General features: G+C 34.3%; 50 protein-coding genes and 1 other annotated feature (1 of these 51 running past the window's edge). Of the genes, 11 read left to right on the forward strand and 39 right to left on the reverse strand.

The features are described from left to right. Nucleotides 1–48 precede the first annotated feature (48 nt). A complete protein-coding gene (locus F8154_RS07810) occupies nt 49–510 on the forward strand; it encodes a hypothetical protein (RefSeq protein ID WP_151861059.1) in 462 nt (153 codons plus the stop codon). Nucleotides 511–620: 110 nt separating this feature from the next. Here the strand turns inward: F8154_RS07810 and F8154_RS07815 are convergent, their stop codons facing one another. The 6 genes from F8154_RS07815 to cls all read right to left on the reverse strand — a co-directional run bounded on the left by F8154_RS07815 (nt 621) and on the right by cls (nt 8244). Beyond that, nucleotides 621–2084 carry a stalk domain-containing protein gene (locus F8154_RS07815; protein WP_151861060.1) on the reverse strand — a complete coding sequence of 488 codons (1464 nt, stop codon included), beginning with the start codon at nt 2082–2084 and terminating at the stop codon, nt 621–623. A 440-nt stretch (nt 2085–2524) separates the two neighbouring features. Beyond that, complete coding sequence (locus F8154_RS07820) at nt 2525–3208, reverse strand: stalk domain-containing protein (protein ID WP_151861061.1); 684 nt, start codon at nt 3206–3208, stop codon at nt 2525–2527. A gap of 608 nt (nt 3209–3816) precedes the next feature. Next, complete coding sequence (locus tag F8154_RS07825) at nt 3817–4800, reverse strand: acyl-CoA dehydratase activase (RefSeq protein ID WP_151861062.1); 984 nt, start codon at nt 4798–4800, stop codon at nt 3817–3819. Continuing rightward, on the reverse strand, nt 4775–5884 hold the full coding sequence (locus F8154_RS07830; RefSeq protein WP_151861063.1) for a 2-hydroxyacyl-CoA dehydratase: 1110 nt from the start codon (nt 5882–5884) through the stop codon (nt 4775–4777). Before F8154_RS07830 ends, F8154_RS07825 begins: the two co-directional genes overlap by 26 nt. Beyond that, nucleotides 5856–6842 carry an acyl-CoA dehydratase activase-related protein gene (locus F8154_RS07835; protein ID WP_151861064.1) on the reverse strand — a complete coding sequence of 329 codons (987 nt, stop codon included), beginning with the start codon at nt 6840–6842 and terminating at the stop codon, nt 5856–5858. The genes F8154_RS07830 and F8154_RS07835 overlap by 29 nt, the downstream gene beginning before the upstream one ends. A gap of 70 nt (nt 6843–6912) precedes the next feature. Further along, nucleotides 6913–8244, reverse strand: coding sequence for a cardiolipin synthase (gene cls / locus F8154_RS07840; protein ID WP_243141208.1), 1332 nt, complete (start codon nt 8242–8244; stop codon nt 6913–6915). Nucleotides 8245–8604: 360 nt separating this feature from the next. Here cls and F8154_RS07845 point away from each other — a divergent pair, with 360 nt between their 5' ends. Further along, entirely contained in the window at nt 8605–9774 is a 1170-nt protein-coding gene (locus tag F8154_RS07845; RefSeq protein ID WP_151861066.1) for an MFS transporter, read from the forward strand. Between the two features lie 233 nt (nt 9775–10007). On the opposite strand, the gene F8154_RS07850 is transcribed toward F8154_RS07845, so the two are convergent. Next, nucleotides 10008–11528, reverse strand: coding sequence for an ADP-ribosylglycohydrolase family protein (locus F8154_RS07850; RefSeq protein WP_151861067.1), 1521 nt, complete (start codon nt 11526–11528; stop codon nt 10008–10010). A gap of 325 nt (nt 11529–11853) precedes the next feature. On the opposite strand from F8154_RS07850, the gene pyrB reads away from it, so the two are divergent. Then, nucleotides 11854–12783 carry an aspartate carbamoyltransferase gene (pyrB, locus tag F8154_RS07855; protein WP_151861068.1) on the forward strand — a complete coding sequence of 310 codons (930 nt, stop codon included), beginning with the start codon at nt 11854–11856 and terminating at the stop codon, nt 12781–12783. Continuing rightward, nucleotides 12783–13211: an aspartate carbamoyltransferase regulatory subunit gene (locus tag F8154_RS07860; protein WP_151861069.1), complete on the forward strand. Its 429-nt coding sequence runs from the start codon at nt 12783–12785 to the stop codon at nt 13209–13211. The genes pyrB and F8154_RS07860 overlap by 1 nt, the downstream gene beginning before the upstream one ends. A gap of 38 nt (nt 13212–13249) precedes the next feature. On the opposite strand, the gene F8154_RS07865 is transcribed toward F8154_RS07860, so the two are convergent. The 4 genes from F8154_RS07865 to F8154_RS07880 form a co-directional block, all read right to left on the reverse strand. Next, the gene (locus F8154_RS07865) at nt 13250–13915 is read right to left on the reverse strand and encodes a hypothetical protein (RefSeq protein ID WP_151861070.1); all 666 of its coding nucleotides are present in this window, start codon (nt 13913–13915) and stop codon (nt 13250–13252) included. Nucleotides 13916–13962: 47 nt separating this feature from the next. Further along, a complete protein-coding gene (locus tag F8154_RS07870; protein ID WP_151861071.1) occupies nt 13963–14652 on the reverse strand; it encodes a fluoroquinolone export ABC transporter permease subunit in 690 nt (229 codons plus the stop codon). Then, the gene (locus F8154_RS07875; protein WP_151861072.1) at nt 14649–15503 is read right to left on the reverse strand and encodes an ABC transporter ATP-binding protein; all 855 of its coding nucleotides are present in this window, start codon (nt 15501–15503) and stop codon (nt 14649–14651) included. The genes F8154_RS07870 and F8154_RS07875 overlap by 4 nt, the downstream gene beginning before the upstream one ends. Nucleotides 15504–15578: 75 nt before the next feature. Beyond that, nucleotides 15579–16214 carry a YczE/YyaS/YitT family protein gene (locus F8154_RS07880; RefSeq protein ID WP_243141206.1) on the reverse strand — a complete coding sequence of 212 codons (636 nt, stop codon included), beginning with the start codon at nt 16212–16214 and terminating at the stop codon, nt 15579–15581. Between the two features lie 266 nt (nt 16215–16480). On the opposite strand from F8154_RS07880, the gene rd reads away from it, so the two are divergent. After that, the gene (gene rd / locus F8154_RS07885) at nt 16481–16639 is read left to right on the forward strand and encodes a rubredoxin (RefSeq protein WP_151861073.1); all 159 of its coding nucleotides are present in this window, start codon (nt 16481–16483) and stop codon (nt 16637–16639) included. A gap of 369 nt (nt 16640–17008) precedes the next feature. Then, nucleotides 17009–17899, forward strand: a complete 891-nt coding sequence (locus tag F8154_RS07890; RefSeq protein WP_151861074.1) for a DMT family transporter — start codon at nt 17009–17011, stop codon at nt 17897–17899. Between the two features lie 211 nt (nt 17900–18110). Here F8154_RS07890 and yihA read toward each other — a convergent pair whose 3' ends face one another. From yihA to lonB, 3 genes are all read right to left on the reverse strand, one after another. Continuing rightward, nucleotides 18111–18734, reverse strand: a complete 624-nt coding sequence (yihA, locus tag F8154_RS07895; protein ID WP_151861075.1) for a ribosome biogenesis GTP-binding protein YihA/YsxC — start codon at nt 18732–18734, stop codon at nt 18111–18113. Beyond that, nucleotides 18724–21087, reverse strand: coding sequence for an endopeptidase La (gene lon / locus F8154_RS07900; RefSeq protein ID WP_151861076.1), 2364 nt, complete (start codon nt 21085–21087; stop codon nt 18724–18726). The genes yihA and lon overlap by 11 nt, the downstream gene beginning before the upstream one ends. 191 nt (nt 21088–21278) lie before the next feature. Further along, nucleotides 21279–22964, reverse strand: a complete 1686-nt coding sequence (lonB, locus tag F8154_RS07905) for an ATP-dependent protease LonB (RefSeq protein ID WP_151861077.1) — start codon at nt 22962–22964, stop codon at nt 21279–21281. A gap of 177 nt (nt 22965–23141) precedes the next feature. Between lonB and F8154_RS07910 the strand changes: the two genes are divergently transcribed. Further along, complete coding sequence (locus F8154_RS07910; RefSeq protein ID WP_334296201.1) at nt 23142–23702, forward strand: chromate transporter; 561 nt, start codon at nt 23142–23144, stop codon at nt 23700–23702. Next, nucleotides 23689–24213, forward strand: coding sequence for a chromate transporter (locus F8154_RS07915; RefSeq protein ID WP_151861079.1), 525 nt, complete (start codon nt 23689–23691; stop codon nt 24211–24213). Before F8154_RS07910 ends, F8154_RS07915 begins: the two co-directional genes overlap by 14 nt. A 170-nt stretch (nt 24214–24383) precedes the next feature. On the opposite strand, the gene clpX is transcribed toward F8154_RS07915, so the two are convergent. The 8 genes from clpX to F8154_RS07955 form a co-directional block, all read right to left on the reverse strand. Continuing rightward, a complete protein-coding gene (gene clpX, locus F8154_RS07920; protein ID WP_151861080.1) occupies nt 24384–25652 on the reverse strand; it encodes an ATP-dependent Clp protease ATP-binding subunit ClpX in 1269 nt (422 codons plus the stop codon). Nucleotides 25653–25676: 24 nt separating this feature from the next. Further along, nucleotides 25677–26261 (reverse strand): ATP-dependent Clp endopeptidase proteolytic subunit ClpP, encoded by a 585-nt coding sequence (clpP, locus tag F8154_RS07925; protein WP_151861081.1) that lies wholly within the window; start codon nt 26259–26261, stop codon nt 25677–25679. A gap of 28 nt (nt 26262–26289) precedes the next feature. Beyond that, nucleotides 26290–27576 (reverse strand): trigger factor, encoded by a 1287-nt coding sequence (gene tig / locus F8154_RS07930; RefSeq protein WP_151861082.1) that lies wholly within the window; start codon nt 27574–27576, stop codon nt 26290–26292. 279 nt (nt 27577–27855) lie between these two features. After that, nucleotides 27856–29016 (reverse strand): cation:proton antiporter, encoded by a 1161-nt coding sequence (locus F8154_RS07935; RefSeq protein ID WP_192930202.1) that lies wholly within the window; start codon nt 29014–29016, stop codon nt 27856–27858. Further along, the gene (locus F8154_RS07940; RefSeq protein WP_151861084.1) at nt 29013–29363 is read right to left on the reverse strand and encodes a hypothetical protein; all 351 of its coding nucleotides are present in this window, start codon (nt 29361–29363) and stop codon (nt 29013–29015) included. Before F8154_RS07940 ends, F8154_RS07935 begins: the two co-directional genes overlap by 4 nt. Nucleotides 29364–29379: 16 nt before the next feature. Further along, nucleotides 29380–30567, reverse strand: a complete 1188-nt coding sequence (locus F8154_RS07945) for an S-layer homology domain-containing protein (protein ID WP_151861085.1) — start codon at nt 30565–30567, stop codon at nt 29380–29382. 150 nt (nt 30568–30717) lie between these two features. Further along, nucleotides 30718–31623: a BsuPI-related putative proteinase inhibitor gene (locus tag F8154_RS07950; RefSeq protein WP_192930203.1), complete on the reverse strand. Its 906-nt coding sequence runs from the start codon at nt 31621–31623 to the stop codon at nt 30718–30720. A gap of 70 nt (nt 31624–31693) precedes the next feature. After that, nucleotides 31694–32683: a LacI family DNA-binding transcriptional regulator gene (locus F8154_RS07955; protein WP_151861087.1), complete on the reverse strand. Its 990-nt coding sequence runs from the start codon at nt 32681–32683 to the stop codon at nt 31694–31696. 242 nt (nt 32684–32925) lie between these two features. On the opposite strand from F8154_RS07955, the gene F8154_RS07960 reads away from it, so the two are divergent. Then, nucleotides 32926–34431, forward strand: coding sequence for a methyl-accepting chemotaxis protein (locus F8154_RS07960; protein ID WP_151861088.1), 1506 nt, complete (start codon nt 32926–32928; stop codon nt 34429–34431). 80 nt (nt 34432–34511) lie between these two features. On the opposite strand, the gene amrA is transcribed toward F8154_RS07960, so the two are convergent. Next, complete coding sequence (gene amrA / locus F8154_RS07965; RefSeq protein ID WP_151861089.1) at nt 34512–35942, reverse strand: AmmeMemoRadiSam system protein A; 1431 nt, start codon at nt 35940–35942, stop codon at nt 34512–34514. Nucleotides 35943–36294: 352 nt separating this feature from the next. Between amrA and F8154_RS07970 the strand changes: the two genes are divergently transcribed. Next, complete coding sequence (locus F8154_RS07970; protein WP_151861090.1) at nt 36295–37071, forward strand: glycerophosphodiester phosphodiesterase; 777 nt, start codon at nt 36295–36297, stop codon at nt 37069–37071. Beyond that, the gene (locus F8154_RS07975) at nt 37055–38302 is read left to right on the forward strand and encodes an MFS transporter (protein ID WP_151861091.1); all 1248 of its coding nucleotides are present in this window, start codon (nt 37055–37057) and stop codon (nt 38300–38302) included. Before F8154_RS07970 ends, F8154_RS07975 begins: the two co-directional genes overlap by 17 nt. A gap of 14 nt (nt 38303–38316) precedes the next feature. Here F8154_RS07975 and F8154_RS07980 read toward each other — a convergent pair whose 3' ends face one another. The 16 genes from F8154_RS07980 to F8154_RS08055 form a co-directional block, all read right to left on the reverse strand. Beyond that, nucleotides 38317–38643, reverse strand: a complete 327-nt coding sequence (locus F8154_RS07980; RefSeq protein ID WP_151861092.1) for a 4a-hydroxytetrahydrobiopterin dehydratase — start codon at nt 38641–38643, stop codon at nt 38317–38319. A 123-nt stretch (nt 38644–38766) separates the two neighbouring features. Then, nucleotides 38767–41865: an isoleucine--tRNA ligase gene (gene ileS / locus F8154_RS07985; protein ID WP_151861122.1), complete on the reverse strand. Its 3099-nt coding sequence runs from the start codon at nt 41863–41865 to the stop codon at nt 38767–38769. A gap of 62 nt (nt 41866–41927) precedes the next feature. After that, nucleotides 41928–42143: a binding site (T-box leader), on the reverse strand. 236 nt (nt 42144–42379) lie between these two features. Then, on the reverse strand, nt 42380–43000 hold the full coding sequence (locus F8154_RS07990; protein WP_151861093.1) for a hypothetical protein: 621 nt from the start codon (nt 42998–43000) through the stop codon (nt 42380–42382). A gap of 286 nt (nt 43001–43286) precedes the next feature. Beyond that, on the reverse strand, nt 43287–43994 hold the full coding sequence (gene cuyB, locus F8154_RS07995) for a cysteate racemase (RefSeq protein WP_151861094.1): 708 nt from the start codon (nt 43992–43994) through the stop codon (nt 43287–43289). Nucleotides 43995–44018: 24 nt separating this feature from the next. Next, a complete protein-coding gene (locus F8154_RS08000; protein ID WP_151861095.1) occupies nt 44019–45248 on the reverse strand; it encodes a dicarboxylate/amino acid:cation symporter in 1230 nt (409 codons plus the stop codon). Nucleotides 45249–45482: 234 nt separating this feature from the next. Next, a complete protein-coding gene (locus F8154_RS08005) occupies nt 45483–45704 on the reverse strand; it encodes a YdbC family protein (protein WP_151861096.1) in 222 nt (73 codons plus the stop codon). Between the two features lie 31 nt (nt 45705–45735). Beyond that, nucleotides 45736–46599, reverse strand: coding sequence for a radical SAM protein (locus tag F8154_RS08010; protein ID WP_151861097.1), 864 nt, complete (start codon nt 46597–46599; stop codon nt 45736–45738). Between the two features lie 32 nt (nt 46600–46631). Next, nucleotides 46632–46931, reverse strand: a complete 300-nt coding sequence (locus F8154_RS08015) for an MTH1187 family thiamine-binding protein (protein ID WP_151861098.1) — start codon at nt 46929–46931, stop codon at nt 46632–46634. 96 nt (nt 46932–47027) lie between these two features. Then, nucleotides 47028–47708: a TIGR00266 family protein gene (locus tag F8154_RS08020; RefSeq protein ID WP_151861099.1), complete on the reverse strand. Its 681-nt coding sequence runs from the start codon at nt 47706–47708 to the stop codon at nt 47028–47030. A 175-nt stretch (nt 47709–47883) separates the two neighbouring features. Then, nucleotides 47884–49407: an HAL/PAL/TAL family ammonia-lyase gene (locus F8154_RS08025; RefSeq protein ID WP_151861100.1), complete on the reverse strand. Its 1524-nt coding sequence runs from the start codon at nt 49405–49407 to the stop codon at nt 47884–47886. Nucleotides 49408–49414: 7 nt separating this feature from the next. Beyond that, nucleotides 49415–51688, reverse strand: a complete 2274-nt coding sequence (locus tag F8154_RS08030; protein WP_243141207.1) for a xanthine dehydrogenase family protein molybdopterin-binding subunit — start codon at nt 51686–51688, stop codon at nt 49415–49417. Further along, nucleotides 51685–52566 (reverse strand): FAD binding domain-containing protein, encoded by an 882-nt coding sequence (locus tag F8154_RS08035; protein WP_151861102.1) that lies wholly within the window; start codon nt 52564–52566, stop codon nt 51685–51687. The genes F8154_RS08030 and F8154_RS08035 overlap by 4 nt, the downstream gene beginning before the upstream one ends. Nucleotides 52567–52591: 25 nt before the next feature. Next, nucleotides 52592–53050: a (2Fe-2S)-binding protein gene (locus F8154_RS08040; RefSeq protein WP_151861103.1), complete on the reverse strand. Its 459-nt coding sequence runs from the start codon at nt 53048–53050 to the stop codon at nt 52592–52594. Between the two features lie 85 nt (nt 53051–53135). Continuing rightward, a complete protein-coding gene (locus F8154_RS08045) occupies nt 53136–55115 on the reverse strand; it encodes a glycine betaine ABC transporter substrate-binding protein (RefSeq protein ID WP_151861104.1) in 1980 nt (659 codons plus the stop codon). 88 nt (nt 55116–55203) lie between these two features. Next, complete coding sequence (locus tag F8154_RS08050) at nt 55204–56808, reverse strand: BCCT family transporter (RefSeq protein ID WP_151861105.1); 1605 nt, start codon at nt 56806–56808, stop codon at nt 55204–55206. A gap of 205 nt (nt 56809–57013) precedes the next feature. Next, a protein-coding gene (locus tag F8154_RS08055; protein ID WP_151861106.1) for a tetratricopeptide repeat protein crosses the window boundary here: on the reverse strand, nt 57014–57671 show its end. 2390 nt of this gene lie beyond the right edge of the window; 658 of the gene's 3048 nt are visible here — the last part of the coding sequence; its start codon lies beyond the right edge, outside the window; the stop codon is at nt 57014–57016.

The raw sequence follows: 57671 nt of genomic DNA on the forward strand, positions 1-57671 counted from the left end.
AGCATTTTGCAAACAACTAAAATGATTATTTTGTAAGGAGGATTCGATATGGAAGAAAAAAATTTATCATTAAACGAATGGCACAAAAAACAAGCTGTTGAGAGTTTTAATGCTACTTGGGATCTTATCGACAAAAAGGATCGGTCGATTGATGACAACATAAAAATGGTCCACACAGCCCATGCTTCTCGATACCATTGGGAGGTTATTGGTACTGCCCTAGAGTTAGCAAGGGGTGAATGGCAAATTTCAAGGGTTTACTCATTGCTTAATATGGCAGAAAGTGCTTTGTTTCATGCCCACCATTCCTTAAAGCTATGTATCGATAACAATATTGGGGATTTTGACTTAGCCTTTGCCTATGAAGCAGTTACTCGTGCCTATTTTATTGGAAACAACCTTGATTTAATGAAAAAAAACTATGAATTAGCAATGGTGGCATCAAAGCAAATCTCAAAGCCAGAAGATAAGGAGTATTTTCTAACCGAGCTTAATACAATACCCCTATAAACTTGTCATAAACGTATAAGGATAATTCTGATATAAAAACACATCAGTAAGCCATTGTAATGCTTATAAATAGCTATTACAATGGCTCTCCTATTTCTAAAGCTACCCACTTATTCTTTTATAGTAATAGTCACCCTCTTATTAACTCCATCCCATTCTGCCTCACAGCCCAAGTTTTCAACTATAAACCTTAATGGTAGCATGGTTCGACTGCTATCTGATATATATGGGGCAACATCGGTTATTCTTCTTGAACCGTTGACCCTTGCGTTTTTATTTCCAATCCATAGCTCTATCACATTATCATTATAAAATATTGTTACCTTTTGATTCTTTGATTCCCATTCTATATCTCCACCCATAGCCTCTATAACGGCCCTTATGGGAAGGAAGGTTCTCCCGTTTTTAATTATAGGCTCTGTCTTCTTACCTGGGTCTATTTCCCTACGATGTCCATCTACATACATATATCTGCTTCCTATCTCCAGTACAATAGTCCTGTAGCTAAGGTTGGATTTTACCTTAACTTCTTCGGAAGGAACTCCTAAGTTTTTATCTTTATATACAGCCCTTAGTATATAATAATAGGTTGTATCATCTTCAATATTTTTATCTGTATAGCTAGTTTTTTCTATAGGAAAGTCTGTAATGGGTGTTGCAGATTGCTTTCCAGATTTTGTTCCTCTATAGAGATTATATCCTATGATATTGCTGCTATAATAAGGTTTATGCCATTTTAATGCAATACCATCTTCTACTGCTTCAGCCCTTAACTCTATCTGATGGCTAAAACTTACCTTTACCTCATTGGAGGCTGAACCAAGTACATTATCTTTATAAACAGGTCTCAGTACATAATAATAGGTTTTATCCATGTCTATATTTTTATCTATATATGATGTTTCCTTTATGGGGAAATCAGTTATAGGAGTCTTTGATTGCTTTCCTGAAGCCTTTCCCCTGTAGAGGTTATAGCCTATAAGATCTTTGGTTTTATCAGGCTTAGTCCATGTAAGTTTTATTCCATTATCCTTTTGCTTTGTTGTTAGTGTGCATTTATCATCATCATTATCTTCAAGATCAACTAGCTTGAAGGTAGAACTGCTTTTAACTCTGCTGTGGTCGGCCTCCAGCTCATTATCATCTAAGGCAACATATTTTCCATTACTAGCCTTTAGGGCCACTTTATTCTTCCCTAGATGGTATATGGTGAATTTTGTGTATTTACTTATTTTAGTTGCTTTAGCTTCAATTTCTTCATCATCATCGTCCTCTAAATTAAGATACCGTCCGTTGGTGGTTTTAAAGGCTACTGTATTTCCCTTTACTAAGACTATTTCAAAGGTTTCCCAGCTCCCGATTTTATTTCTGTTTACTACAACTTCTCCACCTCCACCATCCTCTGCACAAACATATTTTCCATTAGATGCAAGCAGGGCTATATATTTTAACCCTTCTAAGTCAATATCATCATTTCCATCAGCAACAGCAGGAAATGAAAAAGCTGATATTAGCACTAAAACTGCTAAGGTGTGAATAGCAAATGATTTAAGTCCAACATTAAATTTCTTCAAACCAACAACCTCCTTAATAATTATTTCTTTATAGTTTGTTAAACAAGCCTATATATCTTAAGCTATATAGGTACATTATATCTAAAAATGTTAATATATTACCTTATTGGCAGAACTGTAACTAAAACACAATAATTGTAAAATAGTGTAATACAAGTGCAATAATTGGTTAAAAGTTAACTGTTTTTTTGGATAGAAAAAGCGACTGGTGAAACATTGTTTCCTGTCGCTTTAATCTTGTAGTTAAAAATTGTCAACAACCCCGTACTCTCGGCAATAAAAAAGCCTTTTATGATTCGGCAAGTAAGTACTAAAAAAGGGATTTATGTATAGAGGGTATGATGTCGCTGGAGAAGTTTAAGGCATGACACCAAATATTGAGACTTTTTATAGTCCTCTTTATTTATTAGAAACGGGGGAGTAAACATTCTCCCGATCGATCATTCTGTTTGGTGTATAGTCGGAGTCCTAAAATAAGCCTCTTCATATAATTTATACTTTTTATTTTCAGATTTCATTTCAAATGAGGCAAAAAAAACAACTTTATAGATTTTATCTCCGATGAATTCTTTGTGATTTAGATCAATTTTACAATTGGTTGTAAATTCCTTACCACTTCGTATTTTTTCATTACGAATTAGAGTTGCAGAATCACCATATTCATTAGAATACTTATAAATCTCACATTCATTTTCATCATATATAATAAAATCAAAATATGGATAATGCAAAGTAATTGTAATGTCTTCACTAGCCGTATTTTTTAGCTGAAATTCCAATCTTAAGATATTTTCATTGGCATTGGTAATTAATGCTGTTTTTATATTATCACACTTCGTATAGAAACCATCAACCTTAATCTTTTTATCCATTATATTAATCGTTTTTGTTTTATCATACCACATTACCTCTTTATCAAATAATTCTGCAACTTTTCTTAATGGTACATATGTTGTATCGTTATATACAAAATTATCCATATTAACCTTTTCTCCGTTAATCGTAATATTCATATAATTAAATAGAACTTGAATATTTAAAGTATCAGATGCATATGCAATACCCGTAAATATTACACTTACGATAAATATTAACAATATAGACAACTTTAAGTTTCTATTCAAAATAGCCCCTCCCTATTATTCATATTCTTTAGCTTATTTTATAAGAAAATTTTTCCATCTAATATATAAGACTCTTGACCCGTTTAAAAGGTTGCATATTTATCTTGTCTCTACCATTATCTTTTGAAAATCATCCATCAGTCCTAAATTAAAATGGGTATTTTTTTCTATTGTTTTTAAAATATTGATTATCTATAGTGATTTGTTGCTGTTCACCATGTTTTTGCTCTTATCTCATAAAAAACATAACACAGGATTTTTATGCCATTATCATTTAAGGCAACATATTTTCCATTACTAGCTTTAGAGCCACTTTATAGTTTGTTAAGCAAGCCTATATATCTTAAGCTATATAGGTACATTATATCTAAAATTGTTAATATATTCCCATATTGGCAGAACTGTTACTAAAACATAATAATTGTAAAATAGTGTAATACAAGTGCAGTAATTGGTTAAAAGTTAACTGGTTTTTTTGAAAATAAAAGAAGACCTCATTTGACTAAGTCAAATGAGGTTTCATTTATTAAACTATTATACTGTAAGAACACAAGGGGACTGTCCCCTTGTGTTTGGGTTGATTTATCTATTAATAATCTTTTAACGTTTTATGCAAGCTTCTCAATATCATCCTTTACCTTATCACTCCACTTGCAGCATTTATCCCCCCATCTTGCCATTAGTTGACCATCCCTCATTATTTCCACAACCTCACATAGATTTGAACAGTCTTCACATTCAAAGCCCTTTACTTGATAACCTGAATTTACAATATCAAAGCCTTTGAATTGTGTTGTGTTTTTCTTTTCGGCTTTTTCTTGGGCTAAAAGACAACAGCCTATAGCTCCCATAACGTTATGATGGGGTGGTACGTATATCTCTTGCTTTAAAGCTTCTTCAAAGGATTTTTTTATTCCTGCATTGGCAGCAACTCCTCCTTGAAAGACTATAGGTCCAAGAATTTCTTTTCCCTTCCCAAGATTATTTAAAAAATTTCTAACCAACGCATCACATAAGCCTTTTATAATATCCTCTTGATTATGACCTAGCTGCTGCTTATGTATCATATCTGACTCTGCAAACACTGCACACCTTCCAGCAATTCTAACGGTATTTTTTGATTTTAAAGCTAATTCACCAAACTCTTGTATTTCAATTCCTATTCTGGAGGCCTGTCTATCTAAAAATGAGCCTGTGCCTGCTGCACAAACAGTATTCATTGCAAAATCACTAATAATACCATCCCTAAGTAGTATTATTTTTGAATCTTGACCGCCTATTTCAAAAATTGTTTTTACTCCCTTAACAAAGTTAAGGGCGGCAATTCCGTGGGCTGTAATTTCATTTTTTACAACGTCACCACCTACTATCATGGAGGCTAAATGCCGACCACTTCCTGTTGTTCCAACGCCTTTAACCTTTATTTCATCTCTAACCTGAGCCTTTATCTCCTTTAAACCTCTTTTAATTGCGTCTATAGGCTTACCTTGTGTAGATGTATATACCTTGCCAATTATTTCTTTATCATCATTCATTAACACAACATTTGTACTTACTGAGCCTACATCAATTCCTAGATAACAATTTATCACTTATACCCATCTCCCTTCTTCTAATAAGCAAATCAACAAATGCTTCTAGCCTAGTAGTATATCCAGCTTCTCCTGTCAACTCGTCTACTATTAGGCAAAGATATGGAATATCAAAATCCTTTTCTATTGTAGGTAGAATACTTTGGGCAACAATTTCAGGCATACAGGTAAAGGGATATATTTGAATAACGCCATCAAAGCCTCTTTTTGCATAGTCTATTGCATGACCTATTGTTTCTCTACCATGTCCCCCAATCATTGTCTTTAGATATGGCTTAGCCATATTACGTATTTTTTTCTCTCCCGTTAGCTTTAAAGGCTGAAGATATAAGTGCTCTGTTAGCCATCTACTAATTTTTAATGACGTGCTTACTTCTACCCCCATATTTCCTAATTTTTTATGAATGTTTAAGTTAACAAATGGCTCGATTATTGTATAGATTTCTCCAATAACTCCAATCTTAATGACTTCTCTATTGGGGTCTTCTGGTATGCTTTTTATGTTGTTAATGGTTTCTTTAATCAGCTTAGATACTTCCCTATATCCATGGATTTTTCGAACCTTCTTATGGAATCCATCATAATAAATATCTACTTCTCCTATTTTTTTCTGTCTTGGTCGCTTATAGCAGCTTACTTCTTCCATTTCATCTACTAGGTATAGTACTCTTGTAGCTTTTGCTAAGGCCTTAATTATTTTGTAGGGGTTTTTTGTGTTTGTCAGCTTAAATATTCTTGCAAAAAAGCTTTTATAGTCCCCCTGTGGTGGGTCCAATAAAATAAAATTAATATTGTGGCCCATAGCCTTCATTATTTCTTTTTGTAATATTGAGTAGTATCCAAACCTACAGGGTCCACAGCTGCCTGTCAAAATTATAGTATCTGCCCCTTGCTTTATGCTCTCAATATAGTTACCAATGTTAACCTTTAGGGGTAAGCAAATAGATTCTGGAGAATGCTGTGTACCAATATCTAATGTATCCTTACTACATTCTGGTGGTACTATGTTTTCTACCTCCAGCTCGTCTAACAGCACCTTAGTAGCAACATATTGATTACCCATGTGTGGAAAGGTTACCTTCATTATTTAACCTCCAATCAATCATATCAATAAATGCCTCAAGTCTAGTATTTATGCCTGCCTCTCCTGTATGCTCATCAACTGTTAATAGCAGGAAGGGTATATTACTTTTTCTTGCCCACCGCTCAAAAATATCTTCTATAACGGAATCTATTCCACAGCCAAATGAAGATATATATACTATTCCATCTATATCTTTGTTTTTTGTGTAATGTAGTGCTGTCCCTAGGGTTTTTCGCCCATAGCTCCAAAACATCTTTTTTTCAAGGCTACTAGCAAGATTATTAATAGACTTCATATTTAAAGATTCTGGAATAACAACTTCTATGTTCTCCTTTTGTAGCTTCTTTATTAAACTCATAGACCCGTAGCTATCAAACAATTGATAACTATGTCCTATTGCTGCTATACGGGTCTTTGGCTTTATATTTAATTTGCTTTGATCCTTCTGTAAATATCCATCAATAGGAATGTACCCTGCCTTCATAGCTTCTTTATATTTGTTATACTCTTCTAAGGCCTTTAAATATGCTGTTCTTATTCTAATTGGGTTTTTGGTAACATAGCTTCCGAATAAATATATAGTTTTTATTAAGCTTTTTCTTGATTTATTAAAATTAATTTCTATATCAATCATTGGTGGTAAATTGGCAATAGAGTGTTTTACCATCTCTGGCAAGCCACAAAATTTAGGACATATATACTCTTTTTCGTAAACACTCATTATTTTCGGAACAAAAATATAATCTACCTTATCCTTTAGGGCTAGAACATGTCCATTAAAAATTTTTACCGGTAGACATGCTTCATCTACAGTATTTTTAACACCTTGATTCAGAATGGCTTTATTTGTTATATCTGATACTATAACCTCTGCTCCTAAGGCCTCATAAAAGGTTTTCCATAATGGAAAATAGTCGTAGAACCATAGCCCCCTTGGTATACCTATTTTAACTGACATACAATTCCTCCCTTCAGCATTTGTATATTATGTTCAAATGATTTAAGTTCTATTCAATAGGTGAAAGGAATTAAGCAAAGGGAGCAATTAAACCTCCTATCCACAGCTTAAGCTTTTCTATAGGTGTTAGTTTTTTAAAGCTGTTATATTCCAGCTCTTTACTTTTTTCTAAATAGGTAGTAAAAATATCTTCTACTTGTCTACTAGCATCCTCATGATATATTACTGCATTCACCTCGTAATCTAAAAATAAGCTTCTAGTGTTAAGATTTGCAGAGCCAATAGATACTATCTGATTATCTGTTATTACTATTTTTGAGTGAATAAACCCATCTTCATGGAGAAATATTCTGACCTTAGCTTTAAGCAGTGTTTCATAAAAGGAGGCATTTGCCCAGCCTACAATAAATACATCTGGTTTTTGGGGAAGAACAATTTTAACATCAACCCCTCTAAGGGCAGCAGTTTGTAAAGCCTTAATTATGCTATCGTTTAATATTAGGTAGGGTGTAGCTATGTAAACCTTATGCTGTGCGTTAGATATTAGGGAAAAATAAAGCTGACTAATTTCATTCCAATGGGTATCGAAGCCACTTGTTATCATCTGTATCGGTGTTATGGCTTCAACATTATTTTCGGGGAAATATCTACTGTCTACAATAGCTTCTCCTGTTATATAGAACCAATCAGCTAGAAAAATTTTTTGTGCCCAGTTTACTACCTCTCCCTCTACTTTAACGTGCATATCATTCCATTCCCCAATATTTTCATCTCTGTCTAAATACTCATTTCCAATATTAAAGCCTCCAATAAAGGTTTTCTTTCCGTCAACAATAATAATTTTTCTGTGATCTCTGTTATTGAGCTTTCCCTTTAATATTGAATGAATTGTACTATTGAATATACCTATTTCTACATTGTTTTTTAGGAGTTTATTTTTAAATGTCTTTGATAGCTTTCTACTGCCTAATCCGTCAAAGACTAATCTTACTTTTACTCCTTCTCTGGCTTTTTGTATAAGAATATCTTTGAATTTATTGCCAATATCGTCATCTCTAATAATGAAAAATTCCACATGTATATGGTCTTTAGCCTTAGAGAACTCCTCAATAATTTCATCAATATATTTGTTTCCAACCGATAGCAACGATACCTTGTTATTGCTGGTTATTGGTATTCCCGTGTTGTTTTCTATTAGGGTTGAAATGGATTTTTGCATTGTCGATAATTGTATTTTTTTTAATTCATTATATTTTGTAATTCCCATTAGCTTATCCATATACTCACTTCTTTTAAGCTGGTATCCGTTAATGGGAATAGAGTTTCTAAATATCTGAAAAGCTGTAAATAAAGTAAATAATAATATGAAGGATAGAAGACTGTTGCAAATCAGTAATACTATATTATTATTGGAGAAGAGCAATACAATAAAGATTGAACCAAAGCTAAGGGCAATCCCTATTATGTAAGGATATATTCCAATAATAATTGCGTGGGGAGTTAGCCTAAAAAAATTGTAAAAAAACAAAAATACTATTATAAAAGCAAATATAATTTTAAAAAAATCTTCCACTATACATCAGTCCCTTAGTAAGCTTTTATTATAATAACCCAAACTAGTATTTACTATGTAGTATATGATTTATCTCAGCCGTGCTACTAATACTGCTGTAGGCTCCAGCTGAACTAAGTTTTCATTATGGGAGTTAAATATATTATTTTTGCCATACTAAGTTTATAATCCTAGAAAAGGAGAATAAATATGTACGGAATTCCCAACCTAAAGCTTAAAAAAGAGATATGGTTTTTTTTAACCTCTATTTTAATTGTTCATGTTGCTGCATATATAATTGTTCCAATATTTCCATTGCTATTGAAAAATGAAAAAGCCTTAGCTACAACTGAAATTGGCTTAATTATAGGGCTAGGCTCATTGTTTATTCAAGTTGGTAGTATTATAGCTGGAATAATTTCTGATTCTATAGGGGCTAAGTATACCATGCTAATAGGTAATGGTTGTCAAGCAATGGCCCTTTTAGGCTTAGGCTATTCACAGGCCCTTTTTCTATTAATTCTATTTTCAATTTTAAATGGAATTGGTACTGGGATATATATACCCACTACAAAGGCTGCAATATCCTACATTGCAGCGGAGGATAATAAAACCATTGCCTTTTCCCTTAGATCTGTGGCTTCCCATATAGGTATAAGTACTGCAGGTTTGATAGTGCTTTTTACAGCTACTAATATAAACTTTTATTTTGCAGCTATGATTTATGTTTTTCTATTAGCCTTTTCATGGTTTTTACTGCCGGATGATTGTGGTAATCAGCCATGTCCAACAATTCCCTTAAAAAGCTATATACAAATTTTAAAAAATAAATCTTTTTTGTATTTTAGCTTTATATCAGCCTTAGTATGGTCACTACATACTCAATTGGCATTTTTGCTGCCCTTGAGGGCTGAGGAAATGTTGAAAAACACTAAGTATATTGGTATTATTTGGACAACCACAAGCATAGCTGTAATTATTTTTCAGCCTATTATTTCAAAGAGGTTTCTTGAAGTGCAAAATGAAAAGAAGTCAATATACATTGGGACTATATTAATTGGAGCTGGCATAACCCTACTTGGTATAACATACAGCTTCCCTATGTTTTTAGTCTGTGGATTAATTTTTATTTTAGGGGAAATGTTTATGATGCCAACCCTTGATGGTGTAACCAGCATTATGGCTGACCCTAAAATGCTGGGGGCTTATTTTGCAATAGCCAACTTTTCAGCGGGAATTGGAGGAGCAGTAGGAACCTTCGCAAGCGGGAGAATTATTGATTTATATGGAATTACAGGGTTTACTATTCCTTGGATTATATATGGAGGCTTCACATTGTTGGTTATTTACATATTGAGATACTTAAAAATTTCTAATTAATAATTTGAATACTGATGAAAAAGTCTTAGTTTTGAGGCACAAAAAATCCTAGCGATTGTAGCGTATACTTGAGAAGCTAGAAGTAGGAGGTTGGAGATTAGAAGCTTGAGAAAAATCAAAACTCTAATCTCTAGCCTCTTACATCCTGCCTCTAAGCTTTGTAAAAGTGCTAGGATTTTGAAGTAACAAAGAAAATAGGGCTTTTTCATCAGTCTGAAGCTAAGTAAGTTTTCTTAGCCTTTCTTAGACAAGCTAATAATTGCCTCTAAAACCTCTCTACCTATCTCATATTCAGGAGCAACCTCTACAGCTCGTCTTGCATATCTTTCTGCCTTTTCTAAATCATCTAGGTTTAAATATGTAATTGCAAGGTCAGAGAGGACTATTGGATTATTTAAGTCATAGGCCAATGCCTTTTTAAAGGATTTGAGGGCCTCTTCAAAGGCCTCTTCTTGTAAATATTTAGTGCCTAAGCCTTCATATGCTTCAATTATATGAAGCTTTATTTTTTCATTTTTCTTTAGGTCTGGGCTTCTATTTACAAGATTTTCAAAATATTTTACTGCATTTTCAAATTGATCTTCTTTATTAAGCTTTATACCAGTCCATAGCAATTGATGTACTTCATCTTGGATTTTTTCATAATTAATGTTTTCCTTCATTCTTCTATATGGATTATTATTTTTGTTTTTAAGTGATAGCTCAAATAAACGATCTGATAGGGCCAGCATCTCCTCTAAATTCCTTAGTTTAAAGGTATAGCCCCTTGGAATGTTATTATAGCCTAAGTATGCACCTGCAAAGGATAATGCCATGCTGGAGACAGTGTCTGTGTCAGTAGAGCTTAAGGAGTCCTTTAAAACCCTCTCAAAATCATTAGGATTCTTTAAAAACAGGAATAGTGCATAGGGAACAGACTCAAGGACATATGCTCCACTGCCCCATTGCTTTTGTATTGTGGAAACATCTGTGTCAGCTTCTATAGCCTCCTTTAAATCTCTACTTATTCGGCTATAAAGATTAACTATTTCATTATTTTCCCTTGAGGGATACACCTTTGTTTCAATACCTTTTATGCTTCTTCCTAATATATCAATAAAGTTCAATATATCCTTCTTATCCTTTAATGAAAAAGGGGGTTGATTAACTAGGTATGCTATTGCAGTAGCATTTAGTATGCTGGAGGCTATCGCCATTTGGTCCATATGGGTAATTGCTGCCTGCATACCACTAATTAGCTTCAAGGATATAAAGTCGCCATAATTAATCAAGGCACCTGGCCCACACCTCATGGCTGCTCCATTTCCAGCTGATTCTATTCCACTTCTATACCATTCAATTCGTCTATCCCTATAATTGATTATAAACTCTCTAATTGTATTGCCCATTCTTGAGATAGGCTGTCTTATAAATCTGTTAGAAATATCCTCTGGATGAAAGCCTTGAAATATTATAAGGGATTCTGCATACATTATAGTCATCTCTGTATCGTCTGTAATGTCCAGCGACACTGAGCGTTTTTCTCCCTTTAAAAAGGAGTTAATGTATTCTATTTCCTTTGTGTGTTGTCCTTCTAAATGACTTCCAAAGGCATCACCGATGGCTAAGCCTACCAGTGTTCCTCTTACTTTCTCTCTATACTCAATACTGGATATTGGTCTTAAATTAATTGACTCACCATATGACATAAAATCTGGCATATCAACCTTTTCAATTAAAAACTCATATAGTTTTTCTAAAGATATAAAATACATTGATATTGCACCTCTTCATTTTAGTTCTTCCTTCCATATTCTACACTTAGAAATCTTTTTCCTTCTTATAAAAAAAACAACAAATAAATATTCATTGACATTACCATATAAAAATGATATATTTTGTTAAAGATAAATATACCTTTAAATCGGTCCCGTGAGACTGAAAAGGATTATGAATACTGGTTGTGTTCTGGTGTATATATGTATATAAACACCCCTTTAGTCTTACGGATTAAAGGGGTTATTTATTGCCTTTAATTTGGTCCAGTGAGGCTAAAAAGGGAGTTTAGACTCCCATACTAAAAAAGAGGGAGGAATATTTATGGGCTTAAAAGGTCGTCATTTAATTGACCCAAATGATTTTACCATTGAAGAAATACAGCACATTATTGATCTTGGTTTAAAGATTTACCAAAATCCAGAAAAATATTCAGAAATATGTAAAGGTAAAATACTAGGGACGCTTTTTTATGAACCAAGTACACGAACAAGATTAAGCTTTGAATCTGCTATGTTAAAGATGGGTGGAACTGTGTTGGGCTTCTCTGATGCCAACACTAGCTCAGTTAAGAAGGGCGAAAGCATTGCCGACACAATACGTTGTATGGATGATTATGTAGATATTCTTGTAATGAGGCATCCTAGAGAGGGGGCACCTTTGTTAGCATCTCAGTTTTCAACTGTCCCATTAATTAACGGAGGAGATGGAGGACATCAGCATCCAACTCAAACCTTAACAGATTTAATTACTATTCAAGAATATAAGCAGGAAATTAAAAATCTTAAAGTAGCCTTTTGTGGTGATTTACTCTTCGGTAGAACAGTCCATTCTCTACTTAAAACCTTGAGTCGTTTTCCAAATATAAGCTTTGTTCTAGTTTCTCCTAAAGAGCTTCAAATACCTTATCATTTGAAGCAGGAGCTAATTGAAAAGTACCAGGTTGAAATTACCGAAACATCTTCTTTAGAGGAATACCTTCCCCATATAGATATTCTATATATGACAAGAATTCAAAAAGAACGCTTTTTTAATGAAGAGGACTACGTAAAGCTTAAGGATAGTTATATTCTTAGTAGGAATAAGTTGGCTTCTAGTAAAGAGGACTTGCTTATTATGCATCCTCTACCAAGGGTTAATGAGATTAGCTATGATGTTGATGATGATCCGAGGGCTAAATACTTTGAACAAGCAAAGCTTGGAGTTTATGTAAGAATGGCGTTAATGGCATCTTTATTGGGGGTGAATGAATAATGTTGAAGGTTGCAGGTATAGAAAATGGTATTGTTATTGATCACATTACTTCTGGTAATGGTTTAAAGATATTTCAAAAACTAAATTTGGATAAGCTAGATACACCAGTAGTTTTATTAATGAATGTATCCAGTGGAAAATTAGGTACTAAGGACATTATTAAAATACAAGATAATTTAGATATCGACTTAACAGTATTAGGATTAATTGACTCAAATATAACTATAAATATTATTGAGAATGAAGTTATTAAGGAAAAGAAGGATATAGATATTCCTAAAAGGGTACAAGGGCTTTTTAAATGTAAAAACCCAAGGTGTATTACCTCTATAGATGATTATGCGGAGGCGGAATTTACCTTGGTACCTAATGGAAAAATTCAATACAGATGCAACTACTGTGAGGAGTTAACTGAGTATAAGCTATAAGCTGTAGATAAGCTACCTTTAAAATAGGGTAGCTTTTCTTATTTATATCTATAGCTTTTTGTAGTAATTAACAGAATTAAAAGGTAAATTATGTTTACAGCCAACGCTGCTACTACTGTAAATAAACTGTAATCTACAATTAATTTAGTTATCCAGTAAAATGGTGTTAAGGAAGCTATTATAGTAAACCAGTTTATGTTAAAAATATCTGCCATGGCTATAATACTGAAAACTCCAAAGCCCTTAGCATAGGTTAGTCCTTGAACCTTGTCGGCCGCTAGTGTATATAACAGATATCCTATAAGCACTGCCTGTAGACCTGCTACAAAGCTAACAAGTAATAAAGCTAACAGGTCAATTTTATATATATTTATTAATAGGTATGCAACTATTGAATACATAAAGCTTCCCACAAATGGTAGCATTAATCTATTGATTACATAGCCCTTATATCCAATGGGGGTTATCTTAATTAGCTCCTGTATTTTAGAATCTCTTTCATCTATCATTAAGAATCCTGCAACAGATCCCAGCATTAAAGGAGTCATAAGTATACTGAATGAAAGTATGTACCCATAATAATCTACTAGATTTACCGAAAAATAATCATATATAATAGGTGTAATGATTTTTACCACGATTTTAAACAGTATAGGGTAAAATGCCGGTAGCATGAAAAACATCACTAAAATTGGATCTCTCATGACCGTCTTTATATCTGCTTTAAAAGAAGTAGATTTGTTTATTATACTCACCCCTTTACCATATTCTTCATAAAGGATTTTTCTACCTTTATGAAAAATAGTACATTTAAAGTTACTAAATAGCATATATACATCACTGCCTCAACTAGAGCAATTCCGTTAAATGCACCATAAACCAGATTTAATCCAGCTACGCTTGGAACTAACTGTAAAACCCATAAACTGGGTGTGATAAAATATATTATTGTTGGTATCGTTAATATAAGCATGTAGGGTAACATTTTTATAAGATATTGATTAATTGAGTTACAGCCATTAGTTGCTATAAATCCATACAATGTGAAAAAAATCGAGGTTAAGAGTATTCCAATAAACAGTAAAGGCCAGTTAAAGCCTTCTCTATAGGCGACTAGAGTAATAGCAAAGCCAGCAGCCTCTGCTAAAACTGCTAGGGATATAACCTTAGCCAATAAGTACTCTAAAGGCTGAAGTGGTGTAACAACTAAACATTGTAAAACCCCTTGAACCTTTTCCAGCATAACTAAACCCCCTATAAAAAAGAAGCCCACAAAGGAAGGATCGGTAAATATAACAATTGGTACTACATATTTGGCATATTCATTAGGTAGCTGACTTATAACAATCATATAAAACAGGGTTAGTATTACATAGACAAAATAGAAACCCTGCTTAAATTGAAATTTCATATCTGCCCTTAAGGCATTTAGTATTCTCATACCAGCTCCCTCCCTGTAAGCTTAATGAAAATATCTTCGAGGGTTGCCTCTTGACTATGAATAGTTTTAATGTCCTTTGTCTTTAAAATATCAAAGACTCTTTGATTATTCTTTATTTCTGTCATATGAAACTCTTCCGTTTTTGTTTTCTTTCCATCGTAATATTCAATTTTCATAGTATGACTACCGTGCTTAACCTTTAAATCCTTTGGACTATCTATAACAGGTATGTTTCCATCAACAATAAAGGCTACCTTATCGCATAACTGTTCTGCTACAGTCATGTTATGGGTGGTTAAAAATATGGTTTTTCCTTGAGCCTTTAAATCTATAATCATATCTTTTATAGTCTTAGCGTTTAGTGGGTCCAACCCTGACGTAGGTTCATCGAAAAACAATAGATCTGGATTATGTAAAATTGACCTTATAAAATTTAGTCGCATTTTCATTCCTTTAGAAAAGCCCTCAACCTTTTTGTCCTTATCTGGCAGTAGACCAACCCTCTCTATTAATAAATCTATATTCTCATTCTTATTTTTATAATAGGATGAAATCAGCTCAAGATTCTCTTTTGCAGTAAGCTTCAAATAAAGATTAGGAAAATCAAAGGCTACACCAATTCCCTCAAAAAAACTTTGCCCCCAATCTCTTCTCTCTTTACCCATTACCTCTACACTACCACCATAACCTTGTAAAAGACCAATAATAATTCTTTGGGTAGTAGTTTTTCCCGCTCCACTTGGTCCTAAAAATCCAAAGATTTCTCCCTTTTTAATATGGAAGTCAATACCTTTTATTACCTTTGTCTTAGTTCCCTCATAAGAAAACTCTAAGCCTGATACCTTTAGCATGCAATTACACCCCTTTAGCTATATTTGGGTCAAGCTATCACTCAGTAATTACTCAAACAATAGTACCACCAGTGGTTATTTATTACAAACCTCCTCTCTTAAAGAAGCACCAGTGAGAGATTTATACAGCAGTACTAAATCTGTATGCACTCCATTTTCAGTATCATACCTTCCAACCCTAAAGGCGAACTCAACTGAGAAGCCAATGGTTGTTGCGGCTATCAAGGTACCTATACCTACAGGTCCACCTAAAAGGTAACCTATTGTGAGGGCAGTTAATTCTATTACTCCCCTAATTAACCATACAGGTTTATTTGTTAGCTTTACCAAGCCCTCCATCAATCCATCACGTGGCCCAGCCCCTAATCTGACCTTAAGATAAAAATAAGTTGCCCACCCTGAAATAAAAACTCCAAATGCCAGCATAATTACTCTACCTATTATTGTATTTGGTGTAGAAATTATATTAAGGCTGTCTATTATATCAATAAACACACCAATAAAAATCATATTACCTATGCTGCCTACACCTGGAATCACCTTTATGGATAATGACAAAATAAGTATTATAAGCCCAACAAATTGTGTTACTTGCCCTAGCGTTAAGGGAGTGTGATTAGTGACTCCTACGTGAAAGACTCCCCAAGGACTCATTCCCAACCCTGCATCCCTCATTAACAGTATTCCAATAGCATATAAGATAAATCCCAAAAACAGCGAGGGCATTTTCTTAAATAGCTTTAACTATTGATTTTTCATTGCTTTATCCATTACAATCCTTCTTTCTATGATTTTTATTATATATAAACATTATATATCTTATATCTATAATTTCAAAGGAGCTAAATAATATATAGATTGTTTTGAATACTTATATAGCTATGTATGCTATAGGTTTTTTACTGTTTAAGCTTTATTCCAGTGGGTATAAATTTTATGTGTTTAACATAGTATATATAATGAATGGAGGGAATTAAATGAAATATGTTTGTATACCTTGTGGTTATGTGTATGATCCTGAGTTAGGAGATCCAGATGGTGGTGTAGAGCCTGGTACTTCCTTTGAAGATATTCCAGAGGATTGGGTCTGTCCTATATGTGGAGTTGGAAAAGATATGTTTGAGCCACAGGATTAAAATTAAAAGTTAAGAGTTAAGAGTTAAAAACATAAAAGAAATGTTGAATGTTGAATGGAAAAGATTGAAAACATAAAATCTTAAAACCAAAACAAAAAACCAAAAAACAGAATTAAAATTGAAAATGGAAAACAAGAAAACATAATTAAAAGTTAAAAGTGAAAAATTAAAAATTAAGAGTTAAGAGTTAAGAGTTAAAAACATAAGATCAAAACCTTTTAACCATGAACAAAAACAATACATATAACAAGAGGGAAGATAAATCTTTCCCTCTTGTTTATCTTTGTTGGTCTTTACCTTCTTTATTAAATACTGCTGTGATATAATAGCTATAGTTAAGTTATCTTTTTTATTAAAGGGGGCATTATAATGACTAAGCAGTTAAAGGCAGATTTAGCTTTGCTTGGGGTAACAGTTGTTTGGGGATCATCCTTCGTATTAACTAAAGGTGCATTGGATTATCTTCCAACCTTTAATTTTTTAGCCATTCGATTTATAATAGCTGCATTTTTATCTTCTATTATTTTTTATAAAAATATGCTTTCGATTAAGGCTGAAACTTTAAAATATGGGGTTCTTATAGGAGTTGTTCTCTTTGCCGCTTATGCCCTTCAAACTGTAGGGCTAAACTATACATCTGCTTCAAAATCAGGCTTTATAACAGGCTTCTCAGTTGTAATTGTGCCTGTGCTTTCAGCACTATTACTTAAGCGACCTCCCCATAAGGAGGCTATTGTAGGTGTAATTCTTGCCATTATTGGTTTAGGATTTTTAACCATAGACTCCACCTTGCTATTAAACAAAGGAGATTTTTACACCCTTATTGCTGCTATAATGTTTGCTTTACATATTATCACAGTTGGTAAATACACTGTAATGGTTGATTCCATTGCTATGGCAATTATTCAAATTGCAGTGGTTGGTGTGCTAAGTCTATTTGTAACCCTTTCCGTTGAAAATCCCATAATACCAAAGGGCTTTGATATATGGTCATCTATATTAATATTGTCGATGTTAGCAACATCAGGAGCCTTCATTATACAAAATGCTATGCAAAAGTTCACCTCACCAACCCATACTGCTCTTATTTATACAGGTGAACCGGTTTTTTCAGCAATGTTTGCCTACCTATTGTTGGGAGAAAGATTAACTGGGCAGGGGATATTTGGTAGTATATTAATTCTTGCTGGTATGTTAATATCAGAGCTGGATTGGAAAAGATTTTTTGCTGTTAATAAAGAAAAAAGTAAAACAGTCTAAAAAGACAAAGTCTTTAAAACGGTAGACTGATCAAAAAGTCTTAGTTTCGAGACACAAAGGATCCTAGCGATTGCAGCGTATACTTGAGAAAAATCAAAACTCTAATCTCTAGCCCCTTACATCCTGCCTCTAAGCTTTGTAAAGGTGCTAGGATTTTGAAGCAACAAAGAAAATAGGGCTTTTTCATCGGTTTGAAAGCTTCAAGGTATTGTTACCTTGAAGCTTCTTCAATAGTTATAGGTAATTCTTTTTGTATAAAAAAATTAGTTAATGCACCCCATAGTTGATCTATTCCTTCTTTTTTTAAGGATGAAATTGGTAGTATTATATCCTCTGGAGCCATCTTTAGCTTCTCTCTTATTACTTTAAATTGCTTATGGGTTTGTGACCTTGAAATTTTATCGGACTTTGTAGCTACTACTATTCGTCCAAAGCCATAGTGTTTAATCCAATCATACATAAGCTGATCATCCTTAGTTGGCTGGTGTCTTATATCAACTAATAGTATAACCTCATGAAGATTACTTCTTGTTGATAGGTAGGTTTCAATTATTTTTCCCCATGATGCCCTCTCATCTTTAGAAACCTTAGCATACCCATAGCCAGGTAAATCAACTAAGTAAAACTCTTCATTTATCAAATAAAAGTTAATAGTTCTGGTTTTACCTGGGCTTGAGCTTATTCGAGCAAGCTTCTTTCTACACAATAATGTATTAATTGTTGATGACTTTCCAACGTTAGAGCGTCCCACAAATGCAATTTCAGGCAATATACCCTCTGGATACTGTTTTGGACTAACAGCACTCATAACAATTTCTGAGGTTTTAATTTTCATTTTTATCTCCCCTTATTATAGCATGCTCCAATACTTCATCCATGTGCTCCACTAAAACAAATTCCATTTTTCTTTTTATGCTATCTGGAATATCATCTAAATCCTTTTGGTTTCCTATAGGTAATATTACTTTATTTATGCCAGCTCTTCTTGCCGCCAGCACCTTTTCCTTTACTCCACCAATCGGTAAAACTCTACCCCTTAATGTTATTTCTCCCGTCATAGCTATATCCTTGTAAACTGCTACATTCAATAGAGCAGAAATTACAGCAGTTGCCATAGATATTCCCGCTGAAGGACCATCCTTAGGTGTTGCCCCTTCAGGTATATGAATATGTATATCAAGCTTGTTGTGAAAGTCTTTATCAATTTTAAACCTATCTGCTCTTGAACGAATATAGCTTATTCCTGCTTTAGCAGATTCCTTCATTACATCTCCTAGCTGGCCTGTTAAAACCAGCTTTCCAGTACCCTCCATTGGTGTAACCTCAATTGATAAGGTATCTCCTCCTACTGGAGTCCATGCTAATCCTCTTACAACACCAACCTCATCTTTTTGATTTGCTAGCTCATATCTAAAAACTGGATTTCCTAGGTATCTTCTTAGGCTTTGAGGATTAACCCTTACTAGCTTTACTTTTTCCTCAATAATCCTTTTGGCTGTTTTTCTACAAACATTAGCAATTTGTCTTTCAAGATTTCTTACGCCTGATTCACGTGTATAATAGTTTATTATATCTCTTACTGCCTTCTCGGATATTTGCAGCTGTGATTTTTTTAATCCATGCTCCTTTATTTGCTTAGGAAGCAAGTATTTCTGAGCAATATTTAGCTTCTCCTCTTCTGTATAACCAGGAATTCTTAGAACCTCCATTCTATCTAACAATGGACGTGGAATTGTCTCTAATGAATTGGCTGTTGTCACAAACATCACTTTAGATAGGCTAAAGGGTATTTCTAAGTAGTGATCAGTAAAGCTATTGTTTTGCTCAGGATCCAGTACCTCCAATAGGGCGGCTGCTGGATCGCCCCTAAAGTCGCTGGCCAGCTTATCAATCTCGTCCAAGAGGAAAACAGGATTATTACTTCCTACTTGCCTCATGGCAGAGATGATTCTACCTGGAATAGCACCAACATAGGTTCTACGATGTCCTCGTATTTCTGCTTCATCTCTAACCCCACCTAAAGACATTCTAACGAATTTTCTATTAAGTGCCCGGGCAATTGATTTTGCTATTGAGGTTTTACCTACCCCTGGTGGACCAACTAAGCAAAGGATTGGACCCTTCATGGATTTAGCCAACTGTCTTATGGCTAAATATTCTAATATTCTATCCTTAACCTTTTCTAGCCCATAATGATCTTCGTCTAGTATTCTTGCCGATTCCTTAAGATTTAGCTTGTCTTTGGTTTCCTTATTCCACGGTAAATGCAATATCCAGTCTACATAGTTCCTAATAACTCCTGTCTCAGCTGATGCTGGAGATAGCCTTGACAAACGATCTATTTCTCTTTCTATCTTTTCAGTTATTTCCTTTGGCAGTTTTAATTTTTTAAGTTTCTGTCTAAACTCATCAACTTCCTCAACAACAGCTTCATCTTCCCCTAGTTCCTTTTGAATTGCCTTAAGCTGCTCCCTTAAATAATACTCCTTCTGTACCTTATTTATTTGCTTTTTTACTCTATTGTTTATCTTCTGCTCTATTTCCAAAATCTCTATTTCTTCCAGCAATATTTTATAAAGGGTTTCTAGCCTAGATTTAGGCTCAAATGCTTCTAATATTTCTTGCTTTTGTGTTTGCTTAAGTGCAATATTAGCAGCTATGGTGTCTGCTAATCTACCTGGTATATCTATTTCAGATACAGTTAATAGTATTTCTGGCGATATCTTATTGCTTACTTCTATGTATTGTTCAAAGGCTTCAAGAACACTTCTCATTAAGGCTTCAATGCTTTTATCTGTAATAACCTCTTTAGTGTGATGCTCCTCCTCAATATCTACCATGAAGTATGGTTCTTCCTGAGTGACCTCCTTAATCCTTCCTCTTGTTATTCCTTCAACCAATACTCTTATAGTATCACCTGGCAGCTTTAACATCTGTTTTATTTTAGAAACCGTTCCAACTTGATAAAAATCCTTTGGGGTAGGTAGGTTTACTTCTACTTCCTTTTGTGAAGCTAAAAATACCATTTGATCATTTACCATAGCCTCTTCAAGGGCATTGATTGAGCGTTCCCTTCCAACATCAAAGTGTAGTACCATATAGGGAAAAACAGTTAATCCCCTTAGAGGTATTAATGGTAAACTACGCTTAAGCATTATGGTGTCTCTATTCTCTTCTTTACGCTCCATAAAACCACTCCTTAATAGTATCTATTTAATATTCAATGTAGTTATATTTAAATATAAGTAATTAGACAATCGACTATAATTATATACATTAATTTAACATTTTTCAATATTTTACCCTAATTTATATTAGTCTATCAATTAAAATTAGGTATTTATCTTAAAAAAGTAGCCGATAATCATCGACTACTTCTTTATTTCTTTATCTGATTACCTAGGGCTGCTACATAATTTAGGGCTTCAGTAGTTGTTACCTTTTTATCCTGTTTGTCTTTTAGCTTTAGTGCATTATCAATTACCTCTTCAATAGTGCTTACAGCTATAACCTCAATTGGGTAGTCTTTAAAGCGTTCTTGATAGTTTTCAGCAGGTACAATTGCCCTTGAACATCCAGCCTTTATGGCTGCATCTAGCTTTGCTGCTACACCTCCAACAGCCTTAACCTTACCTCTAATTGATACTTCACCTGTCATTGCTAATTTGTGGTCTATGGGCTGCTTAGTAATTGCAGAATATATGGCAGTTACCATGGTTATACCTGCAGATGGTCCATCAATGGGTATTCCTCCTGGAAAATTAAGATGTATATCATAGTCTCTTGTATCTATACCTAAAAAGTTCTTTATTACAGTCAATACATTGTCAACCGAATCGGAGGCTGTGCTCCTTCTTTTCAAGGTTTTACCTGTAGTGTTGGTTTCTTCTGAGTCAACAATTCCAGTTACTATAATTCTACCTTTGCCTTTTCTTGGTATTTTGATTGCAGAGGCCTCTATTTCTAAAAGCATTCCAATATTAGCACCGTATACACCTAAACCATTTACATAGCCAACACTTGGTTGATTCTCGATTCTTTTTTCAGGTCTAGGATGATAATTTCCACTTTCAATAACCCATTCTACATCCTCAAGGGTAATACTTTTCTTATTGTTCATTAGGGCTAAGCCACTACTTATTTGAATAATATTTACTGCTTCCCTACCATTTGTGGCATATTTTTTTATCTCTTCAACTGCCCTTTCATTAATAGTAAAGCCACTTTTTTCTGTAGCATTTTTAGCTATTTTTCCTACTTCCTCTTGGGACAATGGTTTAAAATATATTTCAACACACCTTGATCTTAGTGCTTGGGGTAACTCAGACGAGGATCTTGTTGTTGCTGCCACAAGCCTAAAGTCTGCCGGTAATCCCCTTTTAAATATTTCGTGAATATGTTCAGGTATATTTTTATCCTCTTCGCTATAATATGCACTTTCTAAAAAGACCTTTCTATCCTCCAATACCTTTAAAAGCTTATTCATTTGTACCCCATGCAGCTCTCCTATCTCATCAAGGAAAAGAATACCTCCATGGGCTTTAGTTACTGCACCAGGCTTAGGCTGTGGTATGCCAGCTTGTCCCATTGCTCCTGCTCCCTGGTAAATTGGGTCATGGACAGATCCCATTAATGGATCGGCAATACCTCTATCGTCAAATCTTAGTATAGTGGCATCCATTTCCATAAACTTAGATTCTTTATTGAAGGGTGATATATGACTATTTTTAGCTTCTTCTAATACAACCCGTGCAGCAGCAGTTTTTCCTACACCTGGTGGACCATAAATAATTACATGCTGGGGATTAGTACTGCATAATGCTGCCCTTAGAGCCTTTAATCCATCATTTTGTCCAATTATTTCAGAGAAGGATGTAGGTCTAGTGTACTCTGATAAGGGTATTGTTAAAGAAAGCTGTCTCATTTTCCTTAGCTTATCTAATTCTTTCTTAGATTCCTTTTCTATTGCTACCTTACTTCCCTGCTGACCCTTTAAAAGGCTTAGGAAGTATAATCCAATTACTATAGCGAAAAAGAATTGTACAAGAAAAAAAATATCTGGCAATATTTAACCTCCTTTCAATAAGGATGTATTAATAGTATGTACTGACCAAATCATTTTATCCTGCTGAAAAAAACCTTCCTACATAAGCAACAATAGGAAAGCATTAATTATTAAATATATTTTTTAATAGTATGTTATAATATTAGATATTGAAAAATTCTATATTATTAATCAGGAGTGAGCAATTTGGATACATATTTAAAGCTCTTTTGGATTTTTTTTCGAGTTGGTGCCTTTACCTTTGGCGGTGGTTATGCCATGGTTCCTATAATTCAAAAAGAAATAGTGGAAAAAAAAGGCTTAATTTCTGAAACTGAGTTCCTTGATATCATAGCTGTAGCTCAGAGCCTACCAGGTGCCATTGCAGTTAATACCTCAGTATTTGTTGGCTATAAAACAGTAGGTGTTTTAGGTTCAGTATTTGCATTATTAGGAACTGTTTTGCCATCATTATTTATTATTATTGTTTTAGCTATTTTCTATAATTACATAAAGGATATAAATTCAATACAGTTATTTTTTAAAGGTGTGAGACCTGCTATTGTAGCACTTATCTTTATGTCTGCAGTAAAGCTGGCAAAAGCAATAGATAAAACTAAGTTTAATTATTTTATAATCACAGCTGCCTTTTTAGCCATTGCTGTATTAGATATACACCCTATTTTAGTGGTAATTGCATGTGCTTGTACTGGCTTGATATATACAGCTAGGGGGAAAAAAGAAAATGATGTATCTTGAGTTGTTTTTAACCTTCCTTAAAATTGGTGGTTTTAGCTTCGGTGGTGGATATGCCATGCTACCCCTAATAGAGGAGGAAATTGTATATATACACCAATGGTTAAGTCAACAGGAGTTTATAGATATTATTGCTATATCACAAATGTCACCAGGGCCAATAGCAGTTAATGCCGCAACCTTTGTTGGATTTAAACATGTTGGTATATTAGGCTCTATAGTTGCAACCTTTGGTGTGGTTTTTACTTCCTTTATTTTAGTTACTACTCTTGCAAAGGTTATAATTAAACACTATAAATCAACTGTTGTTACAGGCATTTTTACTGGTATACGTCCAGCTGTAATTGGTTTGATAGGAGCAGCCTGTGTTTCATTATTCAAGACATCCATTGTTGATTACAAAAGCCTATTAATAGGCTTTACTATGCTAATATTACTCAGTAAAACAAGGTTACATCCCATTAGCATAATAATGATTTCTGGAATTATGGGTGTAGTTGTTTTTTCAATATAACTAACAAAAGGTAGATTGATCAAAAAGTCTTAGTTTCGAGGCGCAAAAAATCCTAGCGATTGCAGCGTATACAATAATACGTAAAAGTGCTAGGATTTTGAAGCAACAAAGAAAATAGGGCTTTTTCATCAATCTAAAGGGTAGAAGCTTAGCTTCTACCCTATTATTATTTATGATGCTGTTTCTTCAGACTTCTTCTTTGATGCTTTAGATTTTTTATTTATAATTGTTGGAGGTACGTTATCTGTTACTGTTCCCTCTGTTATAATTACCTTTTCAATGGTATTATTAGATGGTATTTCATACATTATATCCATCATTAAGCCCTCCATTATTCCTCTAAGACCACGGGCTCCAGTTTTTCTTTCTATAGCTTTTTTAGCTATTAATCCTAGGGCCTCCTGTTGAAACTCAAGAAGCACACCATCAATTTCAAATAGTTTGTTGTACTGCTTTATTAAAGCATTCTTTGGCTCAGACAGAATTTGGATAAGTGCCGCTTCATCAAGCTGGTCTAGGGTTACTACTACTGGTAGCCTTCCAACAAATTCTGGAATTAAACCAAACTTTAATAAATCTTCTGGTTGAATTAGCTTTAAAAGACTTCCAATATCTTTAACCTGTTTACTTTTAATATCTGCACCAAATCCCATTGAAGTTTTACCAATACGTTTTTCTATTATCTTCTCTACTCCATCAAAGGCACCACCACAGATAAATAGAATATTTGTTGTATCTATCTGAATAAACTCTTGATGGGGATGCTTTCTACCCCCTTGTGGAGGTACACTGGCAACTGTTCCCTCTAATATTTTTAAGAGGGCCTGCTGTACTCCTTCGCCACTGACATCTCTAGTTATAGATGGATTTTCTGATTTACGGGCAATTTTATCAACCTCATCAATGTATATTATACCCTTCTCAGCCTTTTCTATATCATAATCAGCCGCTTGTATCAGCTTTAACAGAATGTTTTCAACATCTTCTCCTACGTAGCCTGCCTCTGTTAATGAAGTTGCATCAGCAATGGCAAAGGGAACATTTAATATTTTCGCCAATGTTTGAGCAAGTAATGTTTTTCCAGAGCCAGTTGGTCCAATCATAACTATATTGCTCTTTTGAAGCTCAACATCATCAGCCTTTATATCTGCATTAATTCTTTTGTAGTGATTATATACTGCTACAGCTAGTGCCTTTTTTGCTTCCTCTTGTCCTATCACATATTGATTAAGAATATCCCTTATCTCTTTAGGCTTTGGCAAATTCATTAAGTCAATATCTATATTCTCATCAAACTCCTCTTGAATAATTTCTTGACACAGCTCAATACACTCATCACATATATAAACATTTGGACCTGCAATTAGTCTTCTTACTTGATCTTGGGATTTACCGCAGAAGGAACATTTTAATTGCTTTTTATCCTCAAATCTTGACATTTCTACACCTCTTTCGATACACTGTTATTTCCTTAAGACCATCACTTCGTCAATTATACCATATTCCTTTGCTTCCCCGGGCTCCATAAAGAAGTCCCTATCTGTATCCCTTTGTATTCTCTCTAGTGGCTGACCTGTTCTTTCAGACAATATTTTATTTATATTTTCTCTCATTTTTAGTAATCTTTCAGTCTGAATTCTAATGTCTTCTGCCTGACCACGAGTTCCACCTAATGGTTGATGTATCATAATTTCAGCATTTGGTAAAGCAAATCTCTTGCCTTTTTTTCCTGCTGCCAATAGAAACGCTCCCATACTGGCTGCCATACCTATACATATTGTTGATACATCAGGCTTAACATAATTCATAGTATCATATATTGCCATACCTGCAGTTATTGATCCACCTGGGCTATTAATATAAATTTGAATATCCTTATCTGGATCATCTGCTTCAAGGAACAGTAATTGAGCAACAACTAAGCTAGCTGTAACATCATTTACCTCATCACCAAGAAAAATAATTCTTTCCTTTAATAACCTTGAATAAATATCGTAGGATCTTTCACCACGATTTGTTTGTTCAACAACAACTGGAACTAATGCCATACTTATCTCCTCCCAATCTTTAAATAATTTAAGATATCTTGGCATTCTCAACAAGTAAGTCGATGGTTTTTTTAATTATAATATTCTCTTTAAAATAATTTAGGTCTTCTTCTCGTAGGGTTGATTTAAACTTATCTAGTTCTTGATTATATTGCTTTGCAATCTTCTCAAGCTCACCCTGTAGCTCTTCCTCTGTTGCATCGATTTTCTCAACCTCTGCAATCTTTTCTAGTACAAGTTGAGATTTTAATCTATTAATTGCATCATCCCTCATTTGATTCCTTATATCTTCCTCTTTAGTACCTGACATCTGATAGTAATACTCTAAATTTAACCCTTGATAGCTCAACTGATACTCAAAATCCTTTAGCATGGAATCTATTTGTCTTTCTACAAGAACATCTGGTAAACTAATTTCTACTTTACTAACAACATTTTCTACTACAGAGTTTCTTAGTTCCTTTTCAGCTTTATTGTTTGCTTGTTCTTCAAGCTTATTCTTAATATCTACCCTTAATTCCTCCAATGTATCAAATTCCGATACATCTTTTGCAAATTCATCATCTATAACTGGAAGCTCTTTTTCTTTAATTTCATGGATGGTTACATTAAAGGTTGCAGCTTTACCTGCTAGATTTTCAGCCTTATATTCTTCTGGAAAAGTAACTTTTACTTCAACCTCTTCTCCTATGTTCTTACCCACTAACTGCTCTTCGAAGCCAGGTATAAATTGTCCTGAGCCTATTGTTAATGATTGCTTTTCAGCACTTCCACCTTCAAAGGCTTCACCATCAACAAAGCCTTTGTAGTCAATGATAACTAAATCATCTACCTTTACAGGTCTATCATTTACTTCTATCATTCTTGCATTTTTATCTTGCATTGACTTTAGTTGATTTTCTATGTCCTCTTCTTGTACATTATACTCTTTTTTCTCGACTTCTATACCTTTGTAGTTATCTACTATAAATTCAGGCATTACTTCAACAATTGCTGTAAATACAACATCTTCACCCTTGTTTATTTCTTCTATATCAATTTCTGGTCTATCTATAGGGTCTATTTTTAACTCTTGTAGTGCTTCTTCATAGGCATCTGGAAAACACTGATTTATTGCTTCTTCATAAAACACTCCAACACCATAATGGGTTTCAATAATTTTTCTTGGTGCTTTTCCTTTTCTAAAGCCTGGAATATTAAATCTTGACTTCATCTTATTATATGCTTTATTAATTGATTTTTCGAATTCCTCTGCCTCCACAACTAGTTTTAAGGTAATTTTATTTTCTTCCTGTTTTATTATTTCTGAATTCATTAATGCTCCTCCTCTATTTAATTTTACCATTTTTTAGTATAATGGGTAAAACTTTTAAAACTCATTATGTATCAAGTGCTCCTTAAAAGGATTAACAACTTGATTGTTTTTAAACCCCCATATCATTGAAATTATAAGCATAACTTCTTAGATATTAAAAAACATCCATATAATTGGATGTCTTAAAGTATTACATTTATCATATCATATTAATACTACCGAATTTAAGTATTATTGTCAACAGATAGCTATTCTTTAGCATCAATTTTTTTGGTTTTTTTATTGTATTTCACCAGTGTTTTTTAATGCCCTTTTTACTAATAGTGGTCCAACTATTTCAAAAAAGATTACACCGCTTAGTACTATACCAGTTATCAAGCCGTTGGAGTGGGGCAATTTCTGCTCAGCTATGGTGCTTAAGCCTATTGCAACACCCGCCTGTGGTGTTAAAGCCATACCTATGTTTTTTCTTGATAAGGGCTTTAGTGAAGTAATATTTGCAACAAGCATACTTCCTCCTATTTTTCCAATTAGTCTTCCCATAATATATGCAATACCCACCAAGCCAACTGTACCCATTATGGATATGTCTAGTTTAGCTCCTGCCAAGGTTAGAAAAACAACAAATATTGGCAATTCAACCCTTTCTAGGGTGGTTACAAGTATATGCTTTCTATTAATAAGATTTGTGATTACGGCTCCCGTTGTCATATTAAGTAAAATAGCTGATAAATTAAGTGCAATGGCGATTCCAGTATTTAAAAGAATAACTCCTATAAGTAAAACTAAGTAGTTACTATTATTGGGTTTTTTCTTTATAATGTATGCATTAACTATTCCAGCTATTGACCCAAATAATATTGCTAAGCCCATTTCTCTAGTAAGTGAAAGGGCTAAATTAACACCACTTAAATTGGCATTTTGTAAACCCTGCAATACAGCACTTACTATACCAAACAATAAAATACAGTTTAAGTTTTCTATCGCCACTAGGGCCATAACATTTTTGGCAAAGCTACCCTTGGCTCTATATTCTTTAATAATAGAAAGAACACCAGAGGGTGATACGGTTTGGGCAAGCACACCTAGTATTATTGCAAATTCTATCGGTACCCCTAAAAAATAGGTGCTGGCGGCTACTAGACCAAAGGTTATTAAGCCATCACCTAATGCCAACAAAAATAAGTCTCCTCCAAACTTAAAGAAAACATACCTATGGAGCTCAGACCCTATAGAAAAGGCTAATATACCTAATGCCAGATGGTTGACAAACTGTAGGGATTTTATCATTTCTTTGGAAATCACATTTAAAAATGATGGGCCAATGAATAAGCCTAGTATTATATAACCTGTCACTGAAGGAAGCTTAAATTTAGAGGCTATCTTTCCTCCCAACAAGCCTAATATCAATAATATGCCTACGTAAAATGGATAATTCATTGACACTCACCGCACCCTTTTATTGCAAGACCTTTAACAATATTCACAGGCACACTAAATAAAAACACTGTATCTGGCTCATTAATATCTCCAATTATGTCTTCAACCAGCTCTATAGCTTTATCCCTTTCGCAGCAGTTAACTACTGTAAAAATAGTCTTACTGTTATTTTTTTCTGTAGCCTCTATTTCAGCAAATTGAGCTAAAAAAGGAATATGGTCTGCAATTATATGCCCCATTCCTGCGCTGTCTATAACAGTTGCTCCCCTTATTCCTATATCAATGAATCCATCTAAAATCCCTCTCAAATACTCTGTTTTGTTTAACACTATTACTAAAAGCTCCAACTTAAAAATCCTCCCTTTATAAATTTTTCCTTTCCATTAGCTTAACAACTAACTCACATAGCTCTCCCCTTGTTATAAAATCTTTGGGTCTAAGCTCCTTGTTTTCTTCATCCTCTAACACTCCTAAAGCTATTAGATAGGCAGTTGCTTTCACCCTTTTAGGGCAGAGCTGCTGGCTATCCTTATACTTAATAGGTATAGCTAAAGGCTCCTTTTCATTAAATTCTTTACCTATCCCATTAACAAGCATACCTATAGCTTCTTCTCGCATTATAGCCTCTTTGGGATTTATATTATTATTGTCATCTGTTGCTATTAAGCTTTTTTCATGTGCTGTAGTCATATAGCCTACAGCCCACTGTGAAACATCCTGCCAGTCATTTGAAACTGCTCTTTCTTTCCTTAACTCTATTTTTAAAGCATCAATTATAATTTTAACTGCCTGTTCTTTGGTTATATATTCATCTGGCTTAAAGGTATCATTTCCTACACCCTTTACAATACCCATTTCATATAATGCTTCAATGTATTGTTTTTTAGGGTGACCTATTGTATCTTTAAATACAGCTTTATGGTCCTCATTTAAATCTCCAAAATGATGTATCTCTGGTGTTGGCAGCTTAAGGCTCCCCTTCGGCAGTCCCTTACACGGAAGTAGTCCAGCATCTATAGAGGTTATTGGCTGCTGATATTTTTCTCTAATAAGCTGAAATATTTCCTCTTGATAAGCTTTTTTTCCCGAAACATTAGGGTTGTTTTTACTAACCCAGCTATTATAACCCCATAGTGGAAAGTACCAATGCTCTAACACATTTGGATTCATATCCCCGATGGTAGGATATACTGTACCGGTTGCATTCCACCTACCCAACAGTATATCAGCACCTGCTTCTATATTATATTTTATGTTGTGTTTTAACTTATCTTGGTCTAAGTGTTTATGTACTTTATTTACCTGCATAATTCCAGTATTACCTGCAACAATTAGAGGTTGTCCATTTTCATCGAATTGTCTATAGTTGCTTTCCTTCCAAGCAATTGCCTTTAAAATAACCGACGGAATGTTTTTTTCTTTAGCAACCTCTTCAATGATTTTTTCAACTTCCTCATAGCTTAGGTTCTCATTGCTAAAGCCTTCAGTTATTTGAGAGCTTAAAAGCAGCATAATTACTGAAATAAATATAATAAGTCTTTTCTTTAGCATAAAATACCTCCTGTAAACTGTGTTATAACATCACTTACTACCAATAACTAATTACTATTTTCTAACTATTATACCACATATGTAGTAAACCATTTGTAATTACTATATTACTTTTTTGTTACAAGAAAAAATCCTAAATATTTAGGATTTTTATAGGGTAAAATCAAATTGTATTTTTAATGCTTCCTTTGAGTTTCCTAATCTTTCAAGGTTTTTTGCTAAAACATCAATTGTTACTGTAAAGCTTCCCTTTTCTAATAGGTTTCCATTCTTATCTTTTTTGTCCCAAGTATCTGACCATCCAATACTAGCCTGTGGATTTAATTCTTCATATATTAAAGCCATAGTAAAAAACTTTCCATCTGAGTACCGGTATACCTCATTACCATCTTCGTCCTGTATGACTACCTCAAATTGTTGTCCTGATGAAAACTCTAATGTTTGTGCTGTACTACTATTATTGGTTAACTCGAAGTTAAATTTTACACCATCATCATTAACCTGATGGGTGGAATTCACTTCCAACACCTTACCCTCCTTAGCTTCAGTAGTTATATTCCTTAATCTACTCAAAAGGGTATAGGCTTCTGCATAAGTAACCTTAGCTTTAGGTGCAAAGTATCCATTTTTCCCCTGTACCAAGCCTTGTGAATATGCTATAAGTACATTCCATCTATATTTTTCATCTATGGTGTCCTCATCTGGAAAGACTATTAATTTTGGAAGTGCTATTTCATCTAAGGATTTATTAGTAATTTCACTCCAGATTTTTACGAATTCGTTTACTACAGCCTCCCGGGTTGTATTCTCCAATTGTAATTGATTATCATAGGATAAAAACACATTAACCAATTTATTAAGTTCTTCAACATTTATAGGTTTTTCAAGCTCCTTTACCTTAAAGTCAAAGTCAACTGTTTCCCGTAGATCCTCTATATAGGGGGATGCCCAGTGCTTTTCTGCTTCTACAACACCCATTCCAAATACTAAAGTATTACTAAAAAGCATTATAGCTAAGGTAACACAGGCTATAAAAACTGTAGATTTGCTTTTCATGAAAATCATCCTTTCCATCTTTACAAATATAGACGAAGAATTAATACAAATTGTTCCACTATAATAAAGCTTAACTGCTTTCTCTTTCTATTAGGCTATAATTTAGTAAAACTTTATTTGTATCTATTGGTTCATCCTTTAATATTTTTGTCAACACCCTCATTCCTATAGCCCCCATTTCATACATTGGCTGAGCAACGGTGGTTAATGCTGGATAGAACTTTTGTGACATATCTATATTATCAAAGCCAATTATAGCTAAATCCTCTGGAACTTTTATGTTCATTTCTAAGGCAAGTCTGGTTACACCTAATGCCATTTCATCATTAGCAACAAATATAGCTGTTGGTTTGTTTTCTAACTCCAATAGCCTTTTTGCAGCTTCATAACCACTTTTAAATCTATATCCACCTTCAATAATCAATTCTTCATCAAACAGTAGCCCCGACTCCTTTAATGCGTCTTTATATCCCTTTAGTCTGGTTACACCCGTGACAGGGTCATGTTTTTTTCCAGTAATCATGCCTATTCTCTTATGTCCCTTTTCAATCAAATATTTTACAACTGTATAGGCTGCCTCTGTATTGTTAATTGTAACAGAGGGTAAATCCTCATAGTCTGCCCCTATAAGAACCAGCGGGATATTATAAAATTTTATTTTTGAGTATAGTTCCTCCGAGACAATGTTTCCCATAAAAATAATTCCATCTACTTGCTTTTCTGCTAAAGCATCAAAATATTGCATTTCTTTTTCATCATCTAGGTCTGTATTACAAAGAAAAATATTATAGTTATACATATTGGCTATATCCTCTACACCTCTTACAACCTCTGGATAGAACTGGTTAGATATATCAGGTATCATAATTCCAATTGTTTTAGTATTCTTAACCTTTAAGCTTCTGGCAATTGCGTTTGGCTTATACCCCAATTCTTCAATTGCCTTAATCACTTTTTTTTGAGTTTCTGGTCTAACCACTTTACTTTCATTTATTACTCTTGATACTGTAGATATTGAAACCTCAGCTTTTTTTGCAACGTCTTTTATATTGAATTTCATATTCACCACACTCCAATCACTACTTAATATTAGTTTATAATTCTATAATACAAAAGCAAATTTGTCAATATTTTGAATCTAATGAAAAAACACTAGATTGTGTAAAAGTAAAGGCTTAGTTAACATTTAGTTAAAAATCTTCATATGGAACATTTATTTGGTTTTTCTAAAGGTATTTGTCATATTTTATCGAATATTTCACTAGTATTATTTAATAAACTTTTATAATTAGGAGGTGCGCAATGTCAAAGAATAGCTTAGTAAAATACGATTTTACAAAGGTTAGCAGATTTAATGTAATATTAATACTTATTTTTTCATCGTTATTGATAGCTCAAGGCTACTTTGTTGGAGGTATCCCTCATGCCATAAAGGTGGCAACAGCAACCCTATCAACCACTTTTATTGCCTTTATTATGTTTTTGTTAATCAGAAGGCAGCTAATAAACATTACTATAGGTGGTATAATAATATGCTTTGCACCTATAGTATCTGCATTGTCTTTATTATATTTCAATGAAGGCTCAATAGCCAAAAGTGTATTTTTAGTTTTTTGTATAGCTATATGTCAAGTAGCTTTATATTTTAGAAGCAAAATGATTTTATACTATGCTATTATTTTTAACCTGACTATTTCCCTTTATTACTACAGATTTCCAGATATTTTAATGGGTGGTAGCAACCATTCCATTAGGGATTTAATTACAAGAATGATTATACTGAACTGTATGTTTTTAGTTCTTTATTTCCTTGCTAAATGGGGTAATGAATACATAGCAACTGCTGTAGAAAAGGAGAAACAAGGCAGTGAACTGCTGGAAAAGCTAAATAATACAATGGAAAAGCTTAAGGGGGGAATTGTGATACTTAATGGAAGTATTACAAAGTCTAGTGAAGGTATAGAGGATATCAAAGAGGCTAGTGGTAACATTACAGTATCAATAAATGAGATTTCTAAGGGAGTTGAAGAGGAGGCTTCAGAGGTGTATAGCATTTCCAATTCAATGAACAGTGCAACTGTATCAATAGCTGAGGTAAAGCAGCTATCTAAGGATATCAAGTCAATTTCTGATACTATAATTAATATAGTTTCACAAAACTCAGACGAAATAAACAAAATGAATGATCAAATGAATACAATTAGAAGCTCAGTTAGCTCCTCCCTTTCAACAGTAATTGAGTTACAGGATAACATGAATAATATTAATTCCTTCCTAACAGGAATTACTGATATAGCTGAGCAAACAAACCTCTTGGCCTTAAATGCTGCAATTGAAGCAGCAAGGGCAGGTGAGGCCGGTAAGGGCTTTGCTGTAGTAGCTGATGAGGTTAGAAAGCTTGCAGAGCAGAGCAGCAAGACTGCAAATGAAATATATGACATTATTTTAAAAACTCAAGAGAAGACAAAAACTGCCCTAGAGAGGGCTCAAGAGGGTAATAGAGCTGTTGAAATTGGCACCGGGGTAGTAAAGGAGGTACACCAGGGCTTCGAAACCATCAAGAACTCATTTAACTCAATGGGTAAAAAAATTGAGAATGAGGACAGTATGATAGAGGAGATTACTGATACCTTTGCCATGGTACAGGAAAAGCTTGAATCCATTGCAGCTATATCAGAAGAGCATGCGGCTGCTTCAGAAGAAATATTAGCATCAATTGAAAATGAAAACAGTAGAATAATTGATCTTGCTGAAGAAACGAAAACCATTAGAAACCTCAGCAATGATTTAGAAAATTTATGTAAATAAAATAAACCTCCTAAAGTAGACATCAGTATTTCCTTTAATATAGTCACTTTAGGGGGTTTTGATATTTTTTCCTTTATAGTTTACTGGTACCTTATTACCTCAAAGCGATATAATTTCACCTCATCATTCTGCAAAATTCCTGCCTTCTCTTTAGCTATATTCACCTGCTGTTGTGGGGTGGTAACCCCTTCTATATCTGGCAGCAATATTCCTTGCTTATCTTTACTCACCACCACTACTCCATATTTTTTAACATCTAAATCTTCAATATCACATATTGGTTGAAGCTCTCCTAGAACATCTACTTTAATTTCTAAATCCTCTAGTTCATTTCTTCTTATGGGATAAAATCTAGAGTCTTCTGAGGCTGCATCAACAGCATTATTTATTATTTCATCTGCTAGGTTTTCTTGAGCTGGGTAAAATGTTCCAATACATCCCCTCAGGTTACCATTATTATGGATAGACACAAAGGCACCTGCCCTTTGCTTCTCTAACTCCTCTAGGGCATCTGTTGGTAAAATAATTTCTTTATATACTTCCCAATCTAAGCATTTACCCTTTTTTACCCATTCTTCAATTGAAGCTCTGGCCAATGCAACATAAATATTTTCGGTTCTTTTTTTCAAATCGTAAATATCCCTTTTTTCATTAGTATGTTTTTTTAATATGCTGACTTTGTCCTTTTTATTAGCTTTAATAAAGGTGTTCATATATCCAACTCCGAAGGGTCCTTCGTAGGAAAAAACCTCTGTAGTAGTTGAGTAGCCGTCAAGAGTACCTAAGCCCATAATTATTGGCTTAAGTCCACATTCTGCTGCTGCAGTATAGCTTTCACTATTGATATTAAGTAGTTCTTCAAAGCGTTGGTCCTCCATAATTGATACAATAGTATTATCAAAAGCCCTTCCTTCTGGATTGTAGCTATAGGGACTTTCCTTAGTTAGACAATGGGATAAGTCACCACTAACTAAAACCATAGCCTGTTTATCACTTAGCATAATGGTATCACCAATTAGTTTTCCAATTCTATACAGCTCTAAATGCTTCAACATACCAATGGTTATATGCAGTATTTTGTAATTATTATATTTTTTATCTATAAAGCTAAGGGGTACAATTACTCCATGATCTAGCTCTACCTTAAGGTTATATTCCTTTGCAATGTTCTCATCAAGGAAAACACTAGGTATTTCTTCCTCCTGAAGGGCATCTATTAAGTAGTCATTGAAGTCTATATCTATAGCCTTTTCCATGCTTATTTCAGGATGCCCAAAGCTTTTAAGATTACCAGTAGCATATTCATCATTTAGAATACATATACCATCTGAGAAAACGTTTCCATGGGGGGTAATACAAATGATAACTTCAGGCTTATTCTCCAATACTATTTCGGCTATCTTATTTAAGCCCTCTATGGTTTTTTGTGCTTTTCTTTCCTCTCCCCCTCCTATTTCCTTTAGAATTATAGGGGGATGAGGGCTAATTGCAACTCCTATCAGATTACCCATATGACACCTCCAAAAACTTCTATATATTAACATTCCCAAAATACCTTTGCTTTAATATTACTTTTAAAATATTTTTAAGCTTATTTGTATGTCTCCTTATAGTTTAGCATATAAAGCTCTATATTTGTTATATATCTATGTATTAATAATCTTATTTCAGTAAATTTAGCTATAATAACCTAAGTAAAAGGATATATAATACTAATAACTGTTATTTGCTGTTGGTGGAAAGTATGCACCCGCTATATTAAGTTAGTAAAAAATAATTAACATAATTAACACAGAATTTATTTACTAAAAGAAGGATTTTAGTTTATTTTTATTAATTAGTATAATAGAGGGAGGGATAGCTATGAATACTACAAAAATCATTGCCCATAGGGGCGCAAGTGGATATGCCCCTGAAAACACCATCAGTGCCTTTCAAAAAGCCCTTGAGTTTAATGTCCATGGTATTGAATTGGATGTGCATATGAGTTATGATGGCTACTTAATTGTTTGTCATGATGAAGGTGTGGATAGAACTACTAATGGTAAGGGACTAATTAAAGATTTAACCCTTAATGAAATAAAGTCGTTGGATGCAGGCGGTTGGTTTAGCAAGAAATATTCAGGTCAAAGAATCCCAACCCTACAGGAGGTTTTAGACCTTATAGGGAATAAAGGCATATTCCTAAACATTGAGTTGAAAAGTGGACCAATTATCTATCCTAATATTGAAAGGGAAGTAATTAATGTAATTGAGGATTACGGTTTATCTGGAAATACTATAATATCCTCCTTTAACCATTACTCCTTATTAGAGGTTAAAAGAATTAAGAAAACCATTAAAACTGCCCCTCTTTATATGGCTGGTATTGTTTCTCCTTGGAAATATGCAAGAGATATAGGTGCAGATGGAATACATCCCTATTTTTACAATGTTACTCCCCAATTAGTTAAGCTCTCTTCAGATAATGGAATCTTTGTCAATACCTTCACTGTTGATGATCCTAACTATATAAAATATGTTATAGGCTGCGGAGTAGCTGGAGTTATGACTAATTATCCCGATAGAGGCTTTTCAGCATTAGAGGAAATACAATCAAATAATTTTGAAAGGGAGTATATTAATGAAGTTAAATTATAGTAAAACCTTTATTCTTGGTTTAGGTTTCTTTTGCATTAGTTTGGTGTGGCCCCTATATAACTTTTACATACCACTTTTTCTAAAGAACTATATTAATAGTCAGCTATGGATAAATACAATTATGACCTTCGACAACATTTTAGCCATATCTTTAATCCCCTACTTTGCCAGCTTAAGTGATAGAACCCGTACCACTGTAGGAAGAAGAATGCCTTTTTTAATAGTTGGTATACCTATTTCAGCAATACTATTTATTATATTACCTAGATACACTAGCTTTTTAAGCTTAGTTATAATTTTATTCTTTTTTAATTTATCAATGTCTATATATAGGGCACCTACAGTTGCCCTTATGCCTGATATTACCCCTGCACCCCTAAGAAGTAAGGCAAATGGAATTATAAATTTTATGGGAGGATTGGCCTCTGTATTAGTTTTATCTGTTGGAGCCTACTTATATAGCTGGAATCCTAACGCTCCATTTATTGGTACTGCTATTTTAATGATTATAGCTTTAGCAGTGTTGTTCTTTACTATTAAAGAGCCAAATGTAGGAGTAAATACAGCAGAGGAAGAAAAGGTAAATATAACGGGAACCCTAAGGGAAATAGTTAAGTCTGAGGATAAAACAGTAATGTATGTATTGATGGCAATATTTTTCTGGTTTGTCGGTTATCAAGGCATTGAGGCAACCTTTAGTAATTATAGTGTTTATTTTCTTGATATAGGAGAAAAAATGGGCTCATTAATTTTAAGCAGCTTTGCTGGAGCCTTTTTAGTATTTGCAATTCCCAGTGGATTTGTAGCTACAAAGTTTGGTAAGGTTAGAACAATTAAAATAGGTATAGTAGGCTTAATGACGGTATTTGCACTTTTAGGTTTTATTAGAGCCACCACTACAATAGCAAACATTCCCTACAATGTAATAATGATGCTATTATTTGCAGTAGGAGGCTTCTGTTGGGCCTGTATTAATATTAACTCCTATCCAATGGTTGTTGAAAATACCTGCAAAGAGAAGATAGGTACCTATACTGGTCTTTACTATTTCTTTTCTTCAATGGCTGCTATTTCTGGCCCCTTAATATTCGGATTTTTTGTTGATGTTTTCGGTTTTAAGGTTATGTTTTTTATTGGCTCAGCAGCATTAGCATTAGCCTTTATTTGTATACTAAAAATTAAAGACACCAAGGCTACTATCCCATTAAATAAAGCTGGCAACCCTATGTAGGGTTACCAGCTTTATTATAACTCATCAATTTTTGCAGCTAAAACAAAATCTGCTTCACTTAAACCATTTATTTTATGGGTGTACAGAGTAATTCTTACTTTAGCCCACGAAAGGTAAATATCTGGATGATGACCTTCTTTTTCTGCTAATTTTGCAACTTTATTAGTAAACTTTAGTGCTTCTGTAAAATCCCTAAACCTATAGGATTTTTCTAGCCTATTGTTTTCTGTAACGGTCCATCCTCCCTCCAACTGATTATAGTATTCCTTTATCTCTTCTTGACTTAATGGCGGTGTTCCAAGACTGCAGGGAATACAATGTTGGTTTGCAAGTTTGCTCATATAAAAAACTCCTCTCCTATTAATTTATTTATGTAATGTAGCTTTTTTGTCTTTAATTATTAATACCCTAAAATAACTTATTAAAAAATATTTTAGGGTATTAATATAATTATATAGGTTTTTTTATATTTTTTCTACTTTTATACCAGTATCATGATCGTTTAGGTTTTGCTTTTCTATGGTATGGTCCTGTATTCTTTCAATTGAAACTGCCAACGTTTCTAGTTTGATATAGTCCTTATGAACTTCTATAGCATTGGCTATCTCGTCATCTCCATCAAAGTACACTTTTATATTATCGGTAACATCAAAGTCATTGTTCTTTCTAAGCTGTTGTACCTTTGAAATGAACTCTCGTGCAAAGCCTTCATCTATAAGCTCTTGGGTTAAGGTTGTATCTAGTATTACAAATAGGTTGTTCTCTGTTTCTACTGTGAAGCCTTCCTTTGCCACTATTGCAATTTGCACATAGTCCTTTATTATTTCAACCCTTTCTCCCTCAAGCTCAACAAATATGCTTTCTCCAGCTTCAAGCCTTTCAGCTGTAGAGGCGGCATCTAAGCCAGCCAGTGCTTTTCCAAGAGATTTAATTTTTGAGCCTAGTATTGAACCTGCAGCTCTAAAGTTTGGCTTTAAATTAAAGTCCATATACTTTTTTAGGTTATTTTCAAATACTACAGCCTTAACATTTAGCTCTTCTTGAATTAACGGTACTAAATCAGATATTAAGGATTCATATTTTCCATCAACAAGAATCATCTGTAATGGCTGTCGCACCTTGATTTTGGCTTGAGCCCTTGCTGCTCTTCCTAATCCTACTAAGCTTCTAGTTAAATCCATTTTTTCTTCAACCTTTTTATCTATTAAGCTATTATCTACAACAGGATAATCTGCCAGGTGTACAGATAACTCATTTGTCAGCTTTTGATACATTTCGTCTGAAAGGAATGGTGCAAAGGGTGCCACCAGCTTAGCCACTCCTGTTAATATTTCATATGTTGTATTATAAACCGCTTTTTTGTCTTCTGTTAGCTCTGTAGCCCAAAAACGACGTCTTGCCCTTCTTATATACCAGTTTGAAAGGTCTTCGTTGACAAACTCCTGTATTTTTCTAACAGACTTTGTTAAGTCAAATGCCTTCATATCTTCTGTAACAGCTACAATAAGACTATTAAACTTTGAAAGTATCCATCTGTCTAGCTCAGGTCTTTTATTATATTCTACAAAAAAGTCTGCTGCATTAATATTATCTGTGTTGGCATATAGGGTAAAGAAGGTATATACATTTTGAATAGTTAAGAAAAACTTGCTTTGAACCTCTTTTAGTCCATCAATATCGAAACGTGTAGGTGTCCATGCTGGTGAAACATACAGTAGATACCATCTCAAAACATCTGCCCCATATTCATCAAATAGCTTAAATGGGTCAACTGTATTTCCCTTTGATTTAGACATCTTTCTGCCTTCTTTATCAAGTATTAAATCATTTACTAAAACATTTTTGTATGGAGCAACTCCTTTAACAAAGGTAGAAATAGCCAATAATGAGTAAAACCAACCACGGGTTTGGTCTATACCCTCACAAATATAATCGGCTGGGAATAGCTCATCAAAGTTTTCGAAGTTCTCAAAGGGATAATGATGTTGGGCAAATGGCATAGCTCCACTATCAAACCAACAATCTATTACCTCAGGTACTCTAGTCATATGCCCTTCACATTTTTCACAATGTAAATGAACATCGTCAACATATGGTCGGTGTAATTCAATGGTTTCATCAATTTCTTCAACTGCCCTCTCAATTAATTCTCTTCTTGAACCAACTGAAGTTGTTTCTCCGCATTCACATCTCCATATATTAAGTGGTGTACCCCAATATCTATTTCGTGATAATGCCCAATCATTCAAGTTTTCTAACCAGTTGCCAAATCTTTTTTCACCTACATAATCTGGATACCATGAAACCGATTTATTATTTGCAATTAGCTGATCCTTCATTTTGGTTACTTCAATATACCAGCTTGGTTTTCCATAGTATAATAAGGGTGTAGAGCATCTCCAACAGTGGGGATAGTTATGGTCCATCTTTTCCTTCTTAAATAATTTGTTTTCTGCATGAAGCCATTTTATAATATCTACATCACAGTCCATTACAAAGCGACCTTCCCAGGGGGTAGCAGTATATTTTCCACCTTCATCTACTGGCTGTAATACTGGTAAATCATATTTTCTTCCAACCTGATAGTCATCCTCTCCAAAGGCTGGAGCCATATGAACAATTCCTGTACCATCATCAGTTGTTACAAAATCAGCTACTGTCACAAAGAATGCCTTTTTATCTGGCTTTACAAAGGGCATTAGCTGTTCGTATTCAACATATTCTAAATCACGTCCCTTTACCTCACTTAATACCTCATAATCCTCCCCTAAAACCTTATCGGCAAGCTTATCTACAACGTAATATATTTTGTCTTGATACTTGACCCTCAAATAGGTTTCATCTGGGTGTACTGCAATTGCAACATTTGATGCTAATGTCCAGGGTGTAGTAGTCCATACCAGAAAGTATTCATCCTTATCCTTTAGCTTAAGGGGTGCAATCACTGTATTAGACTTTATTTCCTTATAGCCCTGTGATACTTCATGGGACGCAAGACCTGTTCCACATCTTGGACAGTAGGGTAGAATTTTATGACCTTCATATATATAATTTTCCTTAAAGAATTTATCAAGAATCCACCATACTGATTCTATATAGTTATTATCTAGTGTTATATAGGGGTTATCTAAATCTATAGAGTATCCCATCCTCTTTGTCATATCTCTCCAAAGCTTTTCGTAGGTAAACACCGACTCTCTACATTTTTCATTAAACTTATCTAGTCCATAGTTTTCTATTTCCTGCTTGCTTGATAGCTTTAATTGCTTTTCTACCTCAATTTCTACTGGTAGTCCGTGGGTATCCCACCCTGCCTTACGCTTTACTTCATACCCTGTCATTGCCTTATATCTACAGACTGAATCCTTTAATGTTCTTGAAATAACATGGTGTATTCCAGGTCGGCCATTGGCTGTAGGTGGTCCTTCATAAAATACAAAGGACTTTTTACCTTTTCGATTTTCAATGCTTTTATCGAGAATTTTGTTTTGATCCCAATGATCTGCCGTTATGCCTTCACGTTCAGCAACTGGTAGATTAGATAATGCTTGATACTTTTCCATCATAAATCTTCCTCTCTTTAGTGTTATTAAAAATTTAAAAATAAAAATCCCTAAGTATAAAACTTAGGGACGATCAAAATCGCGGTACCACCCTGATTACAGAAGAAAGCTTCTGTCGCTCAAAGGATTTTAACGTGTGCCTACGGGAATCACTACTATTACCTTCACAATTCCAGCTCTGGGGTGATTTTCATACAATACCTTATCATAATCTCTCAGCTAATGATTATGTCTCTGTAATTCCAGTAGTGTACTACTGTCCCCTTCATTGCCAATGTATCTACTTTAATTTAAATAAAATTATAACTCTTATGCAATATTAGTGTCAAGGCAATATTCAATAATTAACAGATTATTTATATATAATTATTGTCCTTTGGGATTTTCTTATACAATATAATTTAAAACAACTTATAATTTAATACTATGGATTTGTTAAGATGACAACACTCTAATCTATGATGAAACTTTTAAAGAAACATAAGCGTAATTATAACCTATAACAATATTACTATCATTTGCTGCTGTCTAATTTATTATATATTTTATTATGGTCTTCGGCTAATGGTGTCTCTTTAATTTTATTTAGATACTCTTTTAATAAATCTTCTGTTATACCTTCTTTTTTATAATCCTCCATAGTATGAGTAGCTAGCCACCTAGAAGTATAAATCTTATCATTAACAAGCAGTGCAAACTCATTTACAAAGGCTTTATTAATGAGCTTTTGATCATTTGAGTAGATAGCTTCTATTTGCTCCTTTGTATAAGTCCATTTCCCTGCTTCTTCAAAAGCTTCTCTGGATACATCTAGTTCTTTAACTGCATTAACTATAGTAAGCTCTGACACGTCGCGTCCTTTTGGATTTTCTAAACTTTCGAATTGACTTACCCATTCTTCTACTTTTTCTCTACCAGCAATATCGAATAGGAAAGTGTCTACTCCATAATATATAAGCACATAAGGATCGCTATATTCACTAACAGGTCCCCCAATATCATACACATAAGGATTACCCTTAGTTAAATTTTCAGAAATAGTATCATTTTCTATTGGTTTATTTGATGCAGCTTCACATCCTAAAAGTGATATTAAGCAGAAAATTGTTAAAATAACTATAAATATCTTTTTCATGTTTACCTTCCTTTCTATATTAATGAGAACTAAGCTTTCTTCATGTTTTTTCTTACGTATTAGGTGAAGTAAAACCATGCATTATACTGACTTTTGATATTTTACTAAGGGACTTGTCCTATAGCCTAATAAAAGTATATCATGTAATATTTATTTGCTATGTCATATTTTGTAATTTTAAATATTTCATTTGTGTTACACATAAAAACCCCTAAAACCCACTTTTTATAGTAGGTTTAAGGGGTGTGTCCTTTGGGATTATTTATATATAATAGTTATTAGTCTGCTAAAGCTTTGCATATTCAACAGATTTTTTCGCCAATAGTAATGTGGTATCAATATATCTATAATTGAATGCTGCAATGTCTTCATCCTTTTCTATAGCATTAAATAGCAAGGGTAATTCTGTGCATCCCAGAATGACTATTTCAATAGATTTTTCATTTAACTCCTTTAGAAAATTAATAAGCTCACTTTTATGATTTTGCTTGTTTCCCTTCTTTATTTTATATATAATTTCCTGTAGTTTTTTTTGATTCTCTTTTTTTAGTGCTATAACCTCTATGTTGTTATGGGCAAAATAATTTTCATATATTTTAGAGGAATAGGTACCCATTGTTGCCAGTAGCCCCACTTGCTTTGTGTTTTTGTAGTTGTTTTTTATAAAGTCGGCTGTAATTTGTACCATGTTTAAAATTGGAATATCTAGATATTCCTTTATATCTTCGTAAAAGCAGTGGGCAGTATTACAGGGCATTACAATAAAATCTGCCCCCATTAATTCTAACACTATAGCCGACTTTATTAGATATTTCAAGGGACTAGGTCCATTTCCCAATAAATATTCTGTTCTATCTGGAATTAAAACATTGTTTTCAATTATTATTGGTATATGCTCTTGATCTGAACTACCATTGGTTAAATGAATTACTTTATTAAAGAAATTTGCAGTAGCCTCTGGTCCCATTCCACCAAGTATTCCAATTTTTTTCATGCTTATCCCCTTTAAAATATTAGTTTATGCTGAGGCCTCACTCTCATCTAAATCAGTAAGGTCATTTTCAGTAGCGGCAATAGCAACTGCAACCGCCGAATCACCTACTACATTTACTGTAGTTCTAGCCATATCAAGAATTCTGTCTATACCAGCAATAAGTGCTGAGCCCTCTAAAGGTAATCCTACGGATGTTAAAACCATTGTTAGCATGATGAAGCCTGCTCCTGGTACACCTGCTGTGCCAATAGAGGCTAGGGTAGCTGTTAGAATAATAGACACCTGCTGTGCAATTGATAAATCTAAGCCATAGATTTGGGCAACGAACAATGCGCATACTCCTTGATATAGTGCTGTTCCATCCATATTTATGGTTGCCCCTAAGGGTAGTACAAAGCTGGAAACAGACTTAGAAACACCAAGATTATCTCTACAGGATTTTATTGTAACTGGTAGTGTGCCAGCACTGCTGCAGGTACTAAAGGCAACCGCCGCAGCCGGTAAAACACCTTTGAAAAACTTAAGTGGATTCATCTTAGCAAATACCTTAACAATAGATGAATATACTATAACACTGTGTAGAAGTGCTCCAATATATACTGCAGCAATAACCTTAGCTAGTGGAAATAATACAGCAGGTCCATTCTGTGCCACTACAGGAGTTATTAATGCAAAAACACCAAAGGGTGCTAAATACATAATAAATGCAGTAATCTTATACATTATTTCTGCTAAGCTATCAAAAAAGTTAAACACAGCCTTACCCTTTTCACCAATTGTTGTTATGGTAATTCCTAAGAATAGGGCAAAGGTAATAATCTGAAGCATATTACCGTTAACTAAACCCTGTAACGGATTTGTTGGTATAATTGCCAATAGGGTTTCAACTAATGGTGGTGCATTTCTGGCTTCTACTGTTACACCTTCTAATATCACCAAACCACTTCCAGGCTGAAACAAGTTACCCAGCACCAGGCCAATTGTAACAGCAACAGCTGTAGTTACGAGATAAAAAGCTACGGTTTTTCCTCCAACTCTCCCCAGCTTTTTAACATCACCTATACTTGCAGCACCTACAATTAAAGAGGAAAATACAAGAGGTACAATAATCATCTTAATTAGATTTAAGAAAAGCTTACCAAAGGGTGCAATAAACTTTGTAGCAATTTCTGGGCTACCCCCCAAAATTAAACCAGCAATAATACCTAAAACTAAACCTATCAAGATCCTTGTTGTCAGTCTCATTTTTGCCATAATTTTTCTCCTCCCTCCATTTTTTTAATTAATTGTATAAATATATTATACAAGAATGCTGTTGTTTTCTTAATATTTTTTATTTTTTTAATATTTAATTTATTATTATTCTTTTACTATTTTTATGTTGTAGAAGATAGCATTATAACCTTTATCTTATTGGTGCTGGCTTCTTCTGATTAATCCAATCAAAAAAAAGGCTAATATCATTGTATTAACCTTTTTTTATTAATTCTAAATATCTATAGTGTTTAATATCTCCTTTAATGCCTTTAGCTCTTCCTTTGATAGGGTTACTCCCTTTCCCATTTTTTCATTATTAGGGTCCCATTCTCTAATATCATATTTAGGGTCCCTATTATTCCAGCTTACTAAATTTAACTGCTTCCTCCATCCTTTAGTGGATTCAGATAGAGTGCCAAAGCTTTGCTGTATTTCGAATTTTATTTCTGCCATTAGGTTTTTCTCCCTTCATCTTTATGTATTACTATAGGCTTCTTAAATAATCCTCCCTATAATTGTCCTCATTAATTGCCTTCTCCACTGTCTTTATCAAAGCTTCACGGTCTTTGTTAAGTACCCCTTTTAAGGTTAAATAATTTGATGCATGATTCATCCTAAAAACAGTACTATTAAGATTTAGTTCCTTTAAAAACAAAAGAGTTTCCTCTAATACATCTCTAGGTAATAGGGAAGTATAGCCGTAGGCTTTATTTAATTCTTCCTCAACTCCATTATCCTCAATAAGAAGAGTCAGTAGACTTAAAAAGTCTGGTTGAATTCTATTTATAGCCTCTGCTGAGTGCTTTGCATGCTGTTTATATAGCTTTTGTCCCCCTAAGCCAGATATCAGCATTACAGATAGGCTAAAGCCTACTTTTTTAGCCTTTAAGCAGCCTTCAATAATTTCTTCTTTTGTTACACCTTTGTCTACTCCTGAAAGTATTGTGTCATCTCCACTTTCTATACCTACATAAAGCATAGTTAGTCCTGCATTATATATAGCTTGTAGCTCTTCAATAGATTTTCTCAACAGATCCTTTGGTCCTGCGTAGGAGGATATACGCTTTAGGTTTGGAAGCTCAGCCCTCACCCTATTTATTATTTCCAATAGTTTATTGGTTTTCAAGCAAAGCACATTTCCATCTGCAAGAAAAACCCTATCACCAGCTTTGGAAAAGGTCTTTAATTGGTGTAGCTGTTTGTTTATTTCATCCATACCATTAACCTTAAAATCCTTAGTTTTATACATTGTACAAAACCTGCATCTATTATGGGAGCAACCCTCTGTCACTTGTAATATTAAACTCTTGGCCTCACTTGGAGGTCTAAATAAGGGATAATTGTACATATATAAACTCCTATATCTTTTGGGTTTTTTGGTTACTCTAGTTTATCTTCAACTGATTTTATTTTTTCCTCTATTGAACCTTTTTTGTCTCTGCGATCATCAATTTTTATTGAAGTGGATACCCTCATTGCTCCTTCATTAAAAGGAACCTCATGGATTTTTCTAATTACCATTAGTATTTCATCTAAGTCACCTTCAAATACTGTTCCCATTGGAGTTAATTGATATTTTACCTTTTCTTCCTTCAAAAGCCTATGACACTTGGCCACATAGCTACTAATACTTGTGCTTCCTGTACCTAAGGGTACTATTGTTACTTCAACAATTGCCATATAAACACCTCCCATTTTTCTTTATCTTATCCTAAAAATGCTACAATAAACAATTGATTTAGCCCTTTAACTGTATTCCCATTGTCTTACAGGATTCTACTTTGATTTATCTGGTAAAAAAGCAAATAATTCTCCTGCCATATTCTGAATTGGCATTGTCTGAAGCCATACCTTACCTGGTCCAGTTAGAGTTGTTAAGAACAAGCCTTCACCACCAAATAATATATTACTAAAGCCCTTAATCATTTCAATATTCATTGTCACAGATGATTCATACATACCAACTGCACCTGTATCCACCTTAATTGATTCACCTGCCTTAAGCTGTAGCTCTACACATTCTCCATCAATTTCTATGAAAGCCATTCCACTCCCCTTTAATTCCTGCATAATAAAGCCCTCACCACCAAAAAAGCCTGTTCCTATCTTCTTCTGAAATACTATCTCTACATTAACATCATTTGTAGAGCATAAAAATGATCTCTTTTGGCAAACAAGTGATTGCTTGTCAACTTGAACAGGAATAATATGTCCTGGAAAAGTGTGGCCAAATGCAATTCTATCTCCATCATTTAAAGCTTCAAAATAGTTTAAAAACCCACTTTCACCCATAAATTTTCTCTTTAGAAAGCCTCCAACCCCACCATCCATACTTGTCTTCATTTCAACTGAGCTATCCATCCATTTCATAGCTCCAGCCTGTGATTTAATGACTTCTCCCCTTTTCAATGTAAGCTGTAAAAGGGGCATTGTTGTTCCAATTATCTTATACTCCATTTTTAAAAGCCTCCTTAAATATATAAAATTACTTCTAAATAAATTATAATATAATTCGCTTCGAAAACACTACCTTTTTTTGTAAATTGCTGTTTAAATGATCATTATAATAAAAAACACTATATTAAAGGTAGCTAACATCAATACCTTTAATATAGTGGAGGGGATACTTCATTTATTCACTTATTGCCTCTCTAACCCTTTCTAACAGCTCTTGAGATTTAATTATGTTGTAAGCCTTTTTAATATCAATTGATAGGTTTCTGTCTTTATCTAAAAATGGTATCTCTTCTCTTATAACCTCATAGGCAGCCTTTGTACCTTTCCCCAGCTTAGTTGCCTTTCTTAAATCTATAGCTTGAGCTGCGTGCATAGCCTCTATACCTAAGATATAGCGTAGATTATCTACAATTTTACTTGTTTTCTTAACTACATAGGGTGTATTATTTGCATGATCCTCTATATCTCCTGCAAGTGAAAAATAATCGGCTGTAGCAGGATTTGATAAATGCCTTATTTCAGTATCTAATGAGGTGAAGGTTTTTTGTATTGTACCATAGGCAATTACTCGAGCATCTGATGGAGTTAAGAACCGAGACAGACCCGTAAATCTTGCATTACCCAGCTTAATAGTTCTATGACATGAGTTTCTTGAAAGATGACTTAGTGCTATTCCTATCATCTCAAAGCCTAAAGCTAAGCTTGTAACCTCATAATTGGAGCAGGATATTATCCTCTTTTCATCTAATAAAACACAGGGATTATCGTCTGAGGAGTTTAGTTGTATATTCATATATTTTTTAACATAATCTAATGCATCCCTCACCGACCCATGTAAATGACATGAACCCCTTAAACACAGCGGATCCTGTAGGGAGTCAGTTACCCCTGGTAGCCACAAATAGCTCCCCTCTAAATAAGCTCTAACCATTTGAGAGCTATAGGCTTGCCCTGGTAATGGTCTTACTTCATAGGCTTTAGGGTCTAAAGGTGTAACGTTTCCTCTATAGCCTTCTAGGGTAAGGGCATATATTATATCAGCAGTTTCTATTAAGTCTTGAATATCCTTTAAGACTAATGCACCGGGCCCTGCAGCTAAAGCATTAGAGGAAACTATTGCTAAGCCATCCTTCGGCCCCAAAACTATTGGTTTTAAACTAGCCCTTTCTAATGCTTCTTTTGCTGTCATTCTTATACCATTATAGTGTACTTCCCCTTCCCCTATCATTGCTAAGCCTATATGGGAAAGACATGCTATATCTCCTTCTCCGATTGATCCTCTTTCGGGTATTACTGGGTGTATTCTATAATTAAGCATATCCTTATACATAGTTACTATTGCCGGTTGAATTCCAGTACAGCCTAGAAGTAATGTATTTAGCCTTGCTAGCAAGATTGCCCTTACATCCTCCTCACTTGCCTCTGGCTCTACTGCTACACAGTGGGCGTATATTAAATTTCTATTATATTCCTCATAGTATTTAGCGACAACTTCTCTATCCTTGTTTAGTCCTACTCCCCTATTAAATCCATATACAGGTGTATCACTATTAGCAAGCTCATAAACCAGTGCTCTGGAGGCCTCCACAGTTCTCATAGCTTCCTCTGTTATCTCTACCAAAGCCCCATTCCTAGCTACATTATTAACATCCTGTATAGATAGAGTTTTTCCATTAAGTATAACCTTTGACCCTTTCATTGGTATGCTAACCCCCTATTAGATTTTTCTTATTATTAAGTGCAGCTAATATTTTCTCTGGTGTAGCAGGTAATGAAGTAATGTTAATATCTAGTGCATGGTTTATTCCATTAATTATTGCTGGTGCTATTGGTACTGTACTGACTTCTCCTACGCTTTTTGCGCCGAATGGTCCAAATTCTTCTCCTGCTTCAATTAGATGTACCTTTACATCTGGCATATCAGGTGCATTAATTACATGATACTTACTAAAATTATTTGATTTAACATTACCCTTATTATCAATTACTATCTCCTCTGTTAAGGCAAAGCCAATTCCCATTTGTATTGCACCCTGCACCTGACCTTCTACAAATACAGGATTAATTGCCTTTCCTATATCATGGACTGCTACAATGTCTATAACCCTGACTAATCCTGTGTAGGTATCTATTTCCACCTCAGCAAAGTTGACACCATATACAGCTGGATTAGCTGGTGACTTATAGGTATATGAAACACTTATGTCCTCCTTTAAGCTGGTTTGAATCAGCATAACCATATCACCATAGGAGACCATGGCTTGGGGATTATTCTTATTTAATATAAATCCATCCTTATATAAAATATCATCTATATTGCACTTTAATATATCGGCTGAATGTTTGGTAAACTTTTCCTTCACTAGTTCTGCTGTTTTCTTAGCTGCAGCTCCACATACAAATGTTACTCTACTGGCTTGAGTACCAGCAGAATCAAAGGGACTTACTAAAGTATCGGCTTCTGGCACCAGAATCTTATCTGGATTAATATCAAGGACCTCTGCAACAATTTGCTTAATAGTTACAATAGTTCCACAGCCTAAATCATGTAAACTGGCCTTTAATATTGCCTCTCCATCCTCTGTAACTCTTAAATCCATGGTAATAAAGTCGGGGTAGGCATTGTAGTAACCGCTTCCGTGGGTTGCACAGGCCATTCCAACACCCTTTACAAATCTACCTGTAGCCTTTGGCCTATTATACTTGCTTTTCCAATCAAAAACCTCCATACCCTTTAGTAGGCAATCTATCACCCTTGCATTGCCTAGTTCTGGTCCCCCCGTTGGATCCTTTGCATAGGGTTTTACTAAATTTTTTAATCTAAACTCTACTGGATCAAGTCCTAGCTTTTTGGCTGTATTATCTATGTTTATTTCTGTTAAAGCATGTATTTGTGGTGAGCCATAGCCTCTACAGGCTCCAGCTATTGGTGTATTTGTATATACTGCTGTTCCTTTATATGTTTGGTTCTTTATATCATATAGCCTAAATGCCTTTTTACCCATTGCTATTGTAACGGCTTCGCCATTGGTAAAGTAAGCACCGGCATCTACCAGTACATCTATATCTCTTGCTAGAATATTTCCTTCTTTATCTACAGCTGTTTTTACTCTACCTATGGTTGCATTTCTAGTTCTTGTAGAGGAAATGGTTTCTGCTCTGTCCAGCTGAAGCTTCACTGGTACTCCAAGATCGTAGGTGAAGTAGGCGCAAACAGGCTCTAAAATTGGTTGACCCTTTCCTCCAAAGGACCCTCCAACTGTTGTTTTTATTGCCCTTATTCTATTTAGGGATAGGCCTAAGGCTTCTGCCACAATTAGTCGAACTTGGAAAACCACCTGACATGGTGTCCATATAGTTAACAGTCCATTAGTTGAGTCGATTGCAGTCATACATATATGGGGCTCCATTGCAGCATGGTGAACCTTTTGAGTATCTACAAAATCCTCAACAACTATGGGGGCATTTTCCATGGCTTCATTTACATTGCCTACACTTATTTCCTTCTCCATAATTACATTTCCGTGATCATGTATCTTTATGGTTTCTTCCATTAAAGCCTCTTCTGGATCTAGCACTATAGGTAGCTCTTGATACTGAACCTCTATTAGCTCTATTGCCTTTTCAGCTATCGATTTGTCCTTTGCAACTACTGCAGCTACCCTATCTCCCACGAATCGAACCTTATCTGTAAAAAGTCTTTCATCCTTAACCACCTCTAACCCAACGTGCCATTTTTGGGAATTATATAGATTTTGAGGTGTATTTTTATATGTATAAACCTTTACTACTCCAGGTAATGCTTCTGCCTTTGTAACATCTATACTTTTTATAACTCCATGGGCAATAGGACTTAGTAATAGCTTAGCATGTAGCATACCATCCATCTCCATATCAGCAACGTATTGTAGCTTACCCTTAACCTTTTCATAAGCATCATGAATTGGTATATACTTACCTACATACTTTAACTCTGTCATGATAATTCACCACCAGTCATAATTTGTGGAAACATCCTTTTCATAATATCGTCGGCTAAGCCTCTAATAGCTTCTCTTTTATATGGATGGGAGGCCCTTCCCAATATAGCTTCATCCACCTGTTTTTGAAGTGTTTCTTCAAATAGATATATAAATTGCGTATTAATTTTCTTATTTAGTAATGAATTAGCCACCGTCGATGAATTAAAGGCCTTTGGTCCAATAGCACCTATGACTACCATTGCTTCATTTATAACCATTTCATGATTATACTTAAATGTCACAGCCATATTTAATTTCGATATTGTTACAGCTGTTCTACTGCCGATTTTACCAAAGGATGATCTTGCTTCTAAATCTATTGGTATATTAACTTCTATTATTACTTCATCCCTTTTTAATGAGTTTTTCTCAGAGCCTAACACTATGTCATCTACTTTTTTTTCATAAATTTCGCCACTGCCGTTGATTATTTTAACCTTTGCACTTAAGGCCATTAGAGCTGTTACTGTATCTGCACAGGGAGCTGAGTTTGCAATATTTCCTGCAAGTGTTGCCGCATTCCTTATCTGTGTAGAGCCTACTTTTCCAGTGGCCTCCTTTAGTGCAGTAGCATATTTATCTACGATGGAGCTACAGGATATTTCTGTAAGGGTAGTAATTCCACCAATTTTTACATAATCCTCTGTATTAGTGATGTAGTTTAGCTCCTTTAGGTCTTTCAAATTAATAATAGTTCCATTATTTATTTTTTCTCTTCTCATTTTAATGATAAAGTCTGTACCACCACTTAACATATATGTGTTATTGTCGGCTACTGCTAAAATTTGTACCAGTTCCTTTAAGGTGGTTGGACTCTTAATAACAATCTCATTCATGGAGGTATCTCCCTTCTTTACATTTCTAAATGTCTTTTACAGCCTCTTTTACTGCTTTTATTATTTTGGTGTAGCCGGTACATCTGCATAAATTACCTTCAATAGCTGTTTTTATTTCCTCTTCTGTAGGAGCTGGGTTCTTCATTAATAGTGCTTTACAGGACATAAGCATACCTGGAGTGCAATATCCACATTGCACAGCACCATTATTAATAAAGGCCTTTTGTAATCGATCCAGCTCCCCATCTTTTTCCAAAGATTCTATGGTTAGAATCTCTCTTCCAGCTGCCTGAGCTGCTAAAACTATACATGAGTTTATTGCTACTCCGTCTAATATTATAGTACAGGCACCACATTCTCCTTCTCCGCAGCCTTCCTTGGCACCTGTCAATTTCAGTTTATTCCTTAGGACATCCAATAGTCGCTCCATTGGATCCACCTCTAGTATATGCTTTATTCCATTTACATTAAATTCCATTTCCATAATGCTTGCCTCCTAACTTAACAGACCATTAATGATTCTTTAAAAGCATTTTATCAAAAGAACGACAATAAAAAGTCAAATTACCCTATATTTCAACATCTTCGAAGTTTTTCAAATATTCCCTTGCAGCTTCCTTATAGGTTAATCCATTATGGACTTTATTTAAAGCTATATTTACATCCCTTACATTTAATCTAAAGCTCTTTATTAGGCTGTATAGTTCAGGGTTAGTATTCCTCAGCCCTTTAGCCACTAAAGTTGTACAGTATTCCTCTTCTCCAAAAACCATTTTATCATCATCAAGAAATTTCAAATCATATTTCCCAAACATCCAATGGGGCTGCCAGCCTGTTATAATTACCCATTCTCTCTTTTCAATTTTTTTCTTTAATATTTCCAGCATGGTTTCTTCATCACTATAGTCAACATCTAATCCAGCTAATGAGTATTGATTTAATACTTCTGATACTAGTCCACCAACAGCTGTTCGTCTTTGAACCGAGTATACTTTACTATTAAATTTTTTTAAGTTATTTTTTATTTCTCTAATACTGTTTATTTCTACATAGGAAGGTACTACAAATCCATACCTACAGCCCTTTAAATTAGCCCCTATTTCTTCTAGCTTAGCTCCATATTTTTTTGAGAAGCCTTTACAGGAGTAGGGCATCCAAGGAGAAACCGTTGCATCAACCATTCCTTCTGCAACACTACGCCATAGCTCCATACTGGGTACTAAAATCCCCTCGAGTGCTAAGCCTAGCCTTCGTCCCACTAGCTCCTTTAAAATTTCCATCTGTAATATTGATTCACTATATTCTGTATGGGCCAGCTTAACATATTTAAAGACCTTAAGCTCTTTGCTAATATTTCCCACTATATTAATTAACTCACTTACTCTTTCATTAACTAGTGCAATAGCACCAGCTTGCTGTTGGGTGCTTGCACTTACCTGCTGTGAGCTGGCAGCAGCCTCCTCAGTGACTGCCGATATATCTGAAACAATACTGTTTACATCCTCACTAAACCTAGTTAAGGTGTTTGTTTTGTTGTATATGTTATCCATCTGTTTATTAACTGATAGTACAGATGTGTTTATGAGATTAAAGGTTTCTTTTGTATAGCCTAAAGCCCTTCTTTGATCCTCAACTACTTCATTACCCTTTGACACCTCTTGTACGATTGATTGTATTTCCTGTTGTATAGCTTCTACCAATTGATTTACCTGCTGTGCATAGTTTTTTGTGTTATCTGCCAGCTTTCTAATCTCATCAGCTACAACCGCAAAGCCCTTTCCTGCTTCACCTGCCCGTGCTGCCTCGATAGCAGCATTTAATGCCAACAGATTTGTTTGCTCCGATACTGCATAAATGGTGTTTACTACAGTGTTTATTTCTAAAGAGGATTCTTCTAATTGGCTTACTCTTCCATTAATGTTCCGAAACATCATAACATTATTTGCTATTTTAACATCTTGATCCTCTACTGCAATTTTTCCATTATCTGTTGCTTTTATAGATTCATCCACTAGTCTACGGATATTACCCACATCATTATTAATGTCTTTGACTAAGCTATTAGTGTCAAAGGTTTTATTTGATATGTCACTTATCATATCTACTATATGAGCGTTTCCCTTTGCAACCTCCTCTACAGCAATACTTATTTGTGTTGCTGAGTTTTCTATGGAAAAAATATTATCCTGTACCATTAATCCCGTACATTCTGTTGTTCTAGTTATACCATGTATTTTAGCAATAAGACTTCTAATTTTATCAGTTAATGCTATAATATTAGAATTTTGATGGTTACCATCATTACCTATAAGCTGTAGATCATTGTTTACAAGTTTTTGAATTATTTGTGCATCTTTATTTTTATTGATATTAACAAGTAGCAGTATACATAATATTGATAATCCTTGACTTAGCCCATATATAGACAAAACTTTAAGGCTAAATTTATCCACTAAAAATCCGTAGCTAATTCCATTAATTAAAAGTAAAAGCGATATTCCTAAAACTATTTTTATATTTTTGTATTTACTAATAGTATTTTTTCCCATGCTTTAACCCCCATATAATTAATGTAAATATTTGAACAAGCCTATCTAACCAGATAGGCTCATTCATTAACTTTATCTATGTGATATACTAATTAGTTTCAGAAGCTGTTTCTTTAACGATTACTTCTTCGTCTATTTCTGCTGTTTCAGGACAGTTTACAACGTCGTATTTACCTTGTTTAATAATCATATACATTGTTGTTCCACTTAATAGTATCATAAAGAATAGTATTGGGAACCCTGCTACAGTTGCAATTTGCTTCGTTGCATCAATACCACTAATTTCTGTACCTGCACTCAATATGTTTATGATAGCCATAGAGGACATAACTGCTCCCCAGAATAATTTCACCTTTGTAGGTGGCTCTGATCCTTCTGATAGGTTGGCTGTGGTTGACAAGGATGCAACTGTACTGGTCATTGAATCTGCCAAAGTAACAATTGACACAAATATTGCTAAAATAAATATTGCACTCAACAAGCCCGACATTGGGAAGTTACTGAGGAAGGCAAACACCGATACCTCTAATCCCGATTGCTGTATGGACTCCCATATACCAGCTCCATTTAACTCAAGGTGAATAGCTGAGCCTCCAAACACTGAGAACCAAAGTAATCCAAAGGTAGCAGGAACAATAACATTAACAAGCATAAACTGCTTAATGGTACGACCCTTTGAAAGTCTTGCCAAGAACATTCCTATTAGCGGTGCATATGCCAGCCATATTGCCCAATAGTAAATAGGCCACCATCTTGGCCAAGCTGAACCTTCTATAGGACTTAAGTAGTGGGTTCTAACAAAGAAGTTTTGAATGAAGTCCCCCACCGATTGGGTTCCAAAGGATAGGATAAACTGAGTAGGACCAACAATAAATATAAATACCATCATGGCTAAAAACAGCTTTGAATTTTTATCTGATAGCCAACGAATTCCTTTATTTAATCCAGTATAACTAGAAATTACATAGGTGATAACTATTGCTACAAGAATACCAACCCATAGACCTTTTCCTGCAGTTACACCTGTTAATACATTTAATCCACTACCTATTTGCATAGTTCCAACACCTAAAACTGCTGCAACTGCACCTGCCATTGCAAATAAGCATACGTTATCAACTATATCTCCAACGTATCCCCTTATTCTTTTTCCAAAGATGGGATAAAGGGTTGAGCTTACTTGATATGGAAGCCTCATGTTATATACTGCATATGCAATACCTATACCTGCAATTCCGTACATAGCATAGGGTATGTAGGTCCAATGGATGAAGGTTGTTGTCATAGAAAACATTGCTGCTGCCTCTGACATTGGCTCTAATCCCAATGGGGGTGACATGAAGTGAGTAATAGGCTCTGCAATCCCCCAGAATAAAATACCAGTTGCAATACCCGCACATAGGGAAATTGCAAACCAGTTCCAGTTGCTTAGCTCTGGCTTTGCATCTTTTCCCCCAAGCTTAATATCTCCATATTTAGAAAACATTAAATAAAGACACATCGCAAGGAAGATATTACCTGAAATTTGGAACAGCCAACCAAAGTTTACAAATGCAAATTCAACTATAGCATTCATACCCTGTAAAAATTTTGCCGGTGCCACTAATCCTACAATAATTGCTGAAAGAAAGATAAATGACATTGGTACAAAAATTGCCATTCTTAACTTAGCGTTACCATTTGTAGCTTTCATTTTATTCCCTCCCAATCCAATTTTAAAACTAAAAATCTGAAAACCCTATCAATAATTAATTGTAGCTGAAATTTGTTTGTGTTACAAACGTTTTCATATTTGTGAATTTTCAAAATTTATTAGTTTGTATATATATTAACAGCATACCGTCCATAAAAAGTCGAAACCAGTAGAACTTGTACTGGTTTTAAAAATATATATTGCGTTACTGCTTCTTTAGCTGATTTAAAAGGTTTACCTCATAGTATCCCCTTAGTTCTTTTAATATAGCTATACCTTCATTACAATAATGCTCATGGCTTTTTTCTATATAGGGAGCAAATATCCCCCTTAGTGCTTTGTTTTTGTCCATTTCCTTAGCTATCTCCCCCTTCACCCTAAGAACCAATGCAATTTCATAGGGGCTTTTTAGTTTTTGGGAGTCGGCCTCTGCCTTCATTAAGGATTTTAACCCCTCTTCATACCTTTCCTCTTTAATTAATAGCAATGCTAAATGACCATATGCCATTGATCTTCCCCATAGATAGTCTATCTCTTTATATATTTTTAGTGCCCTATTGAAATATAGCTTTGCATTCACATAGTCTTTATCTGCGTAGCATGCCAAGCCAGCATTAGTATGAAAAATAGCTAAGCCCCTTAAAATCTTCTTATCATTACATATTGAAATAGCCCTCTTGTAATAATCAATTGCCTCTTTAAAATTTTGACTGTGTCTTTTACTTTCCCCAATGTAATTATATATTGCAGCAATATGAAGCAAGTATTTTTCTGGATATGGCAGGGTGTTAAATATGTTTATGGATTCCTTTAGTATTGCTTCTCCCTCACTGTAAAGCCCCTGCATAATTTTTAAAGCACCC

Source organism: Alkaliphilus pronyensis (assembly GCF_009017275.1).
Taxonomy (GTDB): Bacteria; Bacillota; Clostridia; order Peptostreptococcales; family Natronincolaceae; genus Alkaliphilus_C; species Alkaliphilus_C pronyensis.

Excerpts from the sequence above, each read along its gene's own strand:
- F8154_RS07845 (WP_151861066.1), top strand. The coding sequence starts at position 8,605 with ATGTACGGAATTCCCAACCTAAAGCTTAAAAAAGAGATATGGTTTTTT.
- F8154_RS08040 (WP_151861103.1), bottom strand. The coding sequence starts at position 53,050 with ATGGAAATGGAATTTAATGTAAATGGAATAAAGCATATACTAGAGGTG.
- F8154_RS07810 (WP_151861059.1), top strand. The coding sequence starts at position 49 with ATGGAAGAAAAAAATTTATCATTAAACGAATGGCACAAAAAACAAGCT.
- F8154_RS08045 (WP_151861104.1), bottom strand. The coding sequence starts at position 55,115 with ATGGGAAAAAATACTATTAGTAAATACAAAAATATAAAAATAGTTTTA.
- amrA (WP_151861089.1), bottom strand. The coding sequence starts at position 35,942 with ATGGGTAATCTGATAGGAGTTGCAATTAGCCCTCATCCCCCTATAATT.
- F8154_RS07890 (WP_151861074.1), top strand. The coding sequence starts at position 17,009 with ATGACTAAGCAGTTAAAGGCAGATTTAGCTTTGCTTGGGGTAACAGTT.
- F8154_RS07950 (WP_192930203.1), bottom strand. The coding sequence starts at position 31,623 with ATGAAAAGCAAATCTACAGTTTTTATAGCCTGTGTTACCTTAGCTATA.
- F8154_RS08030 (WP_243141207.1), bottom strand. The coding sequence starts at position 51,688 with ATGACAGAGTTAAAGTATGTAGGTAAGTATATACCAATTCATGATGCT.
- lon (WP_151861076.1), bottom strand. The coding sequence starts at position 21,087 with ATGGAGCGTAAAGAAGAGAATAGAGACACCATAATGCTTAAGCGTAGT.
- F8154_RS07830 (WP_151861063.1), bottom strand. The coding sequence starts at position 5,884 with ATGAAGGTAACCTTTCCACACATGGGTAATCAATATGTTGCTACTAAG.
- F8154_RS07980 (WP_151861092.1), bottom strand. The coding sequence starts at position 38,643 with ATGAGCAAACTTGCAAACCAACATTGTATTCCCTGCAGTCTTGGAACA.
- F8154_RS07875 (WP_151861072.1), bottom strand. The coding sequence starts at position 15,503 with ATGCTAAAGGTATCAGGCTTAGAGTTTTCTTATGAGGGAACTAAGACA.
- F8154_RS08000 (WP_151861095.1), bottom strand. The coding sequence starts at position 45,248 with ATGGCAAAAATGAGACTGACAACAAGGATCTTGATAGGTTTAGTTTTA.
- F8154_RS08015 (WP_151861098.1), bottom strand. The coding sequence starts at position 46,931 with ATGGCAATTGTTGAAGTAACAATAGTACCCTTAGGTACAGGAAGCACA.
- F8154_RS08005 (WP_151861096.1), bottom strand. The coding sequence starts at position 45,704 with ATGGCAGAAATAAAATTCGAAATACAGCAAAGCTTTGGCACTCTATCT.
- F8154_RS08050 (WP_151861105.1), bottom strand. The coding sequence starts at position 56,808 with ATGAAAGCTACAAATGGTAACGCTAAGTTAAGAATGGCAATTTTTGTA.
- F8154_RS07865 (WP_151861070.1), bottom strand. The coding sequence starts at position 13,915 with ATGAGAGATCCAATTTTAGTGATGTTTTTCATGCTACCGGCATTTTAC.
- F8154_RS07835 (WP_151861064.1), bottom strand. The coding sequence starts at position 6,842 with ATGTCAGTTAAAATAGGTATACCAAGGGGGCTATGGTTCTACGACTAT.
- F8154_RS07975 (WP_151861091.1), top strand. The coding sequence starts at position 37,055 with ATGAAGTTAAATTATAGTAAAACCTTTATTCTTGGTTTAGGTTTCTTT.
- F8154_RS07915 (WP_151861079.1), top strand. The coding sequence starts at position 23,689 with ATGATGTATCTTGAGTTGTTTTTAACCTTCCTTAAAATTGGTGGTTTT.
- clpX (WP_151861080.1), bottom strand. The coding sequence starts at position 25,652 with ATGTCAAGATTTGAGGATAAAAAGCAATTAAAATGTTCCTTCTGCGGT.
- yihA (WP_151861075.1), bottom strand. The coding sequence starts at position 18,734 with ATGAAAATTAAAACCTCAGAAATTGTTATGAGTGCTGTTAGTCCAAAA.
- cuyB (WP_151861094.1), bottom strand. The coding sequence starts at position 43,994 with ATGAAAAAAATTGGAATACTTGGTGGAATGGGACCAGAGGCTACTGCA.
- rd (WP_151861073.1), top strand. The coding sequence starts at position 16,481 with ATGAAATATGTTTGTATACCTTGTGGTTATGTGTATGATCCTGAGTTA.
- F8154_RS07870 (WP_151861071.1), bottom strand. The coding sequence starts at position 14,652 with ATGAGAATACTAAATGCCTTAAGGGCAGATATGAAATTTCAATTTAAG.
- F8154_RS07955 (WP_151861087.1), bottom strand. The coding sequence starts at position 32,683 with ATGAAATTCAATATAAAAGACGTTGCAAAAAAAGCTGAGGTTTCAATA.
- F8154_RS07990 (WP_151861093.1), bottom strand. The coding sequence starts at position 43,000 with ATGAAAAAGATATTTATAGTTATTTTAACAATTTTCTGCTTAATATCA.
- F8154_RS07850 (WP_151861067.1), bottom strand. The coding sequence starts at position 11,528 with ATGTATTTTATATCTTTAGAAAAACTATATGAGTTTTTAATTGAAAAG.
- F8154_RS08010 (WP_151861097.1), bottom strand. The coding sequence starts at position 46,599 with ATGTACAATTATCCCTTATTTAGACCTCCAAGTGAGGCCAAGAGTTTA.
- F8154_RS08035 (WP_151861102.1), bottom strand. The coding sequence starts at position 52,566 with ATGAATGAGATTGTTATTAAGAGTCCAACCACCTTAAAGGAACTGGTA.
- F8154_RS07935 (WP_192930202.1), bottom strand. The coding sequence starts at position 29,016 with ATGAATTATCCATTTTACGTAGGCATATTATTGATATTAGGCTTGTTG.
- clpP (WP_151861081.1), bottom strand. The coding sequence starts at position 26,261 with ATGGCATTAGTTCCAGTTGTTGTTGAACAAACAAATCGTGGTGAAAGA.
- F8154_RS07860 (WP_151861069.1), top strand. The coding sequence starts at position 12,783 with ATGTTGAAGGTTGCAGGTATAGAAAATGGTATTGTTATTGATCACATT.
- F8154_RS07970 (WP_151861090.1), top strand. The coding sequence starts at position 36,295 with ATGAATACTACAAAAATCATTGCCCATAGGGGCGCAAGTGGATATGCC.
- ileS (WP_151861122.1), bottom strand. The coding sequence starts at position 41,865 with ATGGAAAAGTATCAAGCATTATCTAATCTACCAGTTGCTGAACGTGAA.
- F8154_RS07945 (WP_151861085.1), bottom strand. The coding sequence starts at position 30,567 with ATGCTAAAGAAAAGACTTATTATATTTATTTCAGTAATTATGCTGCTT.
- tig (WP_151861082.1), bottom strand. The coding sequence starts at position 27,576 with ATGAATTCAGAAATAATAAAACAGGAAGAAAATAAAATTACCTTAAAA.
- pyrB (WP_151861068.1), top strand. The coding sequence starts at position 11,854 with ATGGGCTTAAAAGGTCGTCATTTAATTGACCCAAATGATTTTACCATT.
- F8154_RS08020 (WP_151861099.1), bottom strand. The coding sequence starts at position 47,708 with ATGGAGTATAAGATAATTGGAACAACAATGCCCCTTTTACAGCTTACA.
- F8154_RS07960 (WP_151861088.1), top strand. The coding sequence starts at position 32,926 with ATGTCAAAGAATAGCTTAGTAAAATACGATTTTACAAAGGTTAGCAGA.
- F8154_RS08025 (WP_151861100.1), bottom strand. The coding sequence starts at position 49,407 with ATGAAAGGGTCAAAGGTTATACTTAATGGAAAAACTCTATCTATACAG.